Below are 49,586 nucleotides of genomic sequence, written 5' to 3' on the forward strand. Positions count from 1 at the left end.
TGTTGTCTCAACATTTAAAAAAGATTGTTACTAAAATTTATCGAGCGATTGCTGCTTTTGGGTCGAAGTCCTCCCCCACTGAATTTTCTCGATTTAAAGGCTCGCTGACCCGCGAAACCTTAATTAAAATGACCCTGTGGATCGCTACGATTGTTCTAATCTCAACGGCAATTAGTTATTTGCACTTAATTGCACACTTAGAATCGCAAACCCTGGGACAATTGGAAAAATATATCGTGCAGCGAGGACAGCGAGAAAGTGCGCTTTTTCAACTCGCCCAAGATAACCATGCGACTTTTAAAAGTGAATTTCTGGCTCGACTCAAAGAACTCGGAAACACCGATCCGCAAGAAAGATTCGAGCAACTCTTTGAAACGCGAGCCGATGGAACAACTCGCCTGCGTCCGGAATATTTCTACGGTCAGAAAACCGCAGATGGCGCGATTGAAAAAAATACCTCTGGCATCATTGGCAAAAATGTGAAGATTACCCCCGATCTGCGCCGTCGAATGGTTGTAGCTTACGATTTGATAAACAGCTACGGCCCAGCTTGGAACAATCGCTTTGTCAACCTCTACGTTTCCACACCTGAGAATATTAATATCGTTCGTTGGCCGGAAACACCTTGGGGATTAGATGCTGAGTCTGACATCGATATGACTCAAGAAGAATGGGTTTATGTAGCAGATTTTAAACACAATCCCAGCCGCAAAACTGCATGGACGGGCTTATATTACGATGAGGTCGCAAAAGACTTCATGGTTTCTAGTGAAACGCCCGTCGATCTCAACAACCGCCATTTAATTACTGTCGGACACGATATTTTAGTTAACGAACTGTTCGATCGCGCCATTAACGAGCGCCTCCCTGGAGCCTACAATCTAATTTTTCGCGAAGATGGCCGTCTAATTGTTCATCGGGAACGCATGGCCCAAATTAAAAAACAAGGAGGCTTGTTCAATATTTCGGCTTCTGGCGATACTCACCTGCAAAACATCTTTAATTTAGTCAAAAACGCGCCCTCAAATAAAATTGTACTCGAAAATACTCAAAATAGAGAATATTTAGCCATCACTCGACTTGCCGGACCGAATTGGTATTTTGTAACGGTTTATCCTAAAAAACTACTGTTAAAGTTGGCGGAAGATACGGCACGCTTTATTCTGCTGCTGGGCGGGCTTTCCTTACTCGTAGAAATTACCGTCCTATTTTTTGTTTTGCAACAGCAAGTCGCTCAACCTTTAAAAAAATTGATTCGAGCCACCGAGAAAGTTTCAGCAGGCAACTTTGATACTCAACTCAGGATTGGCAGAGAGGACGAACTCGGTCGTTTGGCTTATTCTTTTAATATCATGGTTCGAGAAGTCCAAACTCGCGAAACCAGCCTACAAGAAGCGAACAAGCTTAAAGATGAATTCCTAGCCAATACCTCCCACGAATTGCGCACGCCTCTTAATGGCATCATCGGTTTGGCTGAATCGCTTGCGGACGGCGTAACCGGGGAGTTACCGGCTGCAACTCGTTTCAATCTGGCAATGATTATTTCGAGCGGCCGCCGTTTAGCCAGTTTAGTTAACGATATTTTAGACTTTTCTAAACTGCGCCACAAAAATCTAGAGTTGCAACTCAAATCTGTCGATTTGCGATCGCTTGTTGAGGTCGTGATTACTTTGAGTCAGCCCCTCGTTGCGGATAAGGACGTAAAACTGGTCAATGCTATTCCGGAGACTCTTCCTCCGGCTAATGCTGATGAAAACCGCCTGCAACAAATTTTCTACAATTTGATCGGCAATGGGATTAAGTTTACTGACAGTGGGACGGTAGAGTTTTCAGCAGCAATTGTCGAGTGCAACCCCTTATCGAAAAATGGATTTAAAGGAGTTGAAAATGAGCCAGAGAACGAAAAAAGACAACTAGCAGTTACGGTTTCTGATACCGGAATTGGTATCTCAGAAGACAAATTCGATCGCATCTTTGAATCTTTTGAGCAAGCTGAAGGTTCGACCGCGAGAGAATATGGCGGCACGGGTTTAGGACTCGCCGTTACCAAGCAACTCGTCGAACTTCACGGAGGAACAATTACAGTTAAGTCGGAGGTCGGGAAAGGCTCTCAATTTATTTTAACTTTACCGATCGCGCGCAGTTCTGCCGAACAAAGTCAATTTATTGAGCCAATATCTAGAAGCGAAAATCCGATTTCGCTAGCAGCGTCAGAGGGAATAGAGCGCCAAGACGCGATCGCGGGAAACGAATCTAATATTAAAATCTTAATCGTCGATGACGAACCGATCAATCGTCAAGTTTTACTCAACAATCTTTCTTTATATGGTTATGCGATTACTCAAGCCAGTAACGGCCCGGAAGCGATCGCGATCGTCGAACGCGGTTTAAAACCCGATGCCATTCTCCTTGATGTCATGATGCCCAAAATGACGGGCTACGAAGTGACGAAAAAACTGCGAGAACGCTTCCCCGCCACCGAACTGCCGATTTTGCTGCTGACGGCTAAAACTCAAGTTCAAGATATTGTGATGGGCTTGAATATCGGGGCGAACGACTATTTAGAAAAACCGATCGCGAAAGATGAATTGATCGCTCGCATCCGCACTCAAATTAATATGCGGCGCTTGAGAACGGAAAACTTGCGGATGAGTGCCGAACTCGAGGTTGCAAAGCAACTGCAACAAATGGTACTTCCTAAACCCAAAGAACTTCAAGCGGTTGAAGGTTTAGAAATTGCGGGTTTTATGCAACCCGCCGATGAAGTGGGGGGAGACTACTACGATGTCTTGCCCTACGATGGCGGCGTAAAAATTGCGATCGGCGATGTCACCGGACACGGTTTAGAAAGCGGCGTGTTGATGATTATGGCGCAAACTGCGGTGCGAAATCTTCAGCAAAGCGGTCAACGCGATCCCGTCAAATTCTTGGATGTCCTTAACCGCACGCTTTATGCCAACATCGAGCGCATGAACGCGGGCAAAAGTATGACTTTATCCATCTTAGATTATCGAGATGGCACGTTGATGTTAAGCGGTCAACATGAGGAATTAATTGTCACGCGAGCGGAAGGAACTTTGGAGTGTATCGATACGATCGATCTGGGATTTCCGCTGGCGTTGGAAGAAAATATTGCTGATTTTGTGGCGCAAGAGCGAGTGCAGTTAAATGCAGAAGATGTGGCGGTTTTATATACCGATGGAATTACGGAAGCTTTCAACAGCGATCGCGTACAATACGGATTAGAAAGATTATGCGACTTAGTGCGGGAAAATCGTTCGTTATCGGCAGAAGGGATCTGTCGTGCGGTTATTGAGGACGTGCGACGGCATATCGGCAAGGAGAAGGTTTTCGACGATATTACGTTGGTAGTGCTGAAACAAAAGTAATAGTGAATAGGAGAGGGGAGAAAGAACAGTAAAATGGGAGCTTCGGCTTCTAATGCACATTAGGCGTAATTCGTTATCAATTGTCCATTATCCATTGTCAATTATTAATTATTCCTGCTGTTCGATAACGCCGACCAACGATTGCAAGTCAAAATCGCGATCGCGCCCGCTCAAACAAATGCCGGAACTTACCACAGTAAGGTCGTTTTTGTCAACTGCTGAAGCATGACGCTCGCCGTCCGCTGTTGTCCATTCTACCTGCCAGAAATCGCCGCGATCGCGAAAACCCTGCAACTCGCCCCCACCCTGTCGCAGCGCCGAACGCAACCGTTCCTCCTCCCGTTGCGCGCCTCGGCGGGTTCGAGGGGGCGGAACTTGTCGCCCTTCCCGTTGCTGCTGTCGCCGCCGTTCCCGCCCCGCCTCCGTTTGCTGCCAAGCCAAATCGTAAACCGCCCGCATTTCCGGAGTCATCCCCCCGAAGCGCGCCGCCTCCGGTTCAACTCCCGACTGCAACATCTCTCGCAGGCGTTCTGTGGGTTGCGGATCTGCACGGCGATCGCTATCCTCAAACCAGCATACTCCCCCATCCACCCGCGCCACAATCGGCTCGAACTGTCCCCCTTCCGTCACTAAATGCACTGCCAGCGGTTTAACCGCCCCGAAGCGCTGTCGCACGTCCGATTCATTCGCCGGATACGCCAACCAGCTTTGTCCCGGCAACGGATAGCTTAAACATAAACGCAACGGCGGCAACAATTGCAGATATTCCGCCAATTGTGGCAGCGTCGGTTCGTCCACAACGCGCGCTACCTGAAGATTTAACGGCTTAAAAATTCCCCAGCCCTCAAAATCCGTCGGTTCCGCGACAAAAGTCCGCACCATCTTTGCTACCGACGCGCGCACCTTTCCCCCGCGCGTGCAAGGCGCGAGAAATTCGGTTTCGTAAAGTTGCGCTTCCTCCGCCGCCAATTTTCCCAATAATTTATGAATATCTGTCATGACGAACGATAAGTTTTTGCTAAAAGAGGTATTTTTGAGGGGTATGTTTAACCCCATAAGTGTTAACTTATACCAGATCGATGTGAAGCTGCATAGAATCAAAAGTAGGGTGCGTTAGCGAAGCGTAACGCACCATTCTCCTATATAACATTTTTCGTTTGCGTGAGGTACACCGCGCGGGCGAATGCCATTCGCCCCTACCAATCTAATTTCAATTTTTGTACCTCATCCAATTGAAAAACGCTAAATTAATTAGCTTCCACGTTTTTCGCCGTACCCATTAAGCTTGAAGTTGAGCAATTCGCTTCATTACTTCTTCGACATTTTCGCGACTGTTAAAGGCAGAAATGCGAAAATAACCTTCCCCTGCTGCACCAAAACCCGATCCCGGCGTGCCGACAACGTGGCAGGTTTGCAGCAACTTATCGAAGAAATCCCAACTCGATAAACCCGAAGGCGTTTTCAACCAAATATAGGGGGCATTAATGCCGCCGTAAACTTGCATTCCAGCCGCCGTTAACTTTTCGCGAATGATGCGCGCATTTTCCATATAAAACGCAATTAAATCGCGAATTTGGGCTTGTCCTTCCTCGGAATAAACCGCTTCTGCCCCGCGTTGGACGATGTAAGAAACGCCATTAAACTTTGTCGATTGGCGGCGATTCCACAACTTCCACAGTTCGACATCGGAACCGTCCGCAGCCTTGGCGGTTAGGGTTTTTGGCACGACGGTTAAAGCGCAGCGCGTGCCGGTAAAGCCAGCATTTTTAGAAAAAGAACGAAATTCGATCGCGCAATCTCTTGCCCCTTCAATTTCATAAATCGAATGCGGCAAACTTTCGTCAGTAATAAATGCCTCATAGGCCGCATCGAAAAAGATAATCGAACCGTTCGCTTTGGCGTAGTCCACCCAGGATTTGAGATATTCTTTCGTCGCTGTCGCCCCCGTGGGATTATTGGGGAAACAGAGATAAATTAAATCCACCTTTTCATCGGGGATGGCAGCCGTGAAATCGTTTTCTGCGGAAATCGGCAAATACACCAATCCTTCAAACTCGCCCTTGTCGTTCGCCGTTCCGGTATTGCCCGCCATCACGTTGGTATCGACATAAACGGGGTATACGGGGTCGGTAACGGCAATTTTGTTATTTTTGCCAAAAATATCGAGAATGTTGCCTGTATCGCACTTAGACCCATCGGAGATGAAGATTTCAGAAGCGTCTACCTCGCAGCCGCGCGCCTGGAAGTCGCGGCTGGCAATTTTTTCGCGCAACCAATTGTAACCTTGTTCGGGGCCGTAGCCTTTAAAGCTGGCGCGATCGCCCATATCTTCCACCGCGCGCACCATCGCCGCACGGCACGCTTCCGGAAGCGGTTCGGTTACGTCGCCAATCCCCAAGCGAATGATGTTCGCCTCCGGGTTGGCTTCAGCGAAAGCATTCACCCGCCGCCCAATTTCCGGGAACAAGTAGCCTGCTTTGAGTTTGAGGTAGTTATCGTTAATCGTTGCCATAGATGAATCGCAAAAAACGCCATCAGAACAGCTTACCGAAAATTGGGTTGAGAGCAACGTCCCTTTTCCGAGTGGGGGAAACTCGCGGGAACCCACGGGGGTGTGTTTTCAAACCCTGATAGGGATTAATGTTAGTTGCAACAAGATATTCGATTGTAGTATCATCTATGTTCTCAGTTTCAATCCCTGATAGGGATTAATGTTAGTTGCAACTAACTATGGGATTTTCTGAAATTAACAGGATTGAAGTTTCAATCCCTGATAGGGATTAATGTTAGTTGCAACGCTAACAAAGGACGAATTAAGGAGTTGCGAGAGAAGTTTCAATCCCTGATAGGGATTAATGTTAGTTGCAACTAGCCATCGGGAAGGCTGGAGATACGAGCGTCAGTTTCAATCCCTGATAGGGATTAATGTTAGTTGCAACGCGACGGCGATTTTCAGGCGCAATTAGAATTCATTGAGGTTTCAATCCCTGATAGGGATTAATGTTAGTTGCAACCCGGAGATATTTGATTTAGTCGAATTGCAGCTTGTTTCAATCCCTGATAGGGATTAATGTTAGTTGCAACTCCTCAGCTTGCAACCGATATTGCCCGCCGAATCGTTTCAATCCCTGATAGGGATTAATGTTAGTTGCAACTGTGATAGCTTGATTTTATCCTTTATTTTTTAAAGTTTCAATCCCTGATAGGGATTAATGTTAGTTGCAACCGTCGATCAAACAACAACGCCCGATACTCTGGTGTTTCAATCCCTGATAGGGATTAATGTTAGTTGCAACTCGTGCGATATCGCAAGCGATTGAATCTTCCCAGTTTCAATCCCTGATAGGGATTAATGTTAGTTGCAACCTCGGAGGGAACCTCCGAGGTAACGCCCCTACTGTAGTTTCAATCCCTGATAGGGATTAATGTTAGTTGCAACTGCTACCTGGCACTTTGGGACAGGGTAGCCAAGCAATGGGTGGGTTTCAATCCCTGATAGGGATTAATGTTAGTTGCAACGAGTTTTGCGATTTCCTCCCCATCCCACTGGCGGCGTTTCAATCCCTGATAGGGATTAATGTTAGTTGCAACAGTAGATCGGAGACAAGTGCATGAATAATTACTGTTTCAATCCCTGATAGGGATTAATGTTAGTTGCAACGACATCGACGTGCCATCATTTTGACTCACACAAATTCGTTTCAATCCCTGATAGGGATTAATGTTAGTTGCAACTCGATACCATATCGCTACGGCGCAAGCGATCGCGGTTTCAATCCCTGATAGGGATTAATGTTAGTTGCAACAACAATGATTGAATATTATGCCATCGTATCAACCGTTTCAATCCCTGATAGGGATTAATGTTAGTTGCAACTCCTTGAGGAATTCTTGCAACCGTTTATCTTGATTGTTTCAATCCCTGATAGGGATTAATGTTAGTTGCAACAAGCCGATATCGCGCGATCGAATGGGGATTGATTCACGTTTCAATCCCTGATAGGGATTAATGTTAGTTGCAACGGCAGTCCATTAGCGCTAGGCGTAACCATTCTGTGTTTCAATCCCTGATAGGGATTAATGTTAGTTGCAACGAGCGGGAAATATCGCAGGCTAACAAAAGTTTAAGTTTCAATCCCTGATAGGGATTAATGTTAGTTGCAACGTCCTTATTTAAGATATAAACTACAAGATAAAGTTGTTTCAATCCCTGATAGGGATTAATGTTAGTTGCAACTGTAGCCACGCCGCAGCAACGCAGGCATCGGCATCGTTTCAATCCCTGATAGGGATTAATGTTAGTTGCAACTTGTCATAGTTAAATTTGTCCGAGATAATGAGGAGTTTCAATCCCTGATAGGGATTAATGTTAGTTGCAACTCTCTACCAATCCGCTATCGCCGCGCCTACAATTGCCGTTTCAATCCCTGATAGGGATTAATGTTAGTTGCAACCGCTGGCTCTGAAACCCTTGCTGTATTTGGTTTTCAAGGTTCATTTCCGGGAGACTTAACCTAAAGTACCATTTCAGACTCCGGCTTGTCAATTGGGTAGGTAGCAACAACGCTTCAAACCTTTACAGAATAAGCATCCTAGCGATCGCGGGAGACCAAAAAGGGGACGAAGGGCATCAAACGCTTACAGTATCTCGATTCTAGCCTCCCAAAGCAGGGAGCCAAAATTTACACCCCCAGTCTCCCGGCAATTAAACAAAAAATACAGTGGGATCGATTGGCTCGATTCCGCCAATACGTTCGATCTTCTTTTGGCAGCAAGCGCACAGCGGCACGAACAAAATGCTGTCCTCCTCGGGCTTGATTACTTTGCTCAGACGCGATCGCAGTTTAGCATACTGCGTTTCTGTCAGATCGGCGCACTCAAACACGCTGTATTGCATCCACTGTCCGTAAGATTTCAAAATCTTGTGAATCTTCGTTCGGCGCTTATCTTCGCGGATATCGTAAGAAACAAAAAAGAACACGATCGCAATTTAAAAGGTAAAATTCAGGCAAATCAAACGACGCTATCCATGAATGGCACTGACTTAAGGCGGGTGGACGCTACCCGCCCTACGAAATATCAACGCTTACTTCAGTGCCATTCAGCTATCAATAAATAGCAATCAATTATTTCAGAACCAACGGCGGATACTTATCGATTTCACCCATTAAGTATTTCCCCAGCAATCGCGCTTGAATTTCATAAGCTTGTCGATAAGTACACTTACGTCCGAGAACTGGATGCTTGAACTCAGACTGTTTTTTCTTCTCGCAAAGCGTTAAAAAAGTTTTGCGCCCTTCATCCGTCAGCCGAACGACATTACTAATCGGTTCTACCGTAAAATCAGCCCGCGTTAACTTACCATTGTTGATGGCATTCAAAATAACGCTATCGACAACCAAAGGACGAAACTCCTCCATTAAATCTAGCGCTAAACCAACACGACCGTAGTGTTTAAGGTGAAGATACCCTAAATAAGGGTCAAAGCCGACAATTTGGATAGCACTTTCGAGGTCATATCGCAATAATGTGTAGCCAAAATTCATGAGAGCGTTGACCGCATCGGTAGCCGGTCGATGGCGGGTTTTAAACGTAAAGTCTTCTACCCGAATCAATCGATCGAAAACGCGAAAATATGCCGCGCTTCCGGCTCCTTCTAAACCGCGCAAAGAGTTAATATTATCAACGCGATCGAGTTTAGCGATCGCAGTGCTAATTTGCTCGATCGCGCTGTCGAAGTTGAGTTCGCTGCGATCGCGTTGTGCCTGTCTTAAACTACGTTGATAATTCTTTAATTTTCCTCGAATAAATCCCCGCACAACATGAATCGATTGTGGCGTTTCTCCGGCGGCTTTCCATTGAGCGCTACGAAGAAAAATATTCTTACTCGGTTCTGCTTCCAGCTTACCCAAAAACTTGCCAGTATTGCTTAAATAAACAAGCGGAATTTTGCGCTGACATAATTCCGCGATCGCAGCGGGCGAAACCGTCGCTCGCCCCAATACCACCAACCCTTCGACTTTAATAAACGGCACGTCTAAAATCGTCTTTTTCTCTGCCTTGACTTGAATTCGCTCGTCAACTTTACCGATGAAAGCATCTTCTTGGTTAATGTAAATCGTTCCCATCATTTTGTTCCTCAACTAATCTTCTTGATACTTCTGAACTTTTTCTGCTGCTTTGGGCAAACAGCGATCGTACAAACTGCATCCTTTACAGCGCTTGCTGTAAATTGCAGGCGGTCTTTTTTCCGTCGCAAAAAGTGCGCGAACGGCAGCAATTGTCGTTATTGTCTCCTCGCGCAAAGCCGCTGTCAGTGCCACTTCTTGCCGCTGGTGAGATTGGGCGTAATAGACGTAACCGCGATCGATTGTTCGCCCCGTCATTTCCTCCAAACATAAGGCTTGAGCGCAAACTTGTAACTCATCGTTATCCCACTCTCCCTTGCGCCCGCGCTTATATTCAACCGGATATATTTCACCTTCTTTTGACTCGACTAAATCCGCTTTTCCTATCAACCTATAGCGCTCAGCCCTCAACCAAATCGCCCGTACTTGCCAAGTTTCCTCGCGAAAACCTTCACCGAGAGTGTGGACGCGATCGTGCAAACTCGTGCCTTCAATTGTGTATTGATTCTCTTCAAATTCCCCCGCACAAAACATCAACCAGCACCGATGCGGGCAGTAATTGTATTGATTGAGCGCTGCGATTTGAATCGGGTCTTCTTGTTCTTTTTTAAAATCAAGAACAAAGATTGCTTCTGAATTTTGTTTTACTTTCATGTTCTCCAAATTTCAAAAAAAATACTAAAGTTTTCAGCTTCATCTTAATTATCAATTGTCCATTATCCATTATCAATTAACCTCCGTACCATCCCCATCCCCATCGTCGTTTTCCGCCCGATGCCGCAGTAGAGCGCAAAATCTGCGAGGGCATTTAATTGCTTAATGCGATCGGGTTCGATGTCTCCTAAAATTCGATAAGTAATCTCTCCCGTGCAACCGATAAACTTACTCCGAGAATCGCGAGTAATAACGGTTTTAATATCGAAGAAACTAGGAAATAAACTCTCAATTTTGACATCGGAAAACTCAATTTCGCTGTATTTATTCCAGCGATTGAGTAAACTTTGGAACACCGATTCGCGGTTGGGGAGGGCGCAATCGTGCTTGCCTTGGCGGAAAGCGGTAGGGGTGGCGAACTGGAAGGAGAGAGAAAGTTCGAGATCGCTCGCGCGATCGTACAATTGAGCGTAGGGACAAGCATTCGCCCAAGGTTGCCCCCGCTGCGGCGTTCCCAAGATACTGGTAATCTGTAGATCTGCCGAGCCGAGATGCCAAGGACGTTCCGGGTTTAAATTCAACCAAAGTTGCGTTAACTTGCCGAACAATTCATCATCAAGCAGTGAAATTCGCCACCAACAAGGCATCCCCGCCGGAATCGCACGATTGTGTTCCCATATCATCATTTCTCGCCTTGAATTCCCCTGAATTTGTAAGGGCGAAAGCGTAAAAGCTTTGTCCGCACTGTTATCGTGAAGATAGGTTCCGAGGGGAGGATCGACAGAACTAACCAAAGTAAGAAATAGCGCGTGTAAATGCCTGCCGGTGAGATATCCGGGAACAATGGGAGAGCGGGGGAGAAGGTTGAGAACGAGACTGTAGGGCATAGTTTTGTGTTAGGGTACGTGGGATGCAAGCCTTGAGTTACGATTCAATTTAACTTGATGAAATTTAGGCTAAAATCGAGATAAAAAAGTTCTTCGAGCCTTTCAAAACCGTTAAAATCATTCCGTCAATTGCTGCTTCATTTTAAATTTTCAAAAAAAGGTCTATAGCTATGATTTCCATTCCTAGTTCCGACTTTATGCCACCAGACGTTTACCTAAAATTAGAAGAAAACAGCGATGTCAAGCATGAATATCGTCAGGGGGAAGTTTATGCAATGGCAGGAGCTAGTAATAACCACGTGTTGATTGCTGGGAACTTTTACGTTGTTTTAAGAAACAAGTTGCGAGGGAGCGGCTGTCTGCCCTTCATCGCCGATACAAAAGTCCGAATTGAAACCCAGAATACTTACTACTATCCCGATGTTGTGGTAACTTGCGATCGCCGCGATCGCGACTTGACAAATTTCCTCCTTTATCCTTGTTTGATTGTCGAAGTTCTATCGGAAACAACCGAAGCTTTCGATAGGGGAGATAAGTTTGCGGACTATCGAGAAATCGGAACTTTACAAGAGTATGTCCTCGTCAGTCAAACGCGGATGAGAGTCGATGTGTTTCGTCGCGATCGGGAGGGACAGTGGGTGTTGTCTTCTTACAAGGAGGGCGATACGCTGCATTTAGCAAGTCTGGATTTAGATGTGGCAGTACAGGAGTTATATGAAGATATAGAGTTATCTTCACATTCTCAAATCATGAATGATTTATGATTGAGCAATCCAAAATTCCTCGTTATCAGGACACTTTAGAGCAATACCCGCTGCTGCAATAGCTAGAATTCCTGAAAGACTCGGAAAAAATAGATACTCTTGTTGCTCGAACAAGTCATCAACAACAATTGGATAGCTATCTATCCCTTGTCTTCTTAGCTTACAAATTGCCCAGCGATTTTTCTGATGTTCGCGAACGATGACTCCCGGCATTAACGATGGTGTAAGCTCTTGCAAAAGAGCCGTCGAACGTATGCTACCTCCTGATGTCCGTTTAAGCGTACAATTTTCAAAGGCATAAAGTTTACAGAGATAGCGAGCCTTGAACTCTTCAAGCTCATGAACGACTAGCTCAAAAACGAGTTGGTAGGTCTCCTCAGCCCGATGAGTAACAATAATGCGATCGCCTTCTGATATAAATTCATAAAATCTCATCAAATGTAGAGGGTCAAGATTCGTTTCACCTACTTCGTCGAGAAGAAAGTTGTGAGGGTCGTATATCTTTACATTCGGCAACAAATTTTCTCGAAACTGAAATAAGGGGTTATAACTGGTTGTCAGAATTTTGGCATACTCCAATAACTCTTCAGCTTTGTCTCGATCTGCTCGAATAAACTCCTCAATTTTTTCAATTGGCAGACGATTGCTCTTAACATCTTCCCATTCTTCAGGATAGTTTGCTCGTAAAAAACTGATAACACAGCTTTGACCTCCTTTGATGTCTTTCCACTTCTTTTTAATTCCAGAAAGTTCTGCTTTTACAATATTTTCAGCACCGAGAATAACATTCATTCGCTTGCGCTGAAAATCCCAATCTCTTTTTCCATTTAGAACGCTCTGTAAGGTATTGTAAAGTTGGAGAACTAAGCTTTCTTCAGGAAGCCCAGCCAAATAGCATTGAAGTTCGAGGAGGGGTCTAGCCATCTCTAAAAATGCTTCCGATCGCCAGTATATTTCTAGGAAGGGATGCTTCATGCAAGACAGATTTTCTAGCATTCCTTTCAAGGCTTCACGTCCGCCCTGTAAGTCCAACTCTGTAATTCCTTCTTCCCATGCTTTTTCAGGTAAATAAGCAATTGCTTCTGAAGCAACTGTCGTTTCTGGTTTCCCTAAAACTCGACCGACACGACCGACTCGCTGCCAAAAAGAAGCGCGATCGCGGGCTGAAAAAATGAGCCAGTCTAAATTTTGACGAGAGGGAGAATTCTCTCGCTCAAAATTGAACCCAACATCAACGGTACTGGTGGCGAGAATTATTTGTTTTTGGGCGGCAGCATGACGTTTTTCTTTAGGAGTATCGCCCGTTATTCTACCGCATAAATCTTTATAACCCTTTTCTGTTAAGCGACTTGAAATTCGATTAAGGGTATCCTTCGAGTCGAGAATAACTGCTCCATATTGGTTAGGACGCTCTTGCAGCCGTTGAATAACTTCTGCTGCTATCTCAGCAATCATACTTTCTTTATCGAGATATTTGCGAAGCTCTAATCGTACTTCTGTTTGAGAAGGAATGAGATTTTTGACCTGACTTGTTCCGTCAATACGAGCAATTCTTACGCCATGCTGCGAGAGGAGATTAAGCGCTTCTTCGCAAGCAGGCTCCGGTGTGGCGGTCAGGAGAACGATTTTGCGATTGTGTTGAAAGTAACCGAAGACTTGAGATAGCGCGAGATAAAAAAATAAGCTAACGAGTTGCTTGGCACTATAGAGATGGAATTCATCAAAAATAACTGTGGCAAAACTGCTGTAGAATTCGCTAGCGAGATTGGCGCGATCGAGGCGATTATATTGAAAGAAAGCAGCGTAATAAAAGATATCGGGATTTGTCACCAATAAAATCGGTTTACCGCCGCCACATTCTGGAAAAAGAGTGGCAGGTTCTCGCAGAACATTATAGATTTTTTCTCCAGAGCGCTTACCGACGCGATCGTTTCGCCAAGAGTGGACTTGTGCTGCTGATGCTGCTTTGACGATATGCGGCAAGTTGGCATCGCGAACGAACTTTGCAGCAGCTTCTGTTTGTTGGTCGATGAGAGCATTTGTCGGCGCGACATAAACCGCATTACGTTGGGGATTGTGAAGCAAAAGGCTTAAACCTGCCTTAGTTTTCCCCGTCCCCGTTGCTGCCAAGTCCAGGATAATATCGCAAGATTTACCAGCTTGATAGACATCAACTTGATGCTGTAATGCTGGCTTCAAGAATTCTAGTTCTGGCGGAAAGTCAGAGCAACTTGAAATACTAGCAGGTTCCAGAACGATGTTTAAATTAGTCACGATCTTGTCCTCCACAGAAATTAAGATTTGCCGGACAAATAAAGTTGCCAATTTGCCATGCAGCCCCTCGGAAGCGTAAATTTTTGAGGAGTGAAGCTGGAGGCATTGCAATTAGATCGAAAGCTAAAAGCTCGATATTTTGAGGCAAGTCTGCGACATTAAGATAAGTATTGCAAGAGTAGGTATCGATAGGAAGTTCGCGAACCTTGAGTTGCTGTACTTGCTCGACTCGAACTTTGCTGATAAATTTGCCAACGCGGATATATTCAGGGAGTTCGCGATCGCCGAATACAATAGTTTGAAACCGATTACCTCGTTCGATAAGTCGCAATCTGCCGGTTTGAGGAAAGTTACTGGGGCGATAGCTATTCGGTTTTTTGCCGGTGCGACTGAGCGGTAAGTCTTCCCGCGCCGTGGCGACGCGATTATTCGTCATCGCATACCAATAAGCGTCGGAAAGTGCGTTAAAACGCTCGAATCGCAGCGATGCAGAGCCTCCAATCGGCCAAGCGGGGAGGATATAACTTTGACCGCTCAGGGGCGTTAAATCCTCAAAATAACGAGGTTTGCCTGTTTCTTCACCGATGAGGCGATAGGGCGATCGCGCCCATCCTAGCGCATAAGCGAGAGCATAGTTACCGATCGCACTTTCTGTGTAGTAAGTATCCGACAGTTCTCGCGAAGCAAAAAATATCGGTTCGGCACACCAGAGTTCGATTAAAGACGCAGTAGAATACTTTGTCAGACCCGAAGATGAAGCGGGATTCATAAAGACCAACTAGAAGTTAAGGAACAGACGATGTTTCCCCAATTCAACAATGAAATTGCAAGTGGGATTTAGGGCGGACAATTGCCCACCCCATTAGGAAGAGAGTAGCTTACTTGAATCTTTTATGACTCGCCAGATTCTACGTCTGTCTTCGTTTTTTTATCTTTCCCTTTCTTGCCAGAATTTTCACCCTTTATTTTTCGCCAAGGTTCGTAAGATTCGCTCAAGCGTTTAAGAAACGTTTCCTGCTCTGATGTAGACCAATGGCGATCGACATCAGCGATTAGCTCATCACACTCTGCTGCTGAAAGTTGCATCGAAATTCCTCGCTTATTGTTCCAAGTTGCAATAGCTTCTGCTGTTGCAGCTAGCAGAGTTTCTAACTCGAAAGGATGTTCTAGCTCGGGTCGCTCTTTTTTGAGCAGATCGTAAACATTTTGAACTAATTCAAGGGAACTGGGTAATTCGGCTATACCACCGAAGACTCCGATAATTTGATTATCCATCCGCCCGATTCGACTCGAAACTGCCCCGTAGCGAGTGGTTAGTAAAATATTACCCAAAACGTACCGAAGCTCATCTGCTGTTACATCTTTCAGGGTAACGATATCAAGGAAATGAACGCCCGGTTTGATATATTCGCTGGTATTGAGTGCTGTCGAAGCATTTCCTTTTTCATCGCGCATCGTTCCCGTTTCAAAAATAGCATTAATCGTGCGATCGCCGATTAATTCCGTACTCGGTAAAACAGTAAAGGCATCCTCAGTCCAAACGCGACTTTTTTGTGCGCCCTCTCCACCTGCGGCAAACCCATAAAGGAAACAATCAATGCACATTTCGCACGGTGCGTTAGTATTAAGCGCGCAAAGTTCCTTGGTTTTCGGTGCAGGGTATAAGAGGTTATGAGACCGTAAAAATTCTCGCCCCTTGCGCCGTTCTGGGGCAACTTGTTTGCGTTTGGTCATCACCAACCGAGGAATTGATTCTGTATGAGTTACGCCTGCCTGGACGTATTCCGCACACATCGGCTCTCCCGTTCCTTCTGTCCGAAAAATTGTTTCTGATTTGGTGGTGCGGAGAACAACTAAGCCAATCGTCCGACCTTTCGGGAAGTTTTCATAGTTTGGAGCAAGAAAAGGTTGTAGTTTTTCGATAGACATGATTATTTCCTCCTGTTTGCGATTCATGAATAGTGCAAGTTATGACTTTGCTTCAGATGACTTGATTTCACCTGACTTTTCTAGCTCTGCTTTCGCTTGCTGTTGCGCTTCTTTTAAGAAAAAAAGGTAAGCTGCCTCTAAAGTCTTGCTGTCTGCGAGCAAGCGCTCTGGGCGCTCTTGGTAAATATCATGAAAAAATTTTCTGAGTACATCATAAAAAGCTTTGACTTGTTCGTACTTCGTTGCTCCTACACCATGTTCGCGAATTCGATCGAGTCGGGTATGATACTGCTGAGAGAGGGCAGCAAAAATTGTCTCCCAGTCCATATGAGGTTTACGCAACTTGACTGCCTTTATAAAATCCGAAAAGGGTTCTGTTTGAGCCGTTCTTCGATATGAACTTCCCCACAGCTTACCGACAACAGCTAAATGAGCAGCTTGCTTAAGATATCTTGAAATTTGTTCATGTTCTTCTGACATTAAACTCTCCAATAAAGTATTCAAAGGTTTACGAATGCGAGTCCAGATTGCCTCTAAGTTAGGATCGTCTTGTTCTCGCAAAATCCAACGCAGTAGAACGTAATAAAAATTGAGTGGGCGAGTAGCTGCCTTTGCTAAGTCATATAAGCAATCATCTTTTTTCTGAAGGCTTGCTACAGAAACAGCAAGTTTTCCAAGGCAGCGCAACCGCTCTAAAACTCGTTCTGCTGTCAAAACTTTTTTTCTGTTTTTCTCTGATAAATGCCCATCGCGGCAATATTGTCCGTTACCCAAGAGAGGTTGTAAAGATGAAGGAATGCCTTCAACGCTTCCAAACGCATTCCAAGTTGGCTCAACTTCTAAGTTCGCACTTAAAATAAAAGGGAAGCCGAATTCTAAGGCTAAACTCATCTCTAAAGCAAGGCGAAGCGATTTCAGCAGCGCTACTGAGTTGTTCACTTCTCCCCAAATCGTTGGAATCGTTACTGTCGAATTAATAAACTCCGCACGTTTGGGTAAGGCTAAGCCAACCACTTTATTCGCCTTGAACACTTTAATGTTATCGCGATAAAGTTGTAGTTCGTCAACTGTTACTGCTCCATCCTCATTAACCTCTGCTGTCTGTTGCAAAAACTTTTGCCAAATTGCTCTCAATTCGGGACTCGCTCCCTTCGGTAAGGAAAAATGAAGGTATAAAGGGTCATTTTTTACAGTTTTGGGGAAATTTGCTCCTACTGCCATTAGCTGGTAGCCTAGGGCTAATAAATTAGCTGCCCTCCGTTTGGGTTCGGCAATCATTCCTCCAGGCAGACGATTGGAAAAAGCTTGAACCTTTGTCGCAGGTGGCATTTTAGGAGAACTTAATTCTCCGACGTGTTGTGAGGTTGTACCCAAGGAACAACGCTGGCGAGGATTGGCTTCAACATAAGCGGTTAATTCTTCATAACCCCGCCAATTTGTCGCGGTAGGAAAGCTCAACAGTTGTCGAACGGCATCAACTAACTCTGTCGATACTTCACTGTCTTCTGTCTGTCTCAGTTGAAAAGAATCTTCTAAGGTAGCGTATACAGAATCCAAACCACTAATTACTGCTTTCGCTGCAAATAAACAACGTCCGTACTGCGGGTTAAAAGGTTCTAACGCGCTACGTTGCTCTGGTGTTATGCCAACACGCTCGGCAATTCTCGCCCAAACTTCTTTGGTGCTAATTCCGGCAGCGCGGTAGCTTAAATAAGCAGTCTTGAGTCCTTCGGAAATGGCAAATTCTTCGGCGTTGGATATCGGTTCTAGCCCAACAGCAAGAGCAGCAGCGACAGCATCTTCTCCCGCATCCTGACTATATTTCTTAATTGTTTCTGCTACTTTGTCAAATTTGTAGCCGTTTGCTTTGCGAAGAAGCAGTTTATCGACTTCTTCAAGGGTTGCTTCTGGGTTTTGTTGGATGGCTTGCGAATCTATTTTTATTCCGTCTTTTGTTGCTTTTAACAGTTGCTCGACATTGCCTCCAAAGACGCGATCTATCTTTTTTTGCCACGTTCGGGCGATTGATGGAGAAATATCTTCTGCGGGGAAAGCTTCACCGATAAAGATGAGTCCATCGGGGTTAATCGCGAGAATCTGTAAATCGCGAGCGCGTAATACTTCTTCGCACGCAGATAGCAGTAGAGAAGTCAAGTATCCTCGATCGGCAGATAAGGTCACTTCAAAGAGTTGAATCGGACGGTTTAAAGCAACGGTCAATTCATTTTCAACCTTACGAATTCGCGTGGCTTTATCAATACCTAGATCGAATAAGTCACCGCCAATTAACATAGCTGCCCAGCGCTTAATATCTGGATTTTCGGGCAAAAAACGTATTCCGTCGCTAGTATTATGACCGGAATGACGCTCGATAATCCGCCGAATCAATTCGAGGTCTTCTTCTGTTTTGGCAAATTCACTAACGCAAGCAGCGGCGAGTTGTTCTTTGAGAAAGGTGCGATCGCGCGCTAAAGTTTTTACATTCCGACCATCATCAGTTAACTTATTTAAATCGTGGACAGCGGTAGCAGCTAACAGACAAGCTCGTTTATCTTCAGGCGTTTTAGCAATTTTACTCGCTGTCAGCACGAACTGGCAGGCAGAATCCAAATGTTCTGCTAGCGTGCGTCCTTCACGAGTTCCATATTGGGCGTGTTGGGCGTGTAATTCATAAAGTCGAGGGCGAACTTCGTAGAAATACCGCTCGTCTAAGCTTTGAGCTTCTTTTTTGTCGAAGAAACCAACCATGATTTTTAGTTAAGAATCGATCCGATCCCAGTCGGGAGTGATTGAAGCAGAGAAGTATGACGCTTCAGTCCATTTTTATACTGCCGAATATTTGCAGTTAGATACGTTCAATGAAGTTCTCGCACCAATGGTGCGAGTTTTTTGAATTCCGATTAGAAGATTCGAGATTGAGGGTCGATCCCAAAATCAATCTCTAATGTTCTCAATGGCAGTCGAAAGTACATTTCTGTAGCTTCTGCCTGTTTGTATGTGCAATAATAGAATCATTACATCAATCTTTTAGGTTGTCAAGGTTTTGTAAGTATATTTAGAGGATGCCCCGCAAGAAAGAAACGATTACACTGTCAATTCCGCCCGGAACCAAGGAAAAGCTAGAGGCGATCGCGGCCCGTCTCGGCATCTATTGGGGCAAAAGCCCTAGCATTTCTGGGCTGCTCGCCGCGATCGCGCAAGAAGAGGTTGAAGTCGGCAAACCCTTTACACTCAACCATTCCCAGGTCAAGGCTCTGCGCCAAGCGATCGCGAACTCGATCGATGCCGGTCATATCGAATCCGCCCAAATTCTAATGCTACTCCTCCTCGATCGCGGAAACTTAGAAGCCCCACTCAGACAGAGCTTGCTGCAACAAGTCGGTCAGCCGATCGAAGCATGGCGAATTAGAGTCAATCAACTGATTGAAGCCAAACAGCCCTTTCACTTGTCCTACCGCAATTCTCAGGAACAGACTTTAGAATATACAGTCCGCTGCGCTAAGGTCATCCAGTACGAAAAGCGAACGTACTTACAAGTTTGGTGCGAGGAAACGGAGGATAGCACTGACTTGCCCGAACTGCGGCACAATCGCTGCTTGCGCTTCGATCGCATTCTCTCAATGATTCCACTGACAGGCGAGTGGCGCGAACAACTCGACTCCATAAAAGTGTACTTACATTTTCGCGGTTGGTTGGTCAGAGCTTACGAACCCAAACCCGACGATATTGAAAATGAGGTTATCGGTGAAGTGCGCCAGGTGATTCGCAAAGTCTCTAATCCTTTCTGGCTGATTCGCGAAGTGATTCGTTACGGTAAGGATTGCGAAATTGTTGCGCCCCCGGCAATGCGCGATCGCTTCATCGGCGAACTCAAAACCCTCTGCCAGCGTTACAACCTCGATTTACGCCCCGAAACGCCAGATGATTAGAGGAAACTGGGGAACGCAATTTCCTGTCCCTTCCGCTATTACTTGCCGATCGCGGTAAAATCTTCGGTAAAAACTGCGACGACGAGCGATCGCGCGATCGGTTAACCTCAGAATTTGTTAGTATTCGCTTCACATATAGGATTTAAGTTAACCTATGAGCGCACCCGTTTGTGAGTATATTCCTGGTTTAGCTAACGTTCCCGCCGCTCAATCGGGTATTAGTTATGTAGACGGCCAGAACGGCTTATTAGAATATCGCGGTATCCGCATTGAGGAACTAGCAGCAAAAAGCAGTTTCCTCGAAACCGCCTTCCTGTTGATTTGGGGCTATTTGCCCGGAGTGGAAGAACTCCGCGCCTTTGAACGCGAAGTTTGCCAGCACCGACGCATTAAGTACCACATCCGAGACATGATGAAGTGCTTCCCGGAAACCGGACATCCGATGGATGCACTGCAAACATCCGCCGCCGCTTTAGGGCTATTTTATTCCCGCCGTGCTTTAGACGATCCTCAATACATCCGAGAAGCTGTTGTGCGCTTGCTGGCAAAAATTCCCACAATGGTTGCGGCGTTTAAAATGATGCGGAAAGGCAACGACCCGGTACAACCCAATGATACCTTGGATTACGCGGCGAACTTCCTGTATATGCTCACCGAGCAAGTTCCCGATCCTCTAGCTGCTAAGGTTTTTGATGTGTGTTTAATGCTTCACGCCGAACACACGATTAATGCTTCGACTTTCAGCGCGATGGTGACGGCTTCGACGCTCACAGATCCTTATGCAGTCGTCGCTTCAGCGGTCGGAACCCTCGCCGGACCGCTCCACGGCGGAGCGAATGAAGAAGTCGTGTTCATGCTCGAAGAGATTGGTTCGGTTAAAAATGTTCGGCCCTACGTCGAGAAATTGATCGAAACCAAGTCAAAAATAATGGGCTTTGGTCATCGGGTTTATAAAGTCAAAGATCCGCGCGCGACGATTTTGCAAGAACTCGCCGAACAACTGTTTGCAAAAACGGGATACGACGAATCTTATGATATTGCGGTGGAATTAGAGCGGGTTGTTGAAGAGAAGTTGGGGCATAAAGGCATTTACGCTAACGTCGATTTTTATTCGGGGTTGGTGTATCGTAAGTTGGGCATTCCAACCGATCTATTTACGCCGATTTTTGCGATCGCGCGCGTTGCCGGTTGGCTCGCCCACTGGCGCGAACAAATCCGCGAAAATCGTATTTTCCGCCCGACACAAATTTATGTAGGCGACCACAATCAATCATACCTTCCCATTGAGGAGCGTTAGCATCGGGGCGGGTAGGGGCGTAAGTCTTGTTAAGTTTCACCTTTACAGATTGAAACCCATTTAAAAGTAAGCTGCCCCACCCGAGTTTTTTGGGGTAGGGCAAGCTTGCACGGTTTAGCTTTTCCCAGGCAGCAAATCGGCGGCGAGTAACTTCGCAACCATCGCCGATCGCGAATTTACGCCGAGTTTCTGAAAAATTCTCCGCAGGTAAGTTGCAACCGTCCAATGACTAATCTTCAAATGTTTGGCGATGCACTTATTCGGAAGACCGCAAGCTACTAACTGAGCGACAATTTGCTCGCGCGGGCTTAAATGAATGGCTCCGTTTTCTTTGAAAGGCAAAGAGGCTGAATTTTGACTGATTTCAGTAATTTCGTTCTCCGCTCGCGCTTCAGAAACAGAGCGTTTTTGCGAAATTTTATCTAAGTTTTCACGGTTGAGACTCGATAAAAAATTTGGGTAACTCATTATTGGTGTGAATCGGCTAGATATTACTTTGAAAAGCTTCTCAATTTTTTCGATGTTTTCCGGAACTTTTTTGTTTCTTTCTATACAAACAAAAACACGAAAAATTTTGAACGCTAATAGATGCCCCCACACGATTGCCCTAAAACTCAATCGCTATGTCGATTTCGCGCGATCGTTTGTAACTTGCGTTCGGATAAATTCACTCTGTTTCAAAAGAAAGTGGGTTCAATTCAAACTTAAATCGGCAGATGGTTAAAGTTCGATCTTTCTGTCAGCCTATCATTTTTAAATCGAAGATTTTTTTAAGCAAAGTTTATGGGACTTCATTTTTAATTTAAAAAATAGGATTGTGAGATTCGATTTTATTCAGAAATTATTTCAATCAGAAATACATATGTAGTAACTTAGCATATTTTTTTTTGAGTTGCAGTACCCGTTCGGGTACTATCGGGGAAATTTGGCTGGAGCTTGTCGCTCAAATGAGTGACACTCAAAAAAGCGACTGTGCGATCGCGCGTTGCCCTCGTTATACCTGAGAAATGCAGAACATTTTCTCGTAAGGAGTCGGATCATGCTAGACGGCGAAACGATGCAGCAAGAATTTGAAGACGAATACGAATATGAAGACGAGTACGAAGGCGACGGCGAAGAATTTTTAGGCGATGCCCTGAAAGGAGTCGGCGGCGCGCTTGGTTTGTTTGAAGGCGAAGGCGAGTACGAGTACGAATACGAAGATGAGTACGAATACGAGGACGAAAGCGAAGCCTTTTTTAAAAAATTGCGGAGTTTAGCGAAAAAAGTCGCTCCTATTCTCAAAAAAGTCGCCCCCATCGCGGCTCGCGCTGTCGGAACGGCGATTGGCGGCCCCGGAGTCGGTCAAGCCCTCGGTTCCCTCGCCGGACAATTGGGCGAATTTGAGGACGAATACGAGTTTGAAGGCGAATTTGAGGACGAGTACGAAACGTCGGTGCAGCCGGAAGCTTTAGCCGAAGCGCTGGCAGCGATCGCGTCCCAAGTGCAAAGCGAGTACGAAGCAGAAGCCTATACCGGGGCGTTTACCGCTCGAATTATCCCCATCCGTTCGGCATCGATGGCTCGCATTTCCCCCAAAATCGTTAAAGGTGCAGCTACCCTAACGCGCACGCTGCGGAAATCGCCCGCAACTCGTCCTTTAGTTAAAACCGTTCCGACGATTGTTGCCCGCACGGGGCAGAAATTAGCCAAACAAGCCGCTCAAGGACGACCTGTTACCCCCACCACAGCCGCAAAAGTGATGGCGGGAGAAACGAAAAAGGTGCTGGGCAATCCCATGACTTGCGCCAAAGCGATGGTGCGATCGCAACAAGCAGCGAAGAAGGTTGCGAAAGCTATACCCGCCAAGCAGTCTGAGTATGAGTACGAATACGAAGGCGAGTGGGAAATTGAACACATGAGTCTGCCCAAAACACGGGGACGTAAAAAGGGCAAGCCAACTGCTGTGAAGATTAATAATGCGGATATCGCGAGAAAATACAACGAACTTTCAGTTCGAGGTAAGCAGTATGTAGACCAATTTGTGGCGAATTATTCAAAGTGGGCTTCAGAGGTGGAGAAAATGCACGCTAAAGAACGTTAGGTTTTGTTGAGGTACGAAACCCAACACCAACAATAGATACGTTGGGTTTCTCTATCGCTCTACCCAACCTACCCCATGAAATCGAAATTGAGGTCAAAAAACAATGTGTAAGTACAACGGAACCGATCGCGAGTACGAATGCGAATACGCCAGCGAATACGAAAGCGAGCAATTTTTTCCCCTGTTAGCCCCGCTGCTGGCCAAAGCCGCACCGATCGCCATTAAAGCAGTAGGCGGTTTACTCGGCGGCGGAAAAAAACGGCGACAGCGCGAATTTGAATTCGAGTACGAGTACGAAGGTGAATACGAAGGCGATCCCTTTATTGGTAATTTGCTGCGCGGATTAGGCAATTCCTTCGGACTGGGTGAAGGCGAATACGAGTACGAATACGAGTATGAAACCACACCGATGAGCGAGTACGAAATTGTTATGGAAAATCTGGCGTATCGCGCCGCCCACAGCGAAAGCGAAGCCGAAGCCGAAGCTTTTTTAGGTGCATTAGTGCCGATGGCAGCGCGATTAATTCCCTCTGCCGCCAAAGCGATTACTTCCCTTGCCCCCACCTTAGTCCGGGGAGTTTCCCAAATCGGACACGCACTGCACAAAAACCCCACCACTCGCCAACTGTTGCAAACCGCGCCCGATATTTTAAAAGGAACGGTGCAAACGCTGGCTAATCAAGTGGAACAAGGTCAACCGCTGTCGAGTAAGACGGCATTGCGCGCGCTGGCGGCTAATACTGCCAACGTTTTGGACAATCCGCAAAAAGTCAAAGCAGCGATGAAAAAATCCCATCGCGCCCAGCATCAAGCTAAAGCGATCGCCAGTCGCAATGGCAAACGCAGCCGCGTTCCCGCCTAAAAATATCCCCTTGCCGATCGCGCCCTTATTTGCCATGAACGGACTTTTGAAAACCCCGACGCGCTCCTTTGAAGCTTGGGATAAGGACTTACTGCCCGTCCATCGACCCGCTGCCGATGGCTTCGTCGAACCGCCCAATTTAGACCCCTGGTTGCGCGTGCAAGCGCTGAATACCGTCCGCCACGCCGCCGCCCTGCGTCCCTTCCTGCGGAACGAGTTTGGGACGGAACCCGCAAGCCCCAGCGACGCACACATCGATGCAGCCAATCAATTGATCGAAAATTTGCGATCGCAGTTGCGAGTCATGTCGCGGGAAATCAGCGATAGCGCGCGGGCGGCGATCGCGCAACCGGAAATCGATCGCTTGCAAGACCTACTGATGCGGAAAGAGCGATCGCACGATTGGGTACAAGCGATCGAACAAATCTGGGATTTCTACTTCGAGTTGTTCGGACAGCGGCAAAGTCGTTTCGGCAATTGGCTGCTGGGGTGCGATCGCATCGCCCTCGACTGCTACCAAGACGTTTTTATGGGGCTGGGTTGTGCGAAATCCGTCCCCGCCCCCGCGCCCTTTTCGTACATGAAAACAGGTTTCGGCCCCGCCACCTTCCGACGCGGTATTGCGCTAACCAAACTCAGCAAGCAGATCAATCCCTTTCCCTTGATTCAACTTCCTTATCACCGTTTGGTCAACCCTTGGACGTTGGGCGCGGTTCTGCACGAAGTTTCCCATAACTTGCAGACCGATTTGAATCTGCGGCAAACCATTCCCAACGCGATCGCGCGGCGGCTGTTACAAGCGGGAATGAGTCCAGCGATCGCTAAAACCTGGAGTCGCTGGCACAGCGAAACCTTCGCCGATATGTCCGGTTTGCTTCTCGGCGGGCCGCATATCGTCGCCTCCCTCATGGATATCGCCGCACGCGGCCCCCGCAGCACTTTACACTTCCATCCCGGCGCGGTGCATCCCACGCCTTACCTGCGGGTTTTCATCAGCACCGAACTGTTGCGCCGTATGGGATTTCCCAAAGCGGCCAGTAACTACCAGCGCCTCTGGGAACGCCTGTATCCCAACCCCCGCGCCGGGACAATTCCCGCCCAATTTTTGGAAAGTTTCGGCAAAGCGCACAAACTAGTCGTCGATACCATCTGCTTTACGCCCTACAAGGAATTGGGCAATAAAACCCTCGCCGAAGTGACGGGATTTAAGCCGCAACATCAGCGAATGATTGCGGAAGCGGGCGAACGGTTAGCGGCGGGGAACGATCCGGGGATTATTCCCGAACGGTTTTTGATTGGGGCTTCGCGATCGGCGTTGGATCGGCGCTTGGCGGAACCGAAAATCATTACCCAAAATTTCTACAAAGCATTGGAACGAAGATAAATCGATTTTGGCTGAATCCAAAATCTTACAAGGAGTAAGAATTATGACAACGTATCGCATTCGCGGTTTGGTTGTTACCAAAGAAATTGTAACCCTGCAATTGTTGACACAAAAAACACCAGACCAGCAAAAACAATTAGACCAAGCGGTGAGAAACCACACTTCAGGTCTCTGGGTCGAAATCTGGGACAAAGACGAGCGATTTGACGATCGCCTCGGTCGAGCAAAAACAGATTCCTACGGCTTCTTTGAGATTGAATTTACAAAAGATGCTTTTCGACAAGAACCTTACGAAATGGACGACCTCCCCGATCTTTTCTTCAGAGTTTATCAGGGAAAACAACTTCTGTTTAGCAGCGAAGGAGAGGTCGAGATCGGGGAATTTAAGAACAACCGATGGGAATCGACGGTAAAGTCAGAAGGAGTGACCTGGAATTGGCAAGATTGGGATGCTAATACAAGTTTAAAATTCCCGGTTCCGCAGTTTTCTGTCGCAGACAAAAACTTTACTTCTAATGACAATGATAGCAGCGAGACAACTTATGCGATTCAGGTCTATGAAACTTGGATAATTCCTGATGTCCTCGACCGCGAAATTCCCAGCTTTCCTCTAATCGAAGATACTTGGGAAAACCAAGTGATCGATGTATTACCCACCTTAGACCAAGTAGAGCGCTCTGGCTACCGAACTGCGGTAACAACCTCGGACGGTTCGGGAGGGACGTTACAACAAATTGTAGACAGTGCCTTAAGTCAAGTGTTGAGCCGGTCTTCCAAAGAAGATCCCAAAGCGTTTGTTGCCTCCCTCACGAAAGCGTTTACGCCCCAAGAAACCAACGGACGCACCGATTATATCTGGACTCCCTGCACTTATAGCACCGTCCAAACCGAACTCGGCGGTGCAGTGAGTGGCGCGCAGGCGAGCCTTTACCATCGCGCGAAAGCAGCTTTAAATGAAATGCTGCCGCTGTTGGATAAACTTTATCCCTTGAATGCCGTTGTAGACCCGCAAAATATGGAAGCGGCGCGTGCGATTTTCCGCACGGAAGTCGTTGAATTGGTCAACGAACTCGGCACTCAAGGCGGCCCTCGCGCTCAGCGGGTTGATAGTTTATTCCAAATGCTTATCGGCAATGTTGGGCCTGAAGACCCCTACGAAATTGTCGGCGGTCAAATGCGAGAGTTAGCCGATATTTTTGGACTCAACCGCGCCAATGTAAACACGGTTGAGGAAGAACAAAATTACGGCAATTACCTGATTATTCGGGACTATTTAGTTTCTCTGAGAGGAAGTTGGAAGACTTACAGCGAAAATTCTGGGGCGGGTGCGTTTGTCGGTTCGCAACTGGTGTTGTTATCTCAAGCGCTGTCAGTGGTTGCGGAATCGGTTCAGGAAGTTTATCGGATTATGGATCTCGTTTTCCTGGGGTCGGCAGAACGGCAATCGGTGTGGATTGACTTTACGAAAACCAAAGTCAAGCTCTCGAACAATACCCCTCCAACTTATGGTACGTCTAGCTATCTACCGCCGGGACAATTCCCGCTTCCCGATGGCACGCTTTATACCAAGGGACTGCAACTAACCCCAGCGATGACGGTTGAAGGATTGCTGTCTTGGGTAATGCGATTTGCAACGCAAGAAGGGCCGGCATTGGCGAGATCTGGCGGCAAAATTGGGATTGCGCGATCGCTAAAAGATACGGCAGATCGACTCACCATTTTGGTGCAAGCCGCATCGTTTGTTCCCGTTCCCAATAGTGCCTATCGTCGCGCGGGAGTAACGCGATCGTTCAAAGATTTAGCGTTCCAACTCTATCAAGTGAAACGGTTGGCGCAGGAGTTAATTCCGCCGATTACTTCTTTGCGCGCGATTGATGCAGGCGATCTCAATAGATAATCGCTGACTCTCGCTCTTGTCTTCCGGAAAACACTAAGATTTTTCCCCTAAACCATCCGAACTATTAGCACCCAAGATCGCCCGACTTAGTAGGGTAGGAGACTTAATTATCATGTCAAAGAACGGAGAAAATCATAGCTTACAAGAACGCCTCGCGGCCCTCAAAGAAACCCTCGTAGACCAATTGGGGCCGCAACTGGTACAAAACCCGCAACTCGCCGACGTACTCACCCAACAAATCGAGGATATGCTGGCGCGAGTTGTAACCGAGGAAATGAAAGCGCCCGCCCCGCCGGATGGCGGTTTTGCCGAACTAATCGGCATTGGCAACGAAGCAGCCCCGAAAGTGAGCGAAACGCGCTTGCCGCAGGATGTTGAGGGGTATGACGAACAAGTGGCGAGCGATCGCATCCTCGCTGTTGCCGATCTCTACTACCTCTACCAGCACGAAAAAGTCGGCGTATTTCGCGCTGTCAAGAAACTCCAAGAACTGTTCAACGCCGGTGCAGTTCGCCTTTCCAGCGGCGATGGCGCTTATGGGTTGTACCGCTTCGATCGCCGCAGCATCCTGCGTTATACCTACAAGCAACGGATGCAAACCTATCGCCGCGTCTTCGGTTACACCACCGTCCCGCCGATGCGCAGCGCCAAACCGAATACACAATTTCATGGGTTATTCGTGCAATTTGTCAACAATGTCGCCGAATTTTGGCGCGACAAACGCATCTCTGACGTGATTCGCGAACGCGCCTTCGATCCCAGTTTTGGCAGTATTGCCACGGTGCGGCGGGCGGGTTTAGATCTGCGAAATAATCTGAAATGGTCGTCCTACGGTCACGTCAATGTTTTCCGCATTGAAGCACTGCAATTGCTCGAAGAATCGTTCAAGATTCTCGGTGCAGAAGACGTTAGAAAACTCTTCGGGGCGGATAATGCTTGGGATGTCCTAGAAGAAATTATGCTGCGTTATTTCAACGAAGATGTTAATGCTTCCCAGCGCCATCGCTTAGCCACTTCCGGACGCAGTATTATTCGCTGGTTGGCGCATAAATACATCCTCAACAGTTCGCGCGCTGAATTTGAAGCTTTGCTGCGAGAAATTGCCGATTCCGTCGAAGAATGGCTCACCAGTGCGGAAACATTGGGCATTGCTTATCGGGGACATACGCAGCGAGTGGTAGCGTTTGAACCGCGCGGAAATGGCGCACCCGAAGGGATCCGCTTCGCGGATCGCCCTTTGAAAAGAGTCGAGCAAGGGTAACTTTAGTAAGGTGGGCATTGCCCACCATTAGTTTTGAAACTTACACAAAACTCACTTTTTGCTATCGACAACATTTGATAAGACGCTTTTAGCAAGAGAGCGGGAATATCGTAGAAACTTCCCAAATGTATTCAGCCATTTAAACGATACTGAAATGGAAGATTTAACAGCAAGTTATGGGTAAGAGCGCGATCGCAATTCCCAGAAAACACACGCGATTGCTATCGCTTTCGATAACTCAATCCCCAACTTACGATCGCTCGCCGATCGTCCAAAGGAGCGATCGCGCGCCCCTACCTAAAGCCCAGCGCGAATCTGTTTCAATACCTCCACTACGTCGTACAGATTATTCTGGCGCGGCTGAGTCAATAAATGGCTCTACCGAACGTTGACAGCGATCGCGCAATGGTGAATAGTGAACGGTTGAGGCTGTAGTGCTACCTAATTTATTCGATGAAAGTTGCAACTTGGAATGTCAATTCGATTCGGACTCGCCAGCAAATTGTTGCGGACTGGTTGAGGAAAAATGCTATCGATGTTCTCTGCTTGCAGGAGACAAAGGTTGTTGATGAGATATTCCCGCGATCGCTCTTTGAGGAGTTGGGCTATCATCTCTATGTTGCCGGTCAAAAATCTTATAACGGCGTTGCGATTTTGAGTCGGGAACCGTTGCAAGACGTTAAAGTTGGCTTTGCTACGGTGTTGGGGGATGAGTTAGCGGAGTTTGACGAGCAAAAACGAGTGCTGTGCGGGTCTACTGCACAAAATGTGAAATTTGTCAACTTATACGTGCCGAATGGTTCGGCGGTGGGGAGTGACAAGTACGATTACAAGTTGCGCTGGTTAAAGGTGCTGCGGCAATATCTGCGTTCGCTGCGGGAGACGGGAGCGGAACTATGCGTCTGCGGGGATTTTAATATTGCGCTGGAAGATCGCGATATTTATCAGCCGAAGAAGGACAATCATATTATGGCTTCGCCTGCGGAACGAGAAGCGTTGCGAGAAGTGCTGGAAGTGGGGCTGCGGGATGCGTTTCGCAAGTTTACGGCGGAGGGGGGACATTTTAGTTGGTGGGATTACCGTCAAGCGGGGTTCGAGCGCGATCGCGGCTGGCGCATCGACCATCACTACCTTACGCCCCAATTGTACGATCGCGCGGTCGGTTGTGCGATCGATGTTGCTCCGCGCGCTTTGCCCCAACCGAGCGACCATACCCCAGTGGTGGTTGAATTTTAACCCGTAAACTGTCTCGATAGCATCAAAATAGCAACCGCGATCGCGAAATAACCAAACTCTTTTTCCAGTTGCTTGACTTCAATCAATGGGTTCAAATAAGCTCCCAGCAACATTCCCAGACTCGCCACGCTGGTAAATGTCACTTTTGTCGCCCTCTCCCTAAATCCCTCTCTCTCCCAATTTTGGGCGAGGGGATGATGGCGATCGCGTCGCAAGTTTGACTTGCTACCGATTCCAAGGCATTCTGGCGAGCAGCATTCCGAGAGTGCAGGTGTCTGTAATACCGGCAAAAATCAATCCACAACCGACAAATCCACTCAAAATCAAAAATCCCGGCGATACAAATGCACCTAAAGCCGTTCCAATGACTACGAGCGAACCGGCAGCAATTTGAACTTGGCGCATCAAACTGATGGGTGCTTTTTTATCAATTTCTGTGGGATAACCCATTGCTTTCCAGGACAGTAGCCCGCCGTCTAAATGCTTGATTTCGCTGCGACTTCTGGCAATTAATTTCTCTGCGGCACGCGCCGAACGATTGCCGGTTTGACAGTAAAGGACTATTGTTTTTTCAGGGTTATTGGGGACATTGGTAACATCGAATCTTGACAAAGAAATTAGAGTTGAATTTGGGATTTTTTCGCCAGCGTGTTCTGCGGGTTCGCGAACATCGATGAGGGTGACAACTTCGCGATCGAGCAGTTGTTTTAGCGAGACTGCATCGATAGTTTTTAAGCGCGTTTGAGTCATGTTTTTTGGGTTAAATCAAAGGAATTGTTAGGAGGGAGAACCTGAATTGCGCATTACGAACGATCGATACGCTTAATGGGCAACTGGAACTTTCCCGCATTGTTGATTGGCAGGACTGCTTCCATATGAACGTGCGTTTCTAAGCAGTATTTCAAGTTTAAGCCGAGTTCTTCGAGCAGTTTGATGTCGCGATCGACTTGTTCGACGACGGGATCGATAAGGGCGGCTTCTTTGCTATTTAAGTCTGCAATTAAGTAGGTATACGTCCAAGTCTCTTCATCAAAGAGTTGACGAAATAACATGATTTTTGACCTCGTTGGTGGGTTTGGGAGGGTGGATGCTGAGATTTACGAAAGGAACGCGCTCGATTTTTCTCCAGCATTATGTGGCTCCTTGAGTGGCGCGATCGCTCTCCCTTTAAATATATAACTAATTTACCATATAGTAATTAATTAGTCAATAGAAAAGCCTCTGAGGTAGAGTAGGTTGACGGTTTTGGCTGAGGGAGGGGAAAAGGTGCGTGTAGGGTTTAACGCGATCGCAACTTCGACAACTGCTGGAGTTGCTGACTTTGTTGCTCGACTTGGAGATCCAGAGCATTACAAACCAGATCGCACAGTTCAAACAAAAAGGGATTGGCAATGCGGTAGTAGACGCAAACGCCTCGCTGCTCGCGAGCGACAATCCCCGCCTGCGTTAGCATCTTGAGATGCTTAGAGACATTGGCTTGCCCCAATCCAGTTTCCTCAATAATTTCCGTGACATTCTTATCGCCCGCTTTCAAAGCGCAGACAATCTGAAGCCGACTGACTTCGGATAAGACTTTAAAGAAGTCCGCCATCAAGCTCAAAGCTTCGGGTGTCAGTTGGGAAATGCCGCGCTCTTCAACGCTTTCTCGAACGGCAACGCGCTTTTCAGACGATTCGGTCGGCATAGACGACTTTTAATCCACTCAATCGCAAAATTTTTTTCATTATATTGCTACACGGTAGTAGATGTCTGTCCGGAATGTTACCGCAGAGGCAGAAAACCTAAACCCTAAGAAACAGGCAATAACCCCCCCATTCGGTACAAACTAGAGGTATTAACTCATCTTTATAATTTTTAATTGAAAGTATTTATGTCCGAATTGCCTAAACCCTTGCTGCGCTGGATGAATTGGGGTTTGCCCTTTCCCTTTCTCGTTCTCAATATCGGGCTGTTACTCTTTGTGCTGCGATCGCTGCAACCGATTGTTACGATTGTCGGGACGGCGGCTCTACTGGCATTTTTGCTCGAATATCCGGTGTTTTTGCTCGAAAAACGAGGCTTTCCTCGCACGCTCGCGGTCGGGGCTGTCTTTTTGTTAGCGCTGTCGGCGGCAACGATTTTTGGGATTACGATCGCGCCGTTTTTGTGGGATCAATTGCAAGAATTGAGCGGCCACCTGCCGAGTTGGCTGGATTCGGGAACGAAGCAACTGCAAGTATTGCAAGTCTGGGCGGATTCGCGGCATTTGCCCCTAGATTTGAGCGATTTAGTCACGAATTTGCAAGAGCGCGTCTCGCAAGAAGTGCGCCTGCTGCCGACACAAACGGTGAATTTCGCGATCGCAACCCTGGATGGCGCGATCGAATTTTTAGTGACGGGCGTTTTAACTTTTTACTTCCTCCTGCACGGCGAACGGCTTTGGGAAGGGATTTTTCTGTGGTTGCCCCCGCAAGTCGGCCCGCGCGCTCAGTCTGCCTTGCAACAAAATTTTGAGAAATATTTTATCGGCCAAGCGACAATCGCGACAATCATGAGCGTCGCGCTGAGTCTTGTGTTTTGGCTGCTGAAAGTACCGTTTAGCGCTTTGTTTGCCAGCGCGATCGGTTTGATGGTGTTGATTCCCTTTGGGGATATTGTCGGGATTGTGGCGGTTAGCGCCCTTGTTGCGCTCAATAGCGTTTGGTTGGGGTTAGAAGTGTTGTTAATTGCTGCGGCGATCGATCAAGCGATCGATCAGGCGATCGCGCCCCGCATCCTCGGACAATTCACCGGACTCAATCCGATTTGGGTGATTATCGCGCTGTTGCTCGGAGCAAAGGCGGGCGGGATTTTGGGGCTATTCATTGCCGTCCCCATCGCGGCTACGATTAAAACCCTCGCTGAAGATTGGCGCGATCGCCAAAAGTTAACCGCCCATTCGAGCAAAGATTCCTCGATCTTTCACCCAGAAATCTCGGAAGAAACCTTGACAAAAGTGGAGTAATCTGAATAAAACCTGTTGGTTTGCCCCATGCGACCGTATAATGACAGCGTTATAGAAGTTAATAAATTGCAGGCAGTTTTTTAAAGATTTATAACAATTATTCCTTCAATCGTTGTCTCCAGAGCCATTAAAATTCTGCTAAAAGAGAGAGAAAAAAACTAGATTATCGAGGTAAAATTTTTCCAACTTGCGATCGCTGCAACGGCAAAGAACTCAACCTGCCGTCGCCAGCGATCGATCCTCTTTATGTCAACTCGCGATCGCGAGTCCGTTTCGCTCTATGTCTGCTCTTTTCGCAACCTTTTAAAATATGACTTCCCCTACCGCTCGTCGCAAATCCAACACCTTTTATGTCATTTTAATCGCTGCTGCCGCTGCCCTAGGAGGCTTCCTCTTTGGTTTTGATACTGCTGTTATTAACGGAGCAGTCGGTGCATTATCAACTGCCTTCAAAGCCAATAGCGTCGAAACAGGGTTAGCAGTCTCTCTCGCCTTATTAGGGTCTGCAATTGGCGCATTTTATGCGGGCAAAATCGCCGATCGCTACGGCCGAGTAAAAGCAATGGTTGTTGCGGCGATCTTATTCACCATCAGCGCGATCGGTTCTGGTTTGGGAATTGGGATTTGGGATTTCATTTTTTGGCGAGTTTTAGGCGGTTTAGCGGTTGGTGCTGCCAGCGTTATCGCCCCCGCCTACATTGCGGAATGCTCGCCGAGCGAATTGCGCGGGCGATTGGGATCGCTCCAACAACTCGCGATCGTTGTCGGTATTTTTATTGCCTTACTGTGTGACTACTTTATTGCCGTATCTGCCGGTTCTGCCGAATTGCCTTTCCTGTTCGGAATCCCAGCTTGGCGCTGGATGTTTTGGACGGAAATTCCGCCCGCCATCCTCTACGGAATGTCAGCATTAATGATTCCTGAATCGCCCCGTTATTTAGTCGCGCGCGGACGAGAACCCGAAGCCGAAAAGGTATTGAGCAAAATTTTAGGCGGCAACGTTCTCGCTAAAATCGAAGAAATTCGACAAACCGTGTTCCGGGAGCGCGAACCAAAATTTTCAGATTTATTATCTCGAAGTGGCGGTTTATTACCTATTGTTTGGGTTGGAATTGGGCTATCAATTCTTCAACAATTTGTTGGGATTAACGTCATTTTCTACTACAGCAGTATTTTGTGGCGAGCCGTTGGGTTTTCCGAACAAGATTCGCTGACGATTACCGCAATTACAGGAGCCGTGAATATTATTACCACCTTGATTGCGATCGCGGTGGTCGATAAATTCGGTCGCAAACCCCTCCTCATCCTGGGTTCGATTGGGATGACCGTTACCTTGGGAACGATGGCTGTCATCTTCGGGAATGCGCCTTTAGATGCCGCCGGAAACCCAACTTTAACGGGTTCTTCCGGAACTATTGCGCTGATTGCTGCAAATCTTTATGTCTTTTGCTTCGGCTTCTCCTGGGGACCCGTTGTTTGGGTACTCCTCGGCGAAATGTTCAACAACAAAATTCGCGGCGCGGCGCTTTCCGTCGCAGCAGCAATGCAATGGATTGCGAACTTTGCGATTTCGACCAGCTTCCCTCCCATCTTGCAATACCTCGGTCTCGGTGCGGCTTATGGGCTGTATACCACCGCAGCCGCGATTTCTTTATTCTTCGTTCTTTTCTTCATAAAAGAAACCAAAGGACTCGAATTAGAACAAATGTAGGATTTAAGGGATAATTAACCTAGAATCGGTTGACAGTTGAAGGGGAAGACAGCGAAAATTGCAACAGAAGCTCTACAACGAGATTATCTGCAATATAACGTGAGTAAAATTCAACAAATTTCCGGACGCGGCGTTCCCCTTCGCGGTAACGACATCGACACCGATCGCATCATTCCCGCCCGTTTCCTCCGCTGCGTCACCTTCGACGGACTCGGCGCGCAAGTCTTTGCCGACGATCGCGCTCAAACCCAAGGTCAGCATCCCTTCGATCTTCCCCAATATCAAGGCGCAAACCTGCTTTTTGTCAACGATAACTTCGGTTGCGGTTCCTCCCGAGAACACGCCCCCCAAGCCCTCTCTAAATGGGGGATTCGAGGGATTATCGGCGAAAGCTTTGCCGAAATTTTCTTCGGAAACTGCGTCGCGATCGGCCTTCCCTGCGTCACCGCCGACAGCGCCACCCTCGATCGCCTGCAAAGCACCCTAGAAGCCAATCCCCAAACCCCCGTTACTCTCGACCTCGACAACCTGCAAATCCATTGCGGCGATGTCACTGCCAGCGTCCAAATGGGCGAAGGGCCGCACCAAATGCTGACCAGCGGAACTTGGGATAGTTGCGGTCAACTCGTCGCCCGCGCTGACGACATTCGCGCGACGGCTGCTAAGTTGCCTTATTTGCATTGGCAAACCCCCGCATCGGCTTAAAGAGGCGATTAAAAAGAACCGGTCTCGCAGTTTGGGAACCGAGAGATCCAAAATTTGGGTTGACTCGTAATTGAAGTATTAGCTCTAACAAGATTACCGAGCTAGAGCCATACAAAACACGAAAAAGGAACCCCAAAAATGACGATATTGCGCAATCGAGAAGGGCAAAACCTCAAAGTCTTGAGCGATACAATTTGCATTAAATTAAAATCGATGCAATCGCCCAATCAAATGGCTGTTGTCACCGTAGATGTTCCGCCCGGTGGCTTCGTTCCTCCTCACACTCACAACCAAGAAGAAGAAAGCTATTATGTCTTAGAAGGTTCGATGGTTATGAAAATTGGGAATGAGGAATTTGAAATCGAATCGGGAGATTTCGTTCACATTCCCCCCAACACTGTACATGGCTATCAGAATAATAGCGATCGCGCCCTGCGATTTCTGGCCTGGACTGTTGGCGGTGCGATCGACGAATTCTTTATTGAAATGGATCGGGAAATTCGAGAAATTCCCGACGACCTCTCGAAACTGCCTGCAATTATCGAGCGGTATGGAATTGCAATGACAGAGCCAGCGCCGCCAGCAATACCGGGATAATGAATTAGCGCGATCGCACTAAGCTGTTCGGCATTTAAATTGTGATGTGGGACTGACGGGGGGAGAGGGGGAGATTGAGTCTACCCAATTTAAATGCGCCTTAGCTTAACCTCAGCGTCAGTAATATAAACCTACCATCAAGGTTGGGGGCTGAGGTAAGTTTACAAGGGCAAACATTACGCACCCCACTGAGTTTAGAAATCGGGCAGGGTCGGATGTTTTCCCCTATTTTTTTGAGAATCAATTTAACCTCAGTTCTGGAATTCGCTATTGGAGGCTTGTTTTTACTTTACACTGAACGCTAGCCATCCTGCGAATCATGAGAAAGACTACCGATTTTCTGAAATTAACTGGGTTAAGTATCAGCGGCGCACTGACGCTGCAAATTTCCCTCGCCCAACCCGCCCGCGCCTTTAACGATACCTCCAATTATTGGGCGAATCGTTGCATCGATCGCTTGGGAACCCTCAGTTTGATTCGCGGCTATCCCGATGGTAGTTTTCGCCCCAACGCCACTGTAACGCGCGCCGAGTTTGCAATCTTGATGCTCAATACCTTCCCCAATGCGCCCAAACTCCAAACCATTCCCGAATTTCGCGATGTACCGGCGAACTTTTGGGCGGCGCGGGCGATTCGGGGGGCAGCAGAACGCGGTTTTTTTAGCGGTTATCCCGATGGGACGTTTAAACCGCAGCAGGCGATTTCTCGGGTACAGGCGATCGCGGTTCTCACCAACGCCCAACAACTGCCTATTTTCGCCGTTCCCGATCCGATCTTAAAGCGCTACTTTACCGATGCGGGGCAGATTCCCAGTTATGCGGGCGGTGCGATTGCATCCGCTGCACAAAATGAGAAAATTGTCAATCATCCCAACGTTCGCCAACTGCGCCCCAACCAAAACATTACGCGCGGCGAAGTTGCCGCCCTGTTGTGCCAAGCGCGGGAATTAAAACTCGTTCCCTTGCAATACGTTACCAGCGAAATTAACCTCGTGCGCGGCGTATTTGCCTTCGGGCCGGAAATTCAGGCATTTGGGCAATTTTCCCAAGGGTTAGTGACGGCAAAATGGGACAACAATAAAATCGGTTATATCGACTCCCAAGGCAAAACCGTTATCCCCGCCAAATTTGACTTAGCGCAAGCTTTTGCAGAAGATCGGGCTGTTGCAGGTATCGAGAAAGGCGATCGCATTCGTTTCGGTTACATCGATGTACAAGGAAACTGGGCAGTTCAACCTCAATACGCGATCGCCCAATCGTTCAGCGAAGGACTCGCCGCAGTCAGTCCCGACGGGCAAAAATACGGCTTCATCGATCGCGCCGGAAAATTCATCGTTACGCCGCAATACGATCTGGTTCTTCCATTTTCTGAAGGACTCGCCGCCGTTTCCCAGGGCAATCGCTGGGGATTTATTGATAAAACGGGTAAGATTGCGATCGCCTTACAATATCCCTCCGTTTCCCCCTTTTCTGAAGGGATGGCACGCATTTCTGCCGGAGAACAGGTCGGCTTTATCGATACCGCCGGAAATCCAGTCATTACCCCCCAATTTTCTGCCGCTTGGGACTTCTCCGAAGGACTTGCCCCTGCCCTCGATCGCGCCACAAAACGCTGGGGATACATCGATAAAACCGGAAACTGGGCAATTTCGCCGCAATTTGAAGCCGCACAATCTTTTTCAGAGGGATTAGCGGGGGTTGGACTGGGTGGAAAATGGGGATACATCGACAAAACCGGCAAAGTTGCGATTCCCTTGCAATTTTTCTCGCCGCAAACGCAATTTGACGGTGGTGGTAGCAACCCTTACAGCGATCCGATGGCGGTTCTCCCCTTCAAAAAAGGCTTAGCCTTGGTACGCAATGGCAAAAGCGCCGGTTTCATCGATCGCCAAGGACGCTGGGTTATCGAACCTTTACTCTACAACGATGCCGAGCCGATTTCTGAAGGTTTAGCGCGGGTTCATGTTGGCGGCGAATGGGTTCCGGAGTACGACTATCCCAACAATTCCCCTTACTTGCGAAACGTGATGGTGCGCGGGGGCGGCTGGGGATATATTAGGGTTAACTCACCATCGAATTAAAAAGGAAAAGTTCCGATGGAAATTGTTAGACCCACGCCAACAAAGATGCAAGTTTGGCATTTTTCGATTGACTATTGGGTTCAATCAGGCAGTGCTTTAGTCGGGAGTATTGGGATAATTTCTGTTTTTGCCTTATTCTCCCTGAACCCACTGATTGATTTTCTCATCATTGCCGCGATCGTAGTATTTAATTACTATTATTTTTGCCTCTTATTGGCAGACCAGAGTATCATCAGCTATTGCTGCTTCAACAAGACAGAGGGAATGCTAGAACTCCGTCGCAGAAAACTATTGTTTCAGCAAGATGCGATCGAAATCCCCCTCGTCGAAATTTCAGCCATACAATTAGACGAGACAATTATTAAATATTCGTGGTTTAACTTCAATCCTTTCGATTTTAGAAATACTCGATTTGAGTGGCATAATACTAATCCGATCGCAGCAATTGTCGGTTTTTTTACCGGACGACTTAGGCTGTATCAAGTCTATTTCGTAACTGATAGAATTGGGAAAATAAGTTTAACCTGCTACGAAACTGATATTTGCAGAAGCAAGCGAAAATTAGTCGAGCGCCTCTCCTCTTGGTTAGATAAGTATCATCGCCAACCGGCAAATACAAGAACGCCCTCAGCCGCATCCTCAAGCTCGTTAACTCAATCGCAAAGTCGCGAGCAAGAGATTGAAAAATGGCAACTTGCGATTGCAGAAGATGCTAATAATGCTGAAGCTCATTATCAACTCGGATTAGCCCTCTATCGAAATAAACAGCGACAAGAAGCCAGCTTTCATCTCAAACAAGCAAGGGATTTATTCGAGCAACAAAATAACAGTAAAAAAGCGGCTCAAATCCAAGAGTATCTTTGGCAGTCAGGTTTGGATTAAAAATCATCTCGGCTGTAAATTCCGTGCAAGCCAATCGATGCAATCGTCCAACCGAAGAGAACGCCAGTCCCTTCAGCAAAACAGTTGATTCTATGGCGATTTTCTGCTGCCTGTGCGATCGCTAATTGCTGCACTGTCGCATTCGGTTTTTTCGAGAGGGTTTCATAGTTTTGATAACTTGCGGTTAACGCTTTCCATTCCGGTAAAAGGGAGTAGGCACTAATACCGCTTATCCCAAAACCGGGTAAGATGACAAGAGCAATAAAAAGTAACTTTTGAAAATTCATGGCTTTTTTGATGTAATGTATGGATTGATAGTTTTATCGAGAATAAGTAGGATGCGTTAGCGATCGCGTAACGCACCGTCTCAAAGATTTATGTAGTTCGCCCTACCCTGTAAGCCGTTTCCAGGCTTAATTAACTCACCTCAGAAGGGCGAATGGGATTCGCCACTACCTTTTATTTTTGTGGCTTTCAGGGTTTCCTAATCGTCTAAATAAAAGCCAAATCCTAATATCGCGCAACACTCCGCCCATTGAAACAATTGTTGCAATTCCTCATTAAAAGCAAGTCTGATAAACGCATTAAAATTGAGGTAATAACTCTCCTCATCATAACGAACTTTCCAACGTCCGCGTACATTGCTTCCCAAGGGCGCGTCCGTTCGATTAACATTTTAATTCCCTCAAAAACTTCTCGATAGATCGAATCAAAGTTATCTTGCTTTCCCGACTTTAGGATAATTTGCGATCGCAGAAACTCGCCAACAAAGATCGAGATCGGCAATATCTTTAGGACATTGACGTTCGTCATCCCATTCAGAAAATTCTAATATAGCAACAGACACATCGATTGGAAAGCAAGCGCTTGTTGCTCGATTAAGGGTTCGAGTTCGGCGCGATCGCTCCCCGATTTTAGAGAAAATCTATACCAATCAATGCCCATCCAATTTAAACCATAGTAGCTACTCTGAAGAACGATGGAGGGCTAACCTTTCATCCTAGGGTGGGATCGATGTTGTCAATTATCCATTATCAATTATCCATTATCCATTACATTTACTTCGTCGTCATCGTCCATACGCCATCCCATTCTGTCTCCGGTGGATTCATTAACATATGCAAGCAACGCTCGATATGTAAGTGCGCGGCGCGATCGCTCGGTGCAATTTCTAGGATCGTTCCAAAATAGGGCAAAGCCATCGAAAAATCGCCCGCAACGTAGTGTTTTCGACCGTTGTTATATAACTCCAAAATCGGTTCTCGTTGCGGGGCGGCGGGATCGGAATGACGACCGATTAATTCGTAAACGCGAACGGGTTCGGTTTTTCCTTTAACGCGAATGCAATCTAACTCTCGCACGGCAATTTCTTTTTTATGTTCGCCGCACAATTCATAAGTATTTTCGCTAATCACGATATCGCAGCCATACTGTTTGCTCGCGCCTTCCAAACGCGAACTTAAATTCACACCATCGCCGATTGCGGTAAACTCCATGCGTTTGCTCGAACCAATATTGCCGCTAATTACAGAACCCGAATTAATCCCGATCCCGATGCGGATCGGTTCCTTATGTTCTGCGGCTCGACGCGCGTTAAATTCAGCCAACCGTTGGCGCATTTCCAAAGAACTCTGTACCGCTTGCCAAGCGTGATCCGGCAGTTCAAAGGGCGTACCGAATACTGCCATAATTGCGTCGCCGATGTATTTATCGAGGATGCCTTTGTGGTTAAAAATTGCTTCAACCATCGACTCAAAATATTCGTTGAGCATCTGCACGACTTCTTCTGCCTGTAACTTTTCAGTTAAGCTCGTATAGCTGCGAATATCGGAAAAAAGAATTGTCACCTCTTTGCGTTTGCCACCTAAACTGATATTACCGCCTTCGAGCAGTTGTTCTGCCAGTTCTTGGTTCATGTAACGATACATCGTACTCTTGAGGCGTTTCGCTTGAGAGATGTCATCCATGACCACCAACGCGCCGCTGATTTTTTCGGGTTCGCTAGCATCGCTAATGGTATTGATACTGAGGTTGACGCTATGTTCTTCGCCAGCGGTAGAGATTAGGGGTTGGTCGGGGTAATACTGCTCGCGATCTTTGCTGGTTTTAGGATTGAGCGATCGCGCGAACCAATCGGCAAATTCGCCTTTGCGGGCGCTTTCTGCCTTATCAGCCCCATCTTTACTTTTAATATCGATCAACTCTCTCATACTCTTGCCTTCGAGCGGTTCGTCGCCCAGTCCGAGCAAATCTCGCGCTTTTTCATTAGCAGCAATGACCATCCCGTTTTTGTCGGTGGAAATTACGCCATTGGTCAAACTGCGCAAGATATCGCGCTGCATTTGTTCTTGCTGTTTGACTTGGTTGAAGAGTTTCGCATTCTGCAACGCCACGCCTGCTTGAATGTTAAACGCCTTCATGAATTCTTGGTCGTTGCGATTGAAGCTCGCTTTCCAACATTCAGGAGCTTGAGGCCAAGTGTCGGGATCGTATTCAGAATGACTCCCCTGTTTGATTTTGTTCACCAACTGCGTCACGCCGATTAAGTGACCGTCGGAGTTGAACACCGGCATACACAACAGGCTGCAAGTCCGATATTTTGTTTTTTCGTCGGTGGCTTTCGCGTTTTGTCCCATTGGATGCTCGTAAGCATCGTAGGCAATGTTGAGAATTTCGCCCGTTTCGCCGACATGACCGGCAAAACCCACGCCCACGGGACAGGTTAAGTCCAGCGTTTTTCCATCGGGAAGCTTGACTTTTGTCCAAAGTTGTGTATTGTCATCGTTGAGCAACCAGAGGGTACTGCGATCGGCATTCATCAATTTTTTCGCCGCATCCATCACCGTACTGAGGGTTACTTCGAGATCGAGGTTGCCTTTGCTTAAAGAGTTGGTGGCTTCGATCAGGGCGTTGGCGGCGCGCTGGCGCTGGGTGGCTTTATAGAAGGAGCGAGAAGATTCGAGAATTAAGCGAATGGAAGGGGCAAATTCTTCAAAAACTTGCAGGTCTTCGTCGGTGAATCCTTCGGTGGAGATGCGCTCGGCTAGGGCTGTATCGCGATCGCTGGATGATTTGAGTTTGTTTAGGAGTTGAACGACTGCGACTAACTCCTGAACGACTTCTCCCTTGTCGTTTTCCTTTTCCGTTAGCAAGGGCAGCGTCAGCATTGAATAGGTGCGATATTTATTTTTCTTATCAAATTCTTTCGCTGCTTCCGATCGCGGATCGTCGTAAAAATCGTAAGGGATATTGAGCGGTTGTTTGAATTGGGCGACTTCTCCGGCAATCCCGCGACCGACGGGAACGCGAATTTCGATCGGCTTGCCGTCGCTGCCTTTGGCGACAATCGACCATAGCTCGTCTTGGTCGTCGTCGAGGAGGTAAATCGTGGTTCGGTCTGCGCCGAGCAGTTCCCCAGTCTTGAGCGTAATCGAGCGCAACATTTCGTCAAGAATTGCGTCAAACCCTTGACTATCGAGCAGGTTATCGAGCATCGATAGGGTCTGATTGACGACCTTTAGTTTTTCTTCAACATCCCCTACAACGTCTCTGAAGTTTTCTGGGGAAACGCGCTCTAAGTAACTGCTAAAAGTGCCTCCTGCGGCGATCGTTAAGGCACTAGACGAATTGTTGGCATTGGGGGGAATCGGGGAATCTTCACTTTCGGGAATTACGTCGATCGTCTGCCCGGTGTAGCCGTCTAAGACTTTGGTTTCAGGTGATGCAGGAGTCATGCGTTTAATTTAAAAAAGAACTTCTAAAGTTAAAAATGCAGTTTTTGAAGTAGATGCTCAAAAGTTTATCGGTTTGAGGCTCCAGCAATTGTTGTGGAAAGAACAGACTCGCGTCCTGTTTCTCAACGTGCGGTATCGAGCGAGTTTACCTCGTTTTTAACGATTATTCCAGGCTCTTTTCAATTTTAGTTGACGGTCCGTTCCGGCGGCGTTGGGCGGCTTGGGTTAACAGGGACTCGGCAAAAGCGATCGCGTTTTTGCTCGATTGTCCGCCCGCAAGTTGAGCGAGTTCTTCGCGGCGCGTTTGAGCGGTGTCTAAAGGAACGATGCGGACGACGGTGCGAAGATCTGGCACTTCGAGGTTGGAGGCCACCCAAAGCGGGGATTCGGATTCATCCACGGTTTGTTTATCGACGCGAAAGTGAACGTCTGCCATTGCGGCGACAATGGGTTGGTGGGTGACGCAGAGGATTTGGTGTTGGTGGCTGAGTTGGTGAAGTTTTTCGGCGATCGCACCAGCGACTTTTCCCGAAGCACCCGCATCGATTTCGTCAAAGACTAGGGTGCGTTCGGGCAAGGTTGCGTTGGCTTCTGTCCCTCGGGCGAAACAAGCCTTTAAGGCAAGCAGAAAGCGACTCATTTCTCCACCCGAGGCGGTTTCTGAAAGGGGCTGCACGGCTTCTCCGGGGTTGGGGCTAAAGTAATAAGCAATGCGATCGCTGCCCGTCGAACTGACAGGAGCGGGGGTAAGGCGACATTCAAATTTTACCTTATCCATCGCTAGGGGTTTTAATTCTCGAATTAGGGTTTCTTCGAGGTCGCAAGCGGCGTTTTTCCGCTGCTGGCTTAGGCTTTTGCAGCGCTCTTGCAGTTTGCGTTCTCGCTCTCGATATCGTTTTTCGAGTTCTTCTAAGGATTGATTGCTATCGTCGAGTTCGGCCAGTTCTTGGCGGAGTTTTTGGCGATGCGCGATCGCGTCGGCTAAGTCCGGTCCGTATTTGCGGCAAATTTGTTTGAGGGCGTTGAGGCGTTCTTCGACTTCAGCGAGGCGTTCGGGATCGGATTCTAAGTTTTCGCCGTAGCTATAAATTTGTTTGCCAGCTTCGATGGTTTGGGTTAAGGCTTCTCGCACCAGTTCGAGCAAGCTGCTTAGTTGGGGATCGTAGTTAACCATATCGGTGAGGATATTTTCGGCATCTGCGAGCAGATCGGTACTGGCGGGAACTTCGCGATCGTTTTGATAAAGGAGTTGATACGCTTTGTAGCTCGATTGCTGTAACTCGACGACGTGCGAGAGGCGATCGCGTTCTTGCTCGAGTTGGTTGAGTTCGTCGGGATCGTCGAGTTCGGCGGTTTCGAGTTCTTTGAGTTGATATTGCAGCCAATCGAGGCGTTGCAAGCGTTCTTTTTCGGAATTTCGGCGCTGTTCTAGGGCTTGCTCGCTTTGTTTGTAGGCGGCGTAGGCTTCGGTTACGGCAGCGCGTTCGGCCAGTAGCGTTTCGCCGCCAAAGGCATCGAGCAAATCTCGCTGTCGGGCGGGGAGAAACAATTGTACGGTTTGACCTTGGGCAGTAATTTCTACTAAGCGATCGCGCAGTTGCCCGATCGCTTGACGGTTGACTAATACGCCATTAATACGAGAGCGGGAGCGCACGCCATTCTGACTTTGGGTTAACTCCCGACAACACACGAAGCTTTCTTCATCTAAGAGTTCGATTTCTTGTTCGCTCAGCCAATCTGCGATCGTCGGTGTTATGGCAAACGTTGCTTCGACTAACCCTTGCTGGCTGCCAGTGCGCAACAAACGACCGCTGGCTTTCCCCCCTAACACGACATCAAGAGCATCGAGAATAATCGATTTACCCGCTCCCGTTTCGCCGGTTAGCACGTTTAAGCCCGATCCGAACTCTCGATCCAAGCGATCGATCAAAGCAAAATTCCGAATTCGTAAGGAAAGTAACATCGACCGATGCCCGATTTTAAGTTTTTTAGACCCAAATTATAGCACAGGCTGAGGGAGGCGGGAGCCGAGCGCTGTTTCTGACCCGCTTGTTGGGGCGCATCGTTAACTTAGGGTAACAATCTCAAAACTTCTGCATCTAGTTTCACAATCCTTAACTTTATTTTTCTTTACGGAAATCGTTGTTTTTACAACTTTTTACTTGTTTTGCTTGCGGTTTAATGCTATTATCTAGATAATGGAAATATTGGCATTTTTAAAATTAATGCACAGATTTCCATTATAAAAATATAATACCCAAACTTTCGAGAAAAAGCAAGCCCCAAAATCCCTAAAAAATCCCCCCAACTCAACTAGAAACTGAGAAATTGTAGCTTAGCAAACAACAATTTAACCCAATAACTTAACCCGATTTCAAAATATCCCGAAACCAAGCCTCAAAGCGATCGCCCCAAACCCCCAAACCATAGTCATGCTCGGCTTGCTGGCGACAAACCGAGCGATCGATCTCATCAATGCGAGCAATCCCTTCAATTAATCCTTCTACGCTATCCGGTTCCACTAAAAAACCCGTTTTACCCTCGCGCACGATTTCTGCTGGACCGCCGCGCCGATAAGCAATAATAGGAACGCCGCAAGCTAACGCCTCAATTGCTACATTACCAAACGCTTCCACCCAGCGAGGAGTCATCAACAGAGCGCGACAATCGCGCAGTTGTGCCTGTAATTCCTCAGTTCCTAAAAAACCCCGATATTCCATCGGCGCGTCGGCATAATCGCGACAAATTTGCTGCCAATACTCCTCATCCTGAATTTTGCCAAAAATCTTTAAAGGAATGCCCGTTATTTGTGCGGCTCGCACGGCATCTTCGAGTGCTTTTTCTGGGGCAATTCTTCCCAGCCAAGCTAACGAATTTTGAGGTCTTGCCTGAAATTGGTAGAGCGATAGATCGATCCCGCTCCCAAGGATGCGACACTGTTGGCAAAACGGGAAAGTTTCTGCTTGAGTACGAGTATACACGCCGATGGTGTGAGGAAAATCTCGGGCGACGCGATTCATGATGCGATCGAGGGCTTCCGTCATCGACCCCATACTAATAAAATGGGCAATAGGAATGTGGAAAAAAGGGGTTAAATAAAAGGGCAGCCAATCGAAAGCAAAATTAACAATTAAGTCCCAATCTTGTTCGACGGCGCGCGCGTAATCCCACAGATTCGCTAAAGCAGAATTGTCGGGCAGAACGACCGGCGTATCGCGAGTTAAAGTTTGAGCGGCAATTTGAATCTCTCCCTCAACTTCAACAAGAGAAATCCCCTCGAGCTTAGAATCTTGAGGGGCAAGCACCAAAACTTGATGACCGCGTTTCAGCATTTCTAGGGCTAAATTTTTCAGTGTTAGTTCGACACCGCCGCCAATTCCAGAGCCTAACGGTGCTACGGGAGTCGATAAAAAGAGAAGTTTCACGATTGAGTTACGAGGAGTTTGAGCCTAGAGATTAAGGTGAATCGAAAAGTATCGTCGCGATCGAAAATTAACAATAAAATCTCGCAACGCGAGCCAAGGTTCTGCCGAAATATTTTCTGGCGCTAGAATCTGTATAAACTATTCACAAATAACAGCCAACTGAAATGCAACTTTTTGTCCCCGGTCGCCTTTGTTTATTTGGCGAACATAGCGATTGGGCGGGGGGATATCGCCGCATCAATCCAGAATTAGGCAAAGGTTACGCCCTAATATCGGGGATCGATCGCGGTTTGTATGCGACCGTCCGACCCCATCCTACGCATTTTACCGTGCGGGCGACGGGGAATCGAGGCGAATCCCTCGGTGCGCTGCAACTGCCGATGACAGCAGACTCTTTACTCGCCGAAGCGCGATCGGGCGGTTTTTTCAGCTATGCTGCGGGGGTAGCCTACCAAATTTTACAGCGCTATCGCGTTGGCGGAATCGACCTTAATAATAATCGCAGCACTCTTCCCATTCAAAAAGGACTCTCCTCGAGCGCCGCGCTATGCGTTCTCGTCGCTCGCGCCTTCAATCGCACCTACAACCTGCAATTGAGCGTTCGCGAAGAAATGGAGTTAGCGTACCTCGGCGAAAGGACAACTCCCTCGCAATGCGGTCGTATGGACCAAGCGTGCGCCTACGGACAACGCCCCGTAATGATGATTTTTGAGGGAGAAGCGACAGAAATCGTCGAATTAAGCCTTTCGCAACCCTTAGATCTCGTCCTGGTTGACCTTGGAGGCGTTAAAAATACCCAGGAAATTCTAGCAGCACTCAATCAAGCCTATCCCATCGCGCGCAATCGCCGACAAAAGGACGTACAGTATTATCTGGGAGAAGTAAGTGCAGAGATAACTCAAGCGGCTGCGATCGCATTGAGCCAGGGAGATCCCCAGCGCTTGGGGCAGTTAATGCGGCAAGCACAAGCCGCTTTTGACCGCTATCTCATCCCCGCTTGTCCCTCGCAACTCACCGCACCACTTCTCCATACCCTCCTCGAACATCCTCCCCTACAACCCTATATTTGGGGAGGTAAAGGAGTCGGTTCCCAGGGCGATGGAACGGCGCAATTGCTCGTCAAGGAGCGAACGGCTCGGCAAGAAGCAATCGCGGTTATAGAGCGAGATTTCCCGCAAATGCACGCGCTCGGTCTTGTTCTCGCTCCTCCGACCTAAAAATCCTGTTTTCTCGTTGGCTCGATAATCTATGAACGATGCAACCTCTCATTCGGTCTCCATTCGCAAAGCTGTCATTCCGGCGGCGGGGTTCGGAACCCGTATGTTCCCTGCCACAAAAGCAATTAAAAAAGAATTTTTTCCGATTATCGATCGCGAAGGCCGAGCTAAACCGATTATCCTTGCAATTGTTGAAGAAGCGATTCAAGCCGGAATCGAAGAAGTTGGGATCGTCGTCCAAAAACGCGATCGCGCTTTATTTGAAGAATTTTTTAGAGCTAACCCCTCGCCCACACTGTACGACAAACTCAAACCCGACGCGCGCGAATATTGCCGCTACTTACAACAACTTGGAGAGCGCATCACGCTCATCGATCAAGATATTGCCGATGGATTTGGTTATGCCGTTTCTTGTGCCAAAAGTTGGGTGAACGACGAGTTGTTTTTATTGCTGCTAGGCGACCACCTTTATACTTCATTTATTACGAAAAATTGTTCGAGTCAAATATTAGATGTATATCGAGATGTGAAGCTCAGTACGATTGGAATGCGGATTGTTTCAATAGCGGAAATTGAAAATTACGGCGGCATTACCGGAAAATGGACGGCTACAGATGCCGTGCTTTCTATTACCGAAATTCATGAAAAACCGACTCCAGAGTTTGCCAGCGCTCGCTTGCGCGTCAGAGGCATGGAAGAAGGAAAATTTTTGGCAGTTTTTGGGAACTATATTCTCACGCCGACAATTTTTGAAATCTTGCAAGAAAATATATCGAACAATGCCAGAGAAAGCGGTGAGTTCCAGTTAACCTCCTGCCTCGAAAAATTGAGAGCGCGCGAAGGGATGGCTGGGTACTTAATCAAAGGACAGTGCTTTGATGTCGGCTTGCCCGATGTGTACCGCAAGACGATTATTGATTTCCGCCACGCGCGATCGGATTTTTAAGTTAATATCGAAAAATAAACTCGGTTCTATGTTGCGTACTCTTCTGCTTGCGAAAATTCACAACTGCACGCTTACCGGGGCAAATTTAGACTACGAGGGCAGCATTAGCATTGACAAAGCCTTGCTTGATGCTGCCGGAATTTTGCCTTACGAACAAGTGCAAATTGTCAATAAAAACAATGGTAATCGTTTGATGACTTATGCGATCGAAGCGCCCGCCCATTCGGGAATTATTGAATTGAATGGTGCAGCGGCGCGACTGGGAATGAAAGGCGATTCATTAATTATTATGACCTACGGACAATTGAACGAAGAAGAACTCCTATCTTACGCTCCTAGAGTTGTCTTAGTCGATCGCAATAATACCCCCGTTGCGAGGGTTAGCTCTACAGCGCGGAACTAGAAATGGAGCGCTAATTAAAACTCAGCTACGACTTCTATTTCTCCGGTTTGTCTCTGTTGAATTTATGCCTCATCAGGAAATCGCGATCGCGCTTTTGTAGTTCCCCTTCAGCCCACATTCCGCACGCTTTCTACAAAGGTCTGAAGTTTATGAGTCGTCCTGCTAGTATCACTGTCGTTGGCATTTTGGAATTGATTAGCGGTATCCTTAACCTTCTCGACTGCTTGGGTTTGTTATTAATTGGCGGCTTTGTCGGAGGAATTTGCCTTCTCTCAGGCAGTCAAGAAGGTTTCGCGATCGCGGCGATCTTCGGCAGCTTTATGCTACTGTTTGCCTTCATTAGTCTTACGCTCGGACTACTCTCCCTCATCCTCAGCATCGGTCTATTCCGACTCCACAAGTGGGCTTGGGTCGGAGCAACCATCGTCCACAGCATTACTCTAATCGTCGAAGTAACCAAGCTCGCAGGTAGCGGTGGAGTCGCCGCTAATTATTTAAACCTCGGCTTCGCCATTGCCATCTTTTACTACCTGATGCAGCCCGATGTCAAACAAGCATTTCGCGTCTGAGCGCGCCCTACCGCTTGTCTCCTTTCACCGCCTCCCTTATCTCATAAGCTTAAATTATGAGAGAGATGAGGAGAACTTTAGTGTCAAGTCTTTACAAAACTTAAAAAGGTAGCTATGATGTGAAACATAGATACGAGATACGAACCTCGCATCTCGAACCTTGATAACTTAATACCGCAATCATTCAACCATGACAACCACCCTTTCAACTCGCGAGAGCGCGGGCGCTTGGGAAAGATTCTGTCAGTGGATTACCAGTACCAACAACCGCATTTATGTCGGTTGGTTCGGCGTACTGATGATCCCGACGCTTCTGAGCGCAACCATCTGCTACCTGATCGCCTTTGTCGCCGCCCCCCC

At 47.4% G+C, this 49,586-nt stretch carries 39 protein-coding genes, 2 pseudogenes and 1 CRISPR repeat array; of the genes and pseudogenes, 21 read left to right on the forward strand and 20 right to left on the reverse strand.

Annotated elements, in window-relative coordinates; all coding sequences use genetic code 11:
• Nucleotides 1–128 precede the first annotated feature (128 nt).
• Nucleotides 129–3,389: a SpoIIE family protein phosphatase gene (locus tag H6G50_RS12275; RefSeq protein ID WP_242032803.1), complete on the forward strand. Its 3,261-nt coding sequence runs from the start codon at nt 129–131 to the stop codon at nt 3,387–3,389.
• Nucleotides 3,390–3,497: 108 nt separating this feature from the next.
• Here the strand turns inward: H6G50_RS12275 and H6G50_RS12280 are convergent, their stop codons facing one another.
• The 6 genes from H6G50_RS12280 to cas6 all read right to left on the reverse strand — a co-directional run bounded on the left by H6G50_RS12280 (nt 3,498) and on the right by cas6 (nt 11,058).
• Nucleotides 3,498–4,388 carry a hypothetical protein gene (locus H6G50_RS12280; protein ID WP_190716599.1) on the reverse strand — a complete coding sequence of 297 codons (891 nt, stop codon included), beginning with the start codon at nt 4,386–4,388 and terminating at the stop codon, nt 3,498–3,500.
• Between the two features lie 280 nt (nt 4,389–4,668).
• A complete protein-coding gene (locus tag H6G50_RS12285; protein WP_190716601.1) occupies nt 4,669–5,901 on the reverse strand; it encodes an LL-diaminopimelate aminotransferase in 1,233 nt (410 codons plus the stop codon).
• Nucleotides 5,902–6,006: 105 nt separating this feature from the next.
• Nucleotides 6,007–7,843: a CRISPR direct-repeat array (repeat unit 37 nt; unit sequence GTTTCAATCCCTGATAGGGATTAATGTTAGTTGCAAC).
• Nucleotides 7,844–8,094: 251 nt separating this feature from the next.
• Nucleotides 8,095–8,370 (reverse strand): CRISPR-associated endonuclease Cas2, encoded by a 276-nt coding sequence (gene cas2 / locus H6G50_RS12290; RefSeq protein ID WP_190716603.1) that lies wholly within the window; start codon nt 8,368–8,370, stop codon nt 8,095–8,097.
• Nucleotides 8,371–8,515: 145 nt separating this feature from the next.
• Entirely contained in the window at nt 8,516–9,520 is a 1,005-nt protein-coding gene (gene cas1d, locus H6G50_RS12295) for a type I-D CRISPR-associated endonuclease Cas1d (RefSeq protein WP_347239927.1), read from the reverse strand.
• Between the two features lie 12 nt (nt 9,521–9,532).
• The gene (gene cas4 / locus H6G50_RS12300) at nt 9,533–10,171 is read right to left on the reverse strand and encodes a CRISPR-associated protein Cas4 (RefSeq protein WP_190716605.1); all 639 of its coding nucleotides are present in this window, start codon (nt 10,169–10,171) and stop codon (nt 9,533–9,535) included.
• Nucleotides 10,172–10,233: 62 nt separating this feature from the next.
• Nucleotides 10,234–11,058: a CRISPR-associated endoribonuclease Cas6 gene (gene cas6 / locus H6G50_RS12305; RefSeq protein ID WP_190716607.1), complete on the reverse strand. Its 825-nt coding sequence runs from the start codon at nt 11,056–11,058 to the stop codon at nt 10,234–10,236.
• 170 nt (nt 11,059–11,228) lie between these two features.
• Here cas6 and H6G50_RS12310 point away from each other — a divergent pair, with 170 nt between their 5' ends.
• A complete protein-coding gene (locus H6G50_RS12310; RefSeq protein WP_190716609.1) occupies nt 11,229–11,822 on the forward strand; it encodes a Uma2 family endonuclease in 594 nt (197 codons plus the stop codon).
• Here H6G50_RS12310 and cas3 read toward each other — a convergent pair.
• The 4 genes from cas3 to H6G50_RS12330 all read right to left on the reverse strand — a co-directional run bounded on the left by cas3 (nt 11,817) and on the right by H6G50_RS12330 (nt 18,773).
• Nucleotides 11,817–14,096 carry a type I-D CRISPR-associated helicase Cas3' gene (cas3, locus tag H6G50_RS12315; RefSeq protein ID WP_190716611.1) on the reverse strand — a complete coding sequence of 760 codons (2,280 nt, stop codon included), beginning with the start codon at nt 14,094–14,096 and terminating at the stop codon, nt 11,817–11,819. The two genes, H6G50_RS12310 and cas3, sit on opposite strands and share 6 nt — an antisense overlap.
• Nucleotides 14,089–14,865 (reverse strand): type I-D CRISPR-associated protein Cas5/Csc1, encoded by a 777-nt coding sequence (gene cas5d / locus H6G50_RS12320; RefSeq protein WP_190716612.1) that lies wholly within the window; start codon nt 14,863–14,865, stop codon nt 14,089–14,091. The genes cas3 and cas5d overlap by 8 nt, the downstream gene beginning before the upstream one ends.
• A 122-nt stretch (nt 14,866–14,987) precedes the next feature.
• Nucleotides 14,988–16,025: a type I-D CRISPR-associated protein Cas7/Csc2 gene (gene cas7d, locus H6G50_RS12325; RefSeq protein ID WP_190716614.1), complete on the reverse strand. Its 1,038-nt coding sequence runs from the start codon at nt 16,023–16,025 to the stop codon at nt 14,988–14,990.
• A 39-nt stretch (nt 16,026–16,064) separates the two neighbouring features.
• Nucleotides 16,065–18,773: a CRISPR-associated protein Csc3 gene (locus H6G50_RS12330; RefSeq protein ID WP_190716616.1), complete on the reverse strand. Its 2,709-nt coding sequence runs from the start codon at nt 18,771–18,773 to the stop codon at nt 16,065–16,067.
• 314 nt (nt 18,774–19,087) lie between these two features.
• On the opposite strand from H6G50_RS12330, the gene H6G50_RS12335 reads away from it, so the two are divergent.
• Together H6G50_RS12335 and H6G50_RS12340 are read left to right on the forward strand one after the other, a co-directional pair.
• Complete coding sequence (locus H6G50_RS12335; protein ID WP_190716618.1) at nt 19,088–19,954, forward strand: WYL domain-containing protein; 867 nt, start codon at nt 19,088–19,090, stop codon at nt 19,952–19,954.
• A gap of 154 nt (nt 19,955–20,108) precedes the next feature.
• Nucleotides 20,109–21,251, forward strand: a complete 1,143-nt coding sequence (locus H6G50_RS12340; RefSeq protein ID WP_190716620.1) for a citrate synthase — start codon at nt 20,109–20,111, stop codon at nt 21,249–21,251.
• Nucleotides 21,252–21,365: 114 nt separating this feature from the next.
• Here H6G50_RS12340 and H6G50_RS12345 read toward each other — a convergent pair whose 3' ends face one another.
• A complete protein-coding gene (locus H6G50_RS12345) occupies nt 21,366–21,719 on the reverse strand; it encodes a helix-turn-helix transcriptional regulator (RefSeq protein ID WP_190716622.1) in 354 nt (117 codons plus the stop codon).
• 571 nt (nt 21,720–22,290) lie between these two features.
• Here H6G50_RS12345 and H6G50_RS12350 point away from each other — a divergent pair.
• The 6 genes from H6G50_RS12350 to xth all read left to right on the forward strand — a co-directional run bounded on the left by H6G50_RS12350 (nt 22,291) and on the right by xth (nt 29,974).
• Nucleotides 22,291–23,334 carry a hypothetical protein gene (locus H6G50_RS12350; RefSeq protein WP_190716624.1) on the forward strand — a complete coding sequence of 348 codons (1,044 nt, stop codon included), beginning with the start codon at nt 22,291–22,293 and terminating at the stop codon, nt 23,332–23,334.
• A gap of 103 nt (nt 23,335–23,437) precedes the next feature.
• Nucleotides 23,438–24,196 carry a hypothetical protein gene (locus tag H6G50_RS12355; protein ID WP_190716626.1) on the forward strand — a complete coding sequence of 253 codons (759 nt, stop codon included), beginning with the start codon at nt 23,438–23,440 and terminating at the stop codon, nt 24,194–24,196.
• On the forward strand, nt 24,168–25,580 hold the full coding sequence (locus H6G50_RS12360; protein WP_199302854.1) for a hypothetical protein: 1,413 nt from the start codon (nt 24,168–24,170) through the stop codon (nt 25,578–25,580). Before H6G50_RS12355 ends, H6G50_RS12360 begins: the two co-directional genes overlap by 29 nt.
• A gap of 43 nt (nt 25,581–25,623) precedes the next feature.
• The gene (locus H6G50_RS12365; protein WP_190716628.1) at nt 25,624–27,477 is read left to right on the forward strand and encodes a hypothetical protein; all 1,854 of its coding nucleotides are present in this window, start codon (nt 25,624–25,626) and stop codon (nt 27,475–27,477) included.
• Nucleotides 27,478–27,589: 112 nt separating this feature from the next.
• The gene (locus H6G50_RS12370) at nt 27,590–28,738 is read left to right on the forward strand and encodes a hypothetical protein (RefSeq protein ID WP_190716630.1); all 1,149 of its coding nucleotides are present in this window, start codon (nt 27,590–27,592) and stop codon (nt 28,736–28,738) included.
• Nucleotides 28,739–29,191: 453 nt separating this feature from the next.
• Entirely contained in the window at nt 29,192–29,974 is a 783-nt protein-coding gene (xth, locus tag H6G50_RS12375; RefSeq protein WP_190716632.1) for an exodeoxyribonuclease III, read from the forward strand.
• On the opposite strand, the gene H6G50_RS12380 is transcribed toward xth, so the two are convergent.
• The 4 genes and pseudogenes from H6G50_RS12380 to H6G50_RS12395 form a co-directional block, all read right to left on the reverse strand.
• Nucleotides 29,971–30,117, reverse strand: a complete 147-nt coding sequence (locus tag H6G50_RS12380) for a hypothetical protein (protein WP_190716634.1) — start codon at nt 30,115–30,117, stop codon at nt 29,971–29,973. The two genes, xth and H6G50_RS12380, sit on opposite strands and share 4 nt — an antisense overlap.
• Nucleotides 30,118–30,199: 82 nt before the next feature.
• Entirely contained in the window at nt 30,200–30,724 is a 525-nt protein-coding gene (locus H6G50_RS12385) for a rhodanese-like domain-containing protein (protein ID WP_190716636.1), read from the reverse strand.
• 125 nt (nt 30,725–30,849) lie between these two features.
• Nucleotides 30,850–31,026 (reverse strand): annotated as a pseudogene (locus tag H6G50_RS12390) (MBL fold metallo-hydrolase); the annotation flags it as partial.
• Nucleotides 31,027–31,253: 227 nt separating this feature from the next.
• The gene (locus tag H6G50_RS12395; protein WP_190716638.1) at nt 31,254–31,658 is read right to left on the reverse strand and encodes a metalloregulator ArsR/SmtB family transcription factor; all 405 of its coding nucleotides are present in this window, start codon (nt 31,656–31,658) and stop codon (nt 31,254–31,256) included.
• A gap of 186 nt (nt 31,659–31,844) precedes the next feature.
• Between H6G50_RS12395 and H6G50_RS12400 the strand changes: the two genes are divergently transcribed.
• The 6 genes from H6G50_RS12400 to H6G50_RS12425 all read left to right on the forward strand — a co-directional run bounded on the left by H6G50_RS12400 (nt 31,845) and on the right by H6G50_RS12425 (nt 38,932).
• Nucleotides 31,845–32,957: an AI-2E family transporter gene (locus H6G50_RS12400; protein WP_190716640.1), complete on the forward strand. Its 1,113-nt coding sequence runs from the start codon at nt 31,845–31,847 to the stop codon at nt 32,955–32,957.
• Between the two features lie 310 nt (nt 32,958–33,267).
• A complete protein-coding gene (locus tag H6G50_RS12405) occupies nt 33,268–34,668 on the forward strand; it encodes a sugar porter family MFS transporter (protein ID WP_190716642.1) in 1,401 nt (466 codons plus the stop codon).
• Nucleotides 34,669–34,767: 99 nt separating this feature from the next.
• Nucleotides 34,768–35,373 carry a 3-isopropylmalate dehydratase small subunit gene (leuD, locus tag H6G50_RS12410; RefSeq protein ID WP_190716644.1) on the forward strand — a complete coding sequence of 202 codons (606 nt, stop codon included), beginning with the start codon at nt 34,768–34,770 and terminating at the stop codon, nt 35,371–35,373.
• A 138-nt stretch (nt 35,374–35,511) separates the two neighbouring features.
• On the forward strand, nt 35,512–35,970 hold the full coding sequence (locus H6G50_RS12415; protein ID WP_190716645.1) for a cupin domain-containing protein: 459 nt from the start codon (nt 35,512–35,514) through the stop codon (nt 35,968–35,970).
• A 319-nt stretch (nt 35,971–36,289) separates the two neighbouring features.
• A complete protein-coding gene (locus tag H6G50_RS12420) occupies nt 36,290–38,050 on the forward strand; it encodes a WG repeat-containing protein (protein ID WP_190716647.1) in 1,761 nt (586 codons plus the stop codon).
• A gap of 15 nt (nt 38,051–38,065) precedes the next feature.
• Nucleotides 38,066–38,932: a hypothetical protein gene (locus H6G50_RS12425; protein ID WP_190716649.1), complete on the forward strand. Its 867-nt coding sequence runs from the start codon at nt 38,066–38,068 to the stop codon at nt 38,930–38,932.
• On the opposite strand, the gene H6G50_RS12430 is transcribed toward H6G50_RS12425, so the two are convergent.
• The 5 genes from H6G50_RS12430 to H6G50_RS12445 form a co-directional block, all read right to left on the reverse strand.
• Nucleotides 38,929–39,219 (reverse strand): hypothetical protein, encoded by a 291-nt coding sequence (locus H6G50_RS12430; RefSeq protein ID WP_190716651.1) that lies wholly within the window; start codon nt 39,217–39,219, stop codon nt 38,929–38,931. The two genes, H6G50_RS12425 and H6G50_RS12430, sit on opposite strands and share 4 nt — an antisense overlap.
• A 428-nt stretch (nt 39,220–39,647) precedes the next feature.
• The gene (locus H6G50_RS24415; RefSeq protein ID WP_277882685.1) at nt 39,648–39,779 is read right to left on the reverse strand and encodes a hypothetical protein; all 132 of its coding nucleotides are present in this window, start codon (nt 39,777–39,779) and stop codon (nt 39,648–39,650) included.
• Nucleotides 39,780–39,990: 211 nt separating this feature from the next.
• Nucleotides 39,991–42,666 (reverse strand): adenylate/guanylate cyclase domain-containing protein, encoded by a 2,676-nt coding sequence (locus H6G50_RS12435; protein WP_190716658.1) that lies wholly within the window; start codon nt 42,664–42,666, stop codon nt 39,991–39,993.
• 163 nt (nt 42,667–42,829) lie between these two features.
• Nucleotides 42,830–44,629 (reverse strand): DNA repair protein RecN, encoded by a 1,800-nt coding sequence (recN, locus tag H6G50_RS12440; protein ID WP_190716660.1) that lies wholly within the window; start codon nt 44,627–44,629, stop codon nt 42,830–42,832.
• A 400-nt stretch (nt 44,630–45,029) separates the two neighbouring features.
• Entirely contained in the window at nt 45,030–46,091 is a 1,062-nt protein-coding gene (locus H6G50_RS12445) for a glycosyltransferase family 4 protein (protein WP_347239928.1), read from the reverse strand.
• Nucleotides 46,092–46,255: 164 nt separating this feature from the next.
• Here H6G50_RS12445 and H6G50_RS12450 point away from each other — a divergent pair, with 164 nt between their 5' ends.
• The 5 genes and pseudogenes from H6G50_RS12450 to H6G50_RS12470 all read left to right on the forward strand — a co-directional run.
• Nucleotides 46,256–47,308 carry a GHMP kinase gene (locus H6G50_RS12450; RefSeq protein WP_190716662.1) on the forward strand — a complete coding sequence of 351 codons (1,053 nt, stop codon included), beginning with the start codon at nt 46,256–46,258 and terminating at the stop codon, nt 47,306–47,308.
• Nucleotides 47,309–47,339: 31 nt separating this feature from the next.
• The gene (locus H6G50_RS12455) at nt 47,340–48,254 is read left to right on the forward strand and encodes a sugar phosphate nucleotidyltransferase (RefSeq protein ID WP_190716665.1); all 915 of its coding nucleotides are present in this window, start codon (nt 47,340–47,342) and stop codon (nt 48,252–48,254) included.
• A gap of 28 nt (nt 48,255–48,282) precedes the next feature.
• The gene (gene panD / locus H6G50_RS12460; RefSeq protein WP_190716672.1) at nt 48,283–48,657 is read left to right on the forward strand and encodes an aspartate 1-decarboxylase; all 375 of its coding nucleotides are present in this window, start codon (nt 48,283–48,285) and stop codon (nt 48,655–48,657) included.
• 149 nt (nt 48,658–48,806) lie between these two features.
• Nucleotides 48,807–49,226, forward strand: coding sequence for a hypothetical protein (locus H6G50_RS12465; protein WP_190716675.1), 420 nt, complete (start codon nt 48,807–48,809; stop codon nt 49,224–49,226).
• Between the two features lie 190 nt (nt 49,227–49,416).
• A pseudogene (locus tag H6G50_RS12470) lies at nt 49,417–49,586 on the forward strand (photosystem II q(b) protein); the annotation flags it as partial.

The sequence above is a fragment of the Oscillatoria sp. FACHB-1406 genome, assembly GCF_014698145.1.
GTDB lineage: Bacteria > Cyanobacteriota > Cyanobacteriia > Cyanobacteriales > Spirulinaceae > FACHB-1406.

Coding starts and splice junctions, on each gene's coding strand:
- H6G50_RS12350 (WP_190716624.1), top strand. CDS start 22,291: ATGCTAGACGGCGAAACGATGCAGCAAGAATTTGAAGACGAATACGAA.
- panD (WP_190716672.1), top strand. CDS start 48,283: ATGTTGCGTACTCTTCTGCTTGCGAAAATTCACAACTGCACGCTTACC.
- cas6 (WP_190716607.1), bottom strand. CDS start 11,058: ATGCCCTACAGTCTCGTTCTCAACCTTCTCCCCCGCTCTCCCATTGTT.
- H6G50_RS12415 (WP_190716645.1), top strand. CDS start 35,512: ATGACGATATTGCGCAATCGAGAAGGGCAAAACCTCAAAGTCTTGAGC.
- H6G50_RS12345 (WP_190716622.1), bottom strand. CDS start 21,719: ATGAGTTACCCAAATTTTTTATCGAGTCTCAACCGTGAAAACTTAGAT.
- H6G50_RS12340 (WP_190716620.1), top strand. CDS start 20,109: ATGAGCGCACCCGTTTGTGAGTATATTCCTGGTTTAGCTAACGTTCCC.
- H6G50_RS12465 (WP_190716675.1), top strand. CDS start 48,807: ATGAGTCGTCCTGCTAGTATCACTGTCGTTGGCATTTTGGAATTGATT.
- cas5d (WP_190716612.1), bottom strand. CDS start 14,865: ATGAATCCCGCTTCATCTTCGGGTCTGACAAAGTATTCTACTGCGTCT.
- cas1d (WP_347239927.1), bottom strand. CDS start 9,520: ATGATGGGAACGATTTACATTAACCAAGAAGATGCTTTCATCGGTAAA.
- H6G50_RS12400 (WP_190716640.1), top strand. CDS start 31,845: ATGTCCGAATTGCCTAAACCCTTGCTGCGCTGGATGAATTGGGGTTTG.
- H6G50_RS12310 (WP_190716609.1), top strand. CDS start 11,229: ATGATTTCCATTCCTAGTTCCGACTTTATGCCACCAGACGTTTACCTA.
- recN (WP_190716660.1), bottom strand. CDS start 44,629: ATGTTACTTTCCTTACGAATTCGGAATTTTGCTTTGATCGATCGCTTG.
- H6G50_RS12275 (WP_242032803.1), top strand. CDS start 129: ATGACCCTGTGGATCGCTACGATTGTTCTAATCTCAACGGCAATTAGT.
- H6G50_RS12370 (WP_190716630.1), top strand. CDS start 27,590: ATGTCAAAGAACGGAGAAAATCATAGCTTACAAGAACGCCTCGCGGCC.
- H6G50_RS12385 (WP_190716636.1), bottom strand. CDS start 30,724: ATGACTCAAACGCGCTTAAAAACTATCGATGCAGTCTCGCTAAAACAA.
- H6G50_RS12365 (WP_190716628.1), top strand. CDS start 25,624: ATGACAACGTATCGCATTCGCGGTTTGGTTGTTACCAAAGAAATTGTA.
- H6G50_RS12395 (WP_190716638.1), bottom strand. CDS start 31,658: ATGCCGACCGAATCGTCTGAAAAGCGCGTTGCCGTTCGAGAAAGCGTT.
- H6G50_RS12355 (WP_190716626.1), top strand. CDS start 23,438: ATGTGTAAGTACAACGGAACCGATCGCGAGTACGAATGCGAATACGCC.
- H6G50_RS12405 (WP_190716642.1), top strand. CDS start 33,268: ATGACTTCCCCTACCGCTCGTCGCAAATCCAACACCTTTTATGTCATT.
- H6G50_RS12435 (WP_190716658.1), bottom strand. CDS start 42,666: ATGACTCCTGCATCACCTGAAACCAAAGTCTTAGACGGCTACACCGGG.
- H6G50_RS12285 (WP_190716601.1), bottom strand. CDS start 5,901: ATGGCAACGATTAACGATAACTACCTCAAACTCAAAGCAGGCTACTTG.
- H6G50_RS12330 (WP_190716616.1), bottom strand. CDS start 18,773: ATGGTTGGTTTCTTCGACAAAAAAGAAGCTCAAAGCTTAGACGAGCGG.
- H6G50_RS12280 (WP_190716599.1), bottom strand. CDS start 4,388: ATGACAGATATTCATAAATTATTGGGAAAATTGGCGGCGGAGGAAGCG.
- xth (WP_190716632.1), top strand. CDS start 29,192: ATGAAAGTTGCAACTTGGAATGTCAATTCGATTCGGACTCGCCAGCAA.
- H6G50_RS12335 (WP_190716618.1), top strand. CDS start 19,088: ATGCCCCGCAAGAAAGAAACGATTACACTGTCAATTCCGCCCGGAACC.
- H6G50_RS12425 (WP_190716649.1), top strand. CDS start 38,066: ATGGAAATTGTTAGACCCACGCCAACAAAGATGCAAGTTTGGCATTTT.
- cas7d (WP_190716614.1), bottom strand. CDS start 16,025: ATGTCTATCGAAAAACTACAACCTTTTCTTGCTCCAAACTATGAAAAC.
- H6G50_RS12455 (WP_190716665.1), top strand. CDS start 47,340: ATGAACGATGCAACCTCTCATTCGGTCTCCATTCGCAAAGCTGTCATT.
- H6G50_RS12420 (WP_190716647.1), top strand. CDS start 36,290: ATGAGAAAGACTACCGATTTTCTGAAATTAACTGGGTTAAGTATCAGC.
- H6G50_RS12450 (WP_190716662.1), top strand. CDS start 46,256: ATGCAACTTTTTGTCCCCGGTCGCCTTTGTTTATTTGGCGAACATAGC.
- H6G50_RS12430 (WP_190716651.1), bottom strand. CDS start 39,219: ATGAATTTTCAAAAGTTACTTTTTATTGCTCTTGTCATCTTACCCGGT.
- H6G50_RS12360 (WP_199302854.1), top strand. CDS start 24,168: ATGGCAAACGCAGCCGCGTTCCCGCCTAAAAATATCCCCTTGCCGATC.
- cas4 (WP_190716605.1), bottom strand. CDS start 10,171: ATGAAAGTAAAACAAAATTCAGAAGCAATCTTTGTTCTTGATTTTAAA.